This is a genomic window from uncultured Stenotrophomonas sp. (genome assembly GCF_963519925.1).
GTDB lineage: Bacteria > Pseudomonadota > Gammaproteobacteria > Xanthomonadales > Xanthomonadaceae > Stenotrophomonas > Stenotrophomonas maltophilia_AE.
The window spans coordinates 1-43,722 of record NZ_CAUQPH010000023.1 but is presented as its reverse complement, the minus strand read 5'-3'; the positions used below and the strand labels follow the sequence as shown (position 1 = coordinate 43,722).

Below are 43,722 nucleotides of genomic sequence, written 5' to 3'. Positions count from 1 at the left end.
GCCGTTGGCCGGCCCACGGACCGCCTGGGCCGGCCAACGGCCGGCGCTACCGGTGGGGTCCGTCGTTCTACCCGTGTGTCTGTTGCCCGGGCCAATGAACGCCTACCATCGGGTACCCCCCACCCCCGTGCCCCCTCGCATGCCTGCCTCCCCTCCCGCTTCCGCACGCCCCCGCTGGTTCGTCGCTGGCGATCTCAACGGCTTCTTCGGCCTGGTGGTCGACAACCTGTCGATCCTCGGCTTCATCGCCATGGCGCTGGTCGGCATCTTCCAGTTCCCGGCGGATGTGGTGTTCGGGCGCATGTTCCCTGGCACCGCCTTCGGCGTGCTGGTGGGCAATGTGCTCTACACCTGGATGGCACGGCGGCTGGCCGCGCGCACCGGCCGCGACGACGTGACCGCGATGCCGCTCGGCCTGGATGCACCGACCAGCATCGGCATGGCGCTGCTTGTGCTGGGCCCGGCGTTCGTCGCCTTCAAGGCGCAGGGACTGGCGCCGCACGATGCGGCGGTCGCCACCTGGCAGCTGGGCATGGCCTCGCTGGTGATCATGGGGCTGCTCAAGACCCTGCTGTCCTTCTTCGGCGAGGCGGTGACCCGCGCGCTGCCACGCGCCTCGCTGCTGGGTTCCATCGCAGGCATCGCGATCGTGCTGATGGGCTTCCTGCCGCTGCTGGAAACGCTGCGCTCACCGGTGGTCGGCCTGGTCACCCTGGGGCTGCTGCTGTACGTACTGGTGGCCAAGCGCAAGCTGCCGATCCGCGCGCCGGGCGTGCTGGTGGCCTTCGTGTTCGGCACGGTCCTCTACTACGGGCTGGGCCTGGCCGGGCTGGGCGCACCCGGGTTCAAGGTGCCCGAGTGGACCCCCCTGCAGGTGGTGCTGCCGTGGCCGACGCTGGGCTTCATCGACGGCCTGCCCACCGCGATGACCTACCTGCCGCTGTTGCTGCCGTTCGGCCTGCTGATGGTGGTGGGCGGCATCAACGTGTCCGAAAGCGCGCGCGCGGCCGGCGACGACTACCGCACCCGCGACATCCTGCTGGTGGAAGCGGTGGCCACGCTGGTGGCCGGGCTGTGCGGCGGCGTGGCCCAGACCACGCCCTACATCGGCCAGCCCGCGTACAAGCACATGGGTGCGCGCAGCGGCTACACGCTGCTGACCGGCCTGTTCGTCGGCATCGGCGGCATGCTGGGGGTGATCTCCGGGCTGGTGCAGTGGCTGCCCTTGGCGGTGCTGGCGCCGATCATCGTGTACGTGGCGATCGACATCACCACCCAGGCGTTCCAGGCCACGCCGCGCGAACATGCCGGGGCGATGGTGCTGGGCTTCCTGCCCTCGGTGGCCTACCTGCTGGCGATCAAAGCACCGGGCTGGATCGCGCCGGAGCAGCTGGTGGCGATGACCACCACGCTGGATGGACACGGGCTGCCGGAGCTGGCGGTGATCTTCACCCTCGGCAACGGTTTCATCATCACCTCGATGCTGTGGATCGCGGCGGTGGTGGCGATGATCGACGGCAGGCTGCTGCGTTCCAGCGGGATCCTGCTGGTGGCCGCGGCGCTGACCCTGTTCGGGCTGATCCACTCGGTCGATCCGCGCGGTGGGATCTACCTGCCGTGGACGCTGGAAGGCCTGCCGCAGCAGATCATGTGGCAGTTCGCGGGCGCGTATGTCGCGTTGGCGGTGCTGCTCGCCGTGCTGTCGGTTGTTCCGGTGCCCGCAGGGGAAAAGGACGCGGCGTAGACCGCCTGGGCCGACCAACGGTCGGCGCTACCGGGACAGGCTACCGTCCGAGGCGCCCTCGGTAGCGCCGACCGTTGGTCGGCCCAAGGGATGCGTCACGCGTCCGCGTCCAATTCCGGGTAGTGGCGAAAGATCCCGTTGGTGTTGAACGCCAACCGGCGCTCCGACGCCAGGTACGCGGCGATGTTCGGTCGCCGCTCCACCCGGTCCTTCAGTGCATGCAGCAGCGGCAGCGACGGCCGCAATGCCTGCATCCGCTGCGGGAACATGTAATCCAGCCCGCTCAGCAGCTGGAACAGCGACAGGTCCACGTACGAGTGTTCGCGCAGCGGATGCAGGCCACCGTTGGCCTCCAGCACGTTTTCAAACCAGCCCAGGAACTTCGGCAACCGCTCGCCCCGCATCGACGCCGCCCGCGCCTTCGCTTCCCGCTTCTGGTCCTCGTAATACTGCGAGGCCGCAATCGGGTGATGGGTGTCGTGGACCTCCGCCACCAGGTCGGCGATGGTCAGCTGCAACTGCAGCGCCTGCGCGCGCCGCGACGCGGCCTCGGGCACCAGTCCCAGCTCCGGCCCCAGGTGGTCCAGGATCGCGCCGACCTGCGCGATCACCTGCCGGCCGCTGACCAGGAACGGCGGGGCGAACGGCTGCAGCCCGTCGGCCTTGCCGTCCAGGAACGGCTGCATCACCGCGTCGCCGTGCACGCGCGCCATGTCGGTGTAGGCCGCGCCGGCGTCTTCCAGTGCCAGCCGGACGAACTCGCCACGGCCCTGGATGCCGGTCCAGTAATACAACTCGTAATGCATGCGCTGGCTCCATCGGAAGGGTCCCCCAGCCTCCCCGGCGCGGTGCCAAGCAGGCGTGACGGCGGCGTGGCCATGGCGTCGTCCGCCGCCTGAATAGGTTCCCGGCGCCCCTTGAAACACACCTGCCTAACCGCATCTGTCTGATAGTGCTGGCCGGGCCAGCGGATATCTGATCGAGGACACCTTCATGCGAATGGACAAGCTCACCTCGCGTTTCCAGCAGGCGCTGGCCGACGCACAGTCGTTGGCCGTGGGCCGCGACCACAACATCATCGAACCAGTGCACGTGCTCACGGCGCTGCTGGAACAGCAGAGCGGCAGCACGCGCCCGCTGCTGGCCCAAGCCGGGGTCAACGTGCCGGTGCTGCGCGAGCGCCTGACCGAGGCGCTGGACGCGCTGCCGAAAGTCTCCGGGCAGGAAGGCAACCTGTCGATCGGCAATGACCTGAACCGGCTGCTCAACAAGACCGACAAACTCGCCCAGGAGCACGGCGATGCGTTCATCGCCAGTGAGTGGTTCGTGCTGGCCGCGCTCGATGATGGCGGTACGCTGGGCATGGCGCTACGTGCCGCGGGTGCCGACAAGACCCGTATCGACGCGGCCATCGACAAGATTCGTGGCGGCGAAAGCGTGCAGTCGGAAAATGCCGAGGAACAGCGCCAGGCGCTGGAGAAGTACACCATCGACCTGACCGCGCGCGCCGAGAGCGGCAAGCTGGACCCGGTGATCGGACGCGACGAGGAAATCCGTCGCACCATCCAGGTCCTGCAGCGTCGCACCAAGAACAACCCGGTGCTGATCGGCGAACCCGGCGTCGGCAAGACCGCGATCGTGGAAGGGCTGGCCCAGCGCATCATCAATGACGAAGTGCCCGAAGGGCTGCGCGGCAAGCGCGTGCTGTCGCTGGACATGGGCGCGCTGATCGCCGGTGCCAAGTTCCGCGGCGAATTCGAAGAACGCCTGAAGGCCGTGCTCAACGACCTGGCCAAGAGCGAAGGCCAGATCATCCTGTTCATCGACGAGCTGCACACCATGGTCGGCGCGGGCAAGGCCGACGGTGCGATGGATGCGGGCAACATGCTCAAGCCGGCGCTCGCACGTGGCGAGCTGCACTGCGTAGGCGCCACCACCCTGGACGAGTACCGCAAGTACATCGAGAAGGACGCCGCGCTGGAGCGCCGCTTCCAGAAGGTGTTCGTGGGCGAGCCCAGCGTGGAAGACACCATCGCCATCCTGCGCGGGCTGAAGGAAAAGTACGCGGTGCACCACGGCGTGGAGATCACCGACCCGGCGATCGTGGCCGCGGCCACGCTGTCGCACCGCTACATTGCCGATCGCCAGCTGCCGGACAAGGCCATCGACCTGATGGACGAAGCGGCCTCGCGCATCCGCATGGAGATCGACTCCAAGCCGGAGGAACTGGACCGCCTGGAACGGCGCCTGATCCAGCTGAAAATCCAGCGCGAGATGCTCAAGAAAGAAAAGGACGATGCCTCGCGGCAGCGCCTGGCCGACCTGGAAACCGACATCGATGCGCTGGAGCGCGAGTTTTCCGACCTGGACGAGATCTGGAAGTCGGAAAAGGCCGCGCTGCAGGGCACGACCAAGATCAAGGAGCAGATCGAGCAGGTCAAGCTGGAACTGGAAGCGGCGCAGCGACGCCAGGATTTCGGCCGCATGAGCGAACTGCAGTACGGCCAGCTGCCGCAGCTGGAGAAGCAGCTGCACGCCGCGCAGGAAGCGGAGAACACCGAGTTCAAGCTGGTCCAGGACCGGGTCACCGCCGAAGAAATCGCCGAGGTCGTGTCGCGCTGGACCGGGATTCCGGTCAACCGCATGCTGGAAGGTGAGCGCGACAAGCTGCTGCGCATGGAAGACGTGCTGCACGAACGCGTGGTGGGCCAGGAAGAAGCGATCAAGGTCGTCTCCGACGCAGTGCGCCGCTCGCGCGCGGGCCTGTCCGACCCGAACCGTCCCAGCGGCTCGTTCCTGTTCCTGGGACCGACCGGCGTGGGCAAGACCGAGCTGTGCAAGTCGCTGGCCGAGTTCCTGTTCGACAGCAGCGACGCGATGATCCGCATCGACATGAGTGAATTCATGGAGAAGCACAGCGTGGCGCGCTTGATCGGTGCGCCTCCGGGTTACGTGGGCTACGAAGAGGGCGGCTACCTGACCGAGGCGGTCCGCCGCCGTCCGTATTCGCTGATCCTGCTCGATGAAGTCGAAAAGGCGCACACCGATGTGTTCAACATCCTGCTGCAGGTGCTGGACGACGGCCGCCTGACCGATGGCCAGGGCCGCACGGTGGACTTCCGCAACACGGTCATCGTGATGACCTCCAACCTGGGCTCGCACCAGATCCAGGACATGTCCAGCGACGACAGCCCGGAGGCTTACACGCAGATGAAGGCCGCGGTGATGGGCGTGGTGCAGGCGCACTTCCGGCCGGAGTTCATCAACCGGCTCGACGACATCGTGGTGTTCCATCCGCTGGACAAGGCGCAGATCAAGCAGATCGCGCGGATCCAGATGCAGGGACTGGAAAAGCGCCTGGCCGAACGCGGCCTGCGCATCGAGGTCAGCGATGCGGCGTTCGCGCTGCTGGGCAACGTGGGCTTCGATCCGATCTACGGCGCCCGGCCGCTCAAGCGCGCGATCCAGGCACAGCTGGAAAACCCGCTGGCACAGAAGATCCTGTCGGGGGACTTCGTCGGCGGCGATGTGATCCAGGTGGACGCGGCCGACGGCAAGCTGGTCTTCGCCAAGGGCTGAGCCAGCGCCCGTGCGGTTGAAGAAGGCCCCGGCAATGCCGGGGCTTTCTGCTGTCTGCGGCACGCTGCTACAGGTAGACCACCCGTTCGGCATCGGTGCGGGTCATCGGGCTTCCCGGCGTGCAGTTGAACGCCTCCGCATAGGCCTGCAGGTTGGCCGGGCCCACGGTGGCGCGCGGCGCGCCGAAGGCGTGGACGTCGGTTTCCGCGTCCTGCCGCAGCCGCTGCGCGGTATGCAGGCGGCGGTGGGTAACGGCCCCGCCGAAGAAGAAGTCCCGCACGATGCCCTGCCTGTCGGGCACCGGGTCGGTCTGGTTGTCCGTGACATGCAGCAGCGCGTCCAGGGCAATGGACAGTCCGCCCAGATCGGCCATGTTCTCACTTGCCGTCAGCTGTCCGTTGAGCGCCACACCGTCGACCTGCTGCTGGTCGAACTGCGCGGCCAGGCGCGCCGACAGCGCGGCGTAGCGCTGGTGGTCGGCGTCGCTCCACCACCCCTGCAGGCCGCCGTCGATGCCGAACTGGCTGGATTCGGCGGAGAACGCATGCGACAGCTCATGCCCGATCACCACCCCGATCGCACCGTAGTTGAGCCCGGGACCGGCGTCGATGTCGAAGTAGGGCGGCTGCAACAGCGCCGCCGAGAAGGCGATGGAGGGTTCGTCCTCGAGCATGTCGTAGTACGCGTCGACGGTCTGCGCGGTCATCCGCCAGGTCGAAGGGTCCACGGGCGCGCCCAGTCGCGCCAGTTCCCTGCGCTGTACGAACGCGGTTGCCCGGCGCAGGTTGCGCAGGTAGCCGCAGGATTCAGTGTGCAGCCCGGACCAGTCGGGCCAGCGCTCCGGGTGGCCGATGCGGGTACGGAACCGGTCGGCCTTGCGCAGGGCCGTTGCGCGGGTATCGGGATCCATCCACGGCACGACCTGCAGGCGGCGTTTCAACGCCGCGGTGATCTGCTCGACCAGCGCATTGACGGCCTCGCGCGTTTCAGTGGGAAATGCCACCGGCACATACAGCTCGCTGATCGCTTCGCCCGCCACCCGCTCGATCGCGGCCAGCACCTGCTTCCAGCGCGGGGGCATCGCATCCTGGCCCTGCAGCGTGCGCGCGTGGAAGGCGTGGTGGGCACGCACGAAGTCGTTGCCGAGGAACGGGCTGGCCGAATCCAGCGTATGGAAGCGCAGGTAGGCGCGCCAGGTGGCCGGATCCTCCGTCGTCAGCGCCGCAGCGACCTCCTGGTGGAATCCGGGGGTGGGCAGCGAGAACCGGTCGGGAGGGGCCACGCCCAGCGCCTGGAACAACGCGCTCCAGCGGAATCCTGGCGTCAGCGCGTCGGCCTCTGCCAGGCTGACCGGGTGGTAGTAATGGGTGAGGTTGGCATTCAACTCCTCCCACGGCGTGGACGCGTTCGCGAACCGGCGTTCCAGTGCGAGTACCGCATCGGCCTGGCGTTCGGCGTCGGCCGGTGCGTCGCCGGCGAGGCGCAACACGTGGGCGACATGCGCGCGGTAGCCCAGCGCCGCTTCGACGTGGTCGTCGGTGAGGTAGTAGCTGCGGTCCGGCATCCCGAGGCCGCCCTGGAAGGCGTAGGCGATCTGCGTATCGCGCGCGTCCATGTCGCGGTCCACGCCAAAGCCGAACACCGGGTTGATCCCGGCGGCGGTAAGTGCATGCAGATGGGCCTCGATCTGCGCAGGGGTATGCAACGCGTCGATCGCAGCGAGTTCATCGCGCAACGGGGAGATGCCTTCGGCGTTGATCCGGTGCTGGTTCATGCCGGTTGTCCAGAGATCGGCGACGATTCTTTCGGCAGGCGTCGGCAGCTCCAGCCGTGCCGCCTGCTCGGCCAGCCGCCGCTGCAGGGCCAGGGAACGGTCCTGCAACATGGCCGGTACGTCCCAGCGCGACTGGTCCGGCGGCCGTGTCGCGGTGCGGTGCCAACGTGCGTTTACATGGTCGTACAGGGAGTCGCACGGCAAGTGGGCCGGATCGAGGTCGGCGGGGGTGAACCGCATCGGTTGGGGCAGACCGTCGGCGGTGTCGGTGGCTTGGGTCAAGGCGACCGCAGCCGGGGCGTCGTCGCGGTTCTTCTCGCACGCGGCGCGTCCCGCAGACAGGCCGGCGCGCCAGCCCAGCCAGCCGCCCACCGCAGCGCTTCCAAGCGCTGTCAGCGCCGCGCCGGCAAACAGCTGCGGGCATCGGCGCGGCAGTACCAGGCAGCCGGCGGCGGCATTGCCGAGGTGCTCGAGCGGTTCGTTGACCGGCACGGCCAGATAGCTGGAGTCTGGCGCAGCGGCGGCGGCGCCGGGCAGCCATCCCGAGGCCTGCGGGGGCGCTTCGCGCTGGCCGGTGGCGGACGCGTCGGGTACCGTGGCCAGCAGCAGCGCGATCGTAAACAGGCCAGCGCCGTTGCGGACGTTCAGCAGTGGCGGTGGAGGAACACCGAAACGCGCGTGCCGACGGTGGTCCTGCATCGGCTGGCGCCCACCCAGCCTGCGCGCGTATTCGCCCTGGCTGCGGCGATGTTGGACGGCGGCGGAATCGACAGGCATGGGGTGGTTTCCATCGGCAGGGGGGCGGGACCTCGCCCAGTGCGTACAACCGGGGTTCGGCAAGGCGGGGAGGCAGAGCCAGCCGACCGGTGCGTACCGGTCGGGGTGGGGGTGTCACGCAGCAGGCCGTTGCAGCCAGCCGTCGATCGCTGCCTCCAGCACGGCGAGCGCGGCCATCGCGCGCTGCGGCTGGACCTGATGCAGCTGGTCCTGGCCGTTGTGGATGCGCGTCATGCTGGGTGATACAGGAAGTGCAAGATACGTGCGCCTGGCCTGTTCGACCTCGTCGAGCGCGCTATCCATCTCCTGCGCCTGCTGAGCTTCCAGCGTGCCCTCCAGGTAGTCCTCGAAGCGCGACCAGTCCACACCATCGCTGGCCATCCACAGCTGCGCCCGGGCCTGCTGCATGTCGCGCTCGAGCGGCAGGTCGGTGGCGTCGGCCAGGTTCATGCCGAGCGCCGGCACGCCTTCGCGCTGGAAGGCGATGTGGTCTGATTGCATGACCCAGTCCGGACTGGCATGCACGCGCAGCCCGACGTCGGCGGCGGCACGTTCGAGCAGCTGGCGCAGGTGGGTTTCTGCAGGGGCAACCGTAGCGGCGGACGGTTGCAGTGCGCGCGAATCGCCGTCCATGTACAGGTGATGGCGATCGCTTCCGGACAAGGTCATGCCATCGCCACGGCCGATCATGTCCAGGTTGAGCGCCACATCAGGGCAGTCTGCGCGCTGCACGCAGTTCGCCGCGTACGACTTGGCGCCCAGCATGCCGCGTTCCTCCAGATCGGTAACCAGCAGCTGCACCCGTACGCCCGGCGGCAGCGTCACCGCGCCCAGCCTGCGGGCCAGCGCCAGCAGCGCGGCCAGCCCGGTGCCGTTGTCGCTGGCGCCGCTGGAGCCTTCGCGTGCACCGATCATGTCGCCATGCGCCAGCACCATCAGCGTATGCGCCGGTGCGCCGCCACCGCTGAACTCCAGCATCAGGTTGCAGCCGGCATAGTCGGTTCCGAAGCCGAAGCTGTCGTGGGTGGTGCCGTTGAAGGGCAGTTGCTGCAGGGCGTGGCCGTCGCGCTGCAGCAGCTCGCGCAGTGTCGCGAAGCGGGCGCGATTGGCCGCCGCCTCGCGGCCGGCGGCGGTGGTCTCTCCGGCTTGGCCTTCCAGGGTGGCCTGCGCGATCTGTTCCAGGTCCAGCTGGAACGCGGCCTGCGCCGGCGTCACTACGCTGCCCAGCAGGGCAGCGGCCCAGTCCATCCAGTCCAGGGCCGGCGCCAGAGCGGCGGCGTCGGCGCCACTGGGCCATCCGCCGTGGGTGTGGCTGCCACGGTGCTGGGCGACCCCCAGCGTGGTCATGATGCGGTGGCGGACATCGGCCGGCAGCGTCTCCAGCAGGTCGTGGATGGCCGGCGCGGTGCAGGCGGCGGTGTCACTGCCGCAGTCGCGCACGATCTGCAGCAATTGCATGCGCTGCTCGTCCGGCAGCAACGCGTACAGCGACTCCGGCAGGGATGCTCCGCGTGACGCTTCCGGATCGGACGCCGGCGCAGTGAAACGTCCAAACGCGTAACCCATCGCGCCGCCTCCGAGCGTGCTGGCTGCCAGCGCGCCGGCGGCCAGCAGGCTGGCGGTCAGCGTCTGCGGGCAGTGCGGGGGGGACGCGATGCAGCCGAGTGTTGCGGCATTGGCGATGTGCTGGAGTGCGACGACGGGCGCCGTCGGTGTGTCGCCAAGCATCGGGATGGACTGGTGGTCGATGCTGCCCTGCGCGGCGGCGCCCGGCAATGGCGCCGGGTTGACCGCAGGCGCCCGCGCACCGCGGGGAGGCATGCGACCGATGGCCATCGCCGACGACAGCGCCAGTGCGGCAACCAGCCATTGCTGGCCGTTGCGTACGGTGAGCGGTCCCGACCCGCCAGGCCGCGGCTGCACGCCACGGGATCGCACGGCATCTGCGACCCTCCTGTCGAAATCCCCTTGGATGTGGCGGGCAGACGGAATGTCGAGCGGCATAACAACCTCCTCAGTGCGGGAGGCGCCGTGACCACCGAGTTGCACGGTGCGGGCGCCGGTGCAGGGCACGGTGCACCGGTGCAGGGGCGTTGCCCATGGGAGTAGTTGCGTTTATCGAAGCCAGGTCTGCTTTCGCTACGCGCTGCTCACTGCAGACCTGATCGCCGTCACATCCCTACACGACGGGAATGGCGTTCTTTCCCAGCGTGCGGTACGGCGGCGTGGCCATCACCATCTCCGCCAGCGAGTAGGCCAGTTCGCGCTCGGCCATCACCGTGCCGTCGGCGCCGTGCTCCAGAAGGTGCTTGACCTCGGCATCGCTGTGCGCGCGCGCCAGCAGGGTCAGGCCCGGGTTGAGCGCGCGCAGCTTGGCCAGCGTTTCGCCCGCTTCCAGCGGCTGCGGAATCGCCAGCACCGCGATCTTGGCGCGTTCCGGATGCGCTTCGGCCAGTACGCGGTCGGCGGCGGCACTGCCGCGGATGGCAGGCAGCCCGGCGGCGTGCGCTTCGGCCACGTGTTCCTTGTTGTCGTCGATGACCAGCACCGGCACGCCGCGATCACGCAGCACCTGGGCCAGTGCGCTGCCCACGCGCCCATACCCGATCACGATGGCGTGGTCGTGCAGGTCAAGCGAGGGGCCGGGCGGCAATTCGGTTTCCACCGCGGCGGCGGGGGTTTCCTGATGCTTCAGCAGCCAGCGGTCGAGCAGGCCGAACACCAGCGGGTTGAGCATGATCGAGATCAGCGCACCGGCCAGCACCAGTGCCTGGCCGGTCGGCGGCAGGATCTTCAGGCTGACGCCGAGGCCGGCGATGATGAAGGCGAATTCGCCGATCTGCGCCAGGCTGGCCGAAATGGTCAGCGCAGTGCCGTTGGGGTGGCCGAACGCGCGCACGATGAAGAAGGCGGCCGCGGACTTGCCGAACATGATGATCGCCGCGGTGGCCAGCACCTGCCAGGGATGCTCGATCAGGATGGCCGGGTTGAACAGCATGCCCACGGAAACGAAGAACAGCACCGCGAACGCGTCGCGCAGCGGCAGCGAATCGTTGGCGGCCTTGTGGCTGAGCTCGGATTCGTTGAGCAGCATGCCGGCGAAGAACGCGCCCAGCGCGAACGACACCCCGAACAGCATGGCCGAACCGAAGGCCACGCCCAGCGCGATCGCCAGCACCGACAGCGTGAACAGTTCGCGCGAACCGGTGGCCGCGATGCGTTCGAGGATCCAGGGAATCACCCGCCGCCCGACCACCAGCATCACCGCCACGAACAGGCCCAGCTGCACGAAGGTCCAGCCGATGCTGGCCAGCACGCTGCCCACGGTATGGGTTTCCTTGGCGGCATCGGGGCCGAACACGCCGGCCAGTACCGGCATCATCACCAGCGCCAGGACGCAGGCCAGGTCTTCGACGATCAGCCAGCCGACCGCGATCTTGCCGCGCTGGGTCTCCAGCAACCGGCGTTCTTCCATCGCGCGCAGCAGCACAACGGTACTCGCGGTGGCCAATGAAAAGCCGAACACCACGCCCTGGATGACCGGCCAGCCCATCAGCCAGGCCAGGCCCCACCCGAGCAGGGTGGCGACCAGGATCTGCCCGATGGCGCCGGGAATGGCGATCGCCTTGACCGCCATCAGGTCCTTCAGCGAGAAGTGCAGGCCCACCCCGAACATCAGCAGCATCACGCCGATTTCGGCCAGCTGGTTGGCCAGCGCCTGGTCGGCGACGAAGCCGGGCGTGAACGGTCCTACGCAGATGCCTGCAACCAGATAGCCGACCAGCGGAGACAAACGCAGCTTGTTGGCCAGGGCTCCCAGGATGAAGGCGAGCCCAAGGCCAACGGCCACGATGTTGATCAGGTCGGTGTCATGGTGCATCGGGGCTCGCAGAACAGGGGGATGCCCCGATTTTCACCGATGCGGCCAGATCCGGCAAACCGACACTGCAGGGCATCGATTCACGCGCGGGAATCGATGCCCCCGGCAATCACCACTTGTACGTGACGCGGCCGTACACGTAGGCGCCGTTGAAGCCGTACGGCGAGTAGTTGCTGTACGGCAGCATGCCCCAGGTGGAGTTCTGCAGGTCCACGGTGCGGTCCGGGTACTCGTCCAGCAGGTTGTCCGCGCCCAGGGTGAGGGTCCAGTTCTCGCTCGGCTTGTAGGCCACCGAGGCATCCAGCACCCACGAGGCGTCGTAGGTCTGGTCGCGGGTCGGGGTAGCTGAATTGCGCACCGTGAACGAGCCATAGCGGGTCGCGGCCAGGCTCAGGTCCCAGCGGTCCGAGCGCCAGGTGCCGCTGAGGATGGTTTTGTCGCGCGGGTAGCTGTCTTCGATGCGGCCCACTTCATCGCGGCCGATCAGCGACTGGGTAAGGCCCAGCGAACCGAACACGGCCGGCGAGGCGATGAACTTCTTCACCTCGGTGTCGTTGTAGCTGTACGCCGCGGTCAGTTCCAGCGAGCTGGCGCTGAACGGGAGGGTGTAGCTGGACACCGCGTCGACGCCGCGGGTGCGGGTATCCACGCCGTTGGTGAAGTAGGAGAACGCGGTGACCTGCGGCAGGCCGAGGTCGGCCAGCAGCGCATTGGTGGCGGCATTGGTGGTGATGTTGGTGGACAGGATGATGCGGTCGTCGATGTCGATCTGGTACGCGTCCACGGTCAGGTACAGGCGGTCGATCGGCTGCACCACCAGGCCCACGCTGTAGGAAGTGGAGCTTTCGGCCTTCAGCGGGCTGGCCCCCAGCGCCTGCGCGGCGGTGCTGGTGGTGGGGAAGGTGCCGCGTTCGACGAACACGCCGTTGACGATGGTGCTGGTCACGGCCTGGTAGCTCTGCTGGGCCAGCGACGGCGCACGGAAACCGGAGGAGGCGGTGGCCCGCAGCGCGACCTTGTCAGTGAAAGCGTAGCGTGCCGACAGCTTGCCGGAGAACTTGTCGCCGAAGTCCGAGTAATCCTCGTAACGGCCGGTCACGCCGGCCGAGAACTTGTCGGTCAGGTCCGCTTCCAGGCCGGCATACACGGCGTAGTTGTCGCGGTCGGCATTGACCGCGTTGAGCGGGGTGAAGCCGCCGAAGCCCTGCGCGCCGGTGCCGAAGTAGGAATTCGGCTCGCCTTCGCTCTGCTCCCACTTCTCGCGGCGGTATTCACCACCGAACGACAGCGTGACCGGGTAGGCCAGGCCCCAGTCCAGCTGCTTGGTGATGTCCACGTTGCCGATGTCCTGGGTGTATTCCAGCGCGCCGGCGTAGAACGAGCGCGGGCTGCCCACGCCAAGGGCGTAGTTGATCGAGTTGCGGGTGTGGAAGTCGATCTTGTTGGTGCCGTGGTTGTAGCTCACGTCCCAGGTCCAGCCGCTTTCGGTATCGCCCTTCACCCCGGCCACCAGCGAGCGGTCCTTGGAGTACTGGTTGATTTCCGGCACGAAGCCGTCCGGGTAGGTCTGGGCCAGCAGCGCACCCTGGTTGCTGTTGTTGCGCGAGCGGTAGAACGCGAACGAGGTGATGTCGCGGTTGCTGGCCAGCGCGGTGGCATAGGCCGAGACGTGGTCGCTGAACTGGAAGCTGGCGTTGGCCGAGGCGGCGCTGGCGTCCACCTGCGGGTCGCCGACCACGAAGGTGGTCTGGCCCACGTTGGGGAAGTTGCCGGTGTTCGGCGCGGTACCCTGGTAGGGGCCGGCGCGGTTGCTTTCGTCCTGCTGGGTGATCTGGCCGGCCACATGCAGGCTGCCGCGGCCGTCGGCGAAGCCGATGCCGGTGTCGCCGGAGAGCTGGTACTTGTTGCCGTCGCCGGCCGAGTACTGGCCGGCGTCCAGCGCCAGGCTGCCGCCGGAGGCCGAGCCCTTCAGCACGATGTTGATCACCCCGGCGATGGCGTCGGAGCCGTACTGGGCCGAGGCGCCGTCGCGCAGCACTTCCACGCGCTCGATGGAGGCGATCGGAATGGCGTTGATGTCCACCGCCGAGGAACCGCGCCCGATGCTGCCGTTGACGTTGATCTGCGCCGAGGTGTGGCGGCGCTTGCCGTTGACCAGCACCAGCACCTGGTCCGGGGACAGGCCGCGCAACTGGGCCGGGCGGATGCCGCTGGTGCCGTCGGTCAGCGCCGGGCGCGGGAAGTTCAGCGAGGGCAGGGCGCGGGCCAGCGCGGTGGCCAGCTCGGTGGTACCGGTGGACTGCAGCGCTTCGGGGGTGATGATGTCGATCGGCGACTGCGATTCGGCCACGGTGCGGTCGGCGACGCGGGTGCCGGTGACGATCACCGTGTCCAGGGTGTTGGCGCTGCTGCGCGCGACCGGTTCCTGCGCGGCGACGGTGAAGGCGGAGGTACCGAGGACGACGGCAACGGCGGCGGCAAGCGTGCGGGTCTTGCGGTTCATCAGGATGGAGCTCCGGTGGGGACGGGGCGGCACCGGGCGACATCACGACGTTGGCAAGGCCGGTCTGCGAGGGCGGTTGTTGCGGTGCGCACTGAACGGATTAACGGTAATTTTACCGGGTGTCAAATCAACGAATCCGATGAAACTGTTGCAGAAGCAACAACTTACGTCGATCTGGCGGTTCCGGCGGACAGGATCCCGGGAGGGCGCGGGCAGGGATCGTGGGAGAGAGACGAGGCCCGCCGCGCATCCCGGGGCGCGTCAAGTATTCGTTAACGCTAGAATTACGTCGCAGGAAAGGTGCTTACCAGCACATTCCATTCCGTTATATGGACCCCCCAGATGATCTCCCTTCGTAACTTCGCCTTGCGCCGCGGCGAGCGGCTGCTGTTGTCCAATGTCGACCTGACCCTGCACGCGGGTTACCGCGTGGGCGTCGTGGGCCGCAACGGGGCCGGCAAGTCCAGCCTGTTCGCGGCCGTGCAGGGCGAGCTGGAGGCGGACAAGGGCGACGTCGACCTGCCCGGCAAGATCCGCATCGCCAGCGTGGCCCAGGAAACCCCGGCGCTGCCCGACCCGGCGCTGCAGTTCGTGCTGGAAGGCGACACCGAGGTCGCCGCGGTGCTGCGCGAGGAAGCCGAGGCGACCGCGCGCGAGGACTGGGAAGCGGTGGCCAATGCCCACCAGAAGATGGCCGAGATGGGCGCCTACGACGCCGAAAGCCGCGCCGGCAAGCTGCTGCATGGCCTGGGCTTCCCGTCCGACACCCATGCGCGTCCGGTGTCGACCTTCTCCGGCGGCTGGCGTGCACGCCTGAACCTGGCGCGCGCGCTGATGATGCCCAGCGACCTGCTGCTGCTCGACGAACCGACCAACCACCTCGACCTGGACGCGGTGTTCTGGCTGGAACAGTGGCTGCTGAAGTATCCCGGCACCCTGCTGCTGATCTCGCACGATCGCGAGTTCCTGGACAACGTCGCCACCCACACGCTGCACCTGCACGGCGGCGGCGCCAAGCTCTACCCCGGTGGCTACACCGACTTCGAACGCCAGCGCGCCGAGCAGCTGCGCCAGCAGCAGATCGCGCACGAGAAGGAACAGGCCGAGCGCGCCCACCTGCAGAGCTTCATCGACCGCTTCAAGGCGCTGGCCAGCAAGGCCACCCAGGCGCAGAGCCGCATGAAGCGCCTGGCCAAGCTGACCGGCACCGAAGCGGTGCGCGCCGAGCGCGAGTTCCGCATCGAGTTCGCGCCGCCGAGCAAGCTGCCGTTCTCGCTGATCCGGCTCAACGACGTCGAAGCCGGCTACAGCCCGGACGCGGTGATCCTGCACAACGTCGGCTTCGGCCTGGAGGCGGGCCAGCGCATCGGCCTGCTGGGTCCGAACGGCGCGGGCAAGACCACGCTGGTGCGTACGCTGGTGGGCGAGCTGGACCCGGTGGCCGGCGAGCGTTCCGCGCACCCGGACCTGCGCATCGGCTACTTCGCCCAGCACACGGTGGAGTCGCTGCACGAAGGCCAGTCGCCGATGGACCACTTCCGCGACATCTCGCCGGATGGCAGCAACCAGGCGTTCCGCGATTTCCTCGGCAAGTGGAATTTCGCCGGCGACCGTGCGTTCGAGCCGGTGGACGGGTTCTCCGGCGGCGAGCGTGCGCGCCTGGCGCTGGCGATGATCGCCTGGCAGCAGCCCAACGTGCTGCTGCTCGACGAACCCACCAACCACCTCGACCTGGAAATGCGCGAAGCGCTGGCCGAAGCGCTGGCCACCTTTGAAGGCGCGATCGTGATGGTCTCGCATGACCGCCATCTGATCGGCCTGGTCTGCGACACCTTCTGGCGCGTGGCGGACGGTGTGGTCGAGCCGTTCGACGGCGACCTGGACGAGTACGCAGCGTGGCTGCGTTCGCGCCCCGCCGCGCAGGGCACCAAGCAGAAGATGGCGGCCGCCGCACCGGAACCGCCGCCGCCGACCCCGCCGATGCCGGCGAAGAAAGTGGTCAACCCGGTGAAGCTGGCCAGCGCCGAAGCCAAGGTCAACGAGCTGGAAGCCCGCCTGGCCGAGCTGGACCGCCAGCTGGCGGACCCGGTCAACTATGCCGACGCCACCCGCATGGCCGTGCTTGGCCGCGACCGCGACACCACCGCGCAGCAGCTGGAAAAAGCCGAAGCCGCGTGGATGGAATTGATGGCCTGATGCGTAGGCACCACGGCACTGCCGTGGTGCCGGTGCGCCGCGCGGCACCTCATGTGACGGAGCACGCCGGTGCGTCTCCTGCACCGGGCGTCATGTCGCGCCCTGCGTCTCCAGCCAAACCCTGAAACGCTTCCCCGCCTCGCTCTCCGCCCGCGAGCGCAACCGCGTCAGCCAATAGCTTCCCAGCTCCAGCGTCTGCGCGAACGGCTGCACCAGTCGGCCCTGTGCCAGGTCCTGCTCGAACATCCGCAGCGGCAGCAGCGCCACGCCGGCACCGGCCGCCGCCGCGCTGGCCAGGGTCAGCGAGGAATCGAACACCGGTCCGCGCGCTTCCAGCTCCGCCGCGCCGGCGGCCTGCAGCCACCGCGGCCACTCATCGCTGCGATACGAGCGCAGCAGCGCCACGTTGGCCAGGTCGCGCGGATGACGCAGGGCCCGGGCCAGTGCCGGTGCGCACACCGGCGCGAACGGGGCCGCCAGCACCGGCGTGCTCACCTGGCCCTGCCAGTCACCGTCGCCGAAGCGGATGGCCAGGTCCAGGCCTTCGCCGGCCAGGTCGATGCGGTTGTTGTGGGTCTGCACACGCAGTTCGATGTCCGGATGGCGCGCATTGAAGTCGGCCAGCCGCGGCAGCAGCCAGCCGGTGGCGAAGGTGCCGACCACGCCGAGCCCCAGCACTTCGCGGAAATGCCCGCCGACGAACCGGTCCAGGCTGACCGCGATGCGGTCGAAGGCGTCGTTGAGTACCGGGTACAGCCGCGCGCCTTCGTCGGTGAGCGCCACCCCGCGCGGCAGCCGATGGAACAGCACCGCGCCCAGCCGCTCTTCCAGCCCGCGGATCTGGTGGCTCAGCGCGGCCTGGCTCACGCACAGCTCCAGCGCCGCCCGGGTGAAGTTCTGGTGGCGGGCCGCCGCCTCGAAGGCGCGCAACGCATTGAGGGGAAGCTGGGGCCGAAGCATGGGCGAGCCGTGAGGAATCCTGATGGGTAATGGTAACGCCGGCCGGGCCGACCCACCGTCGGCGCGACCAAGGGCGGCCGCCGTCACGGGCGGCCGCCGTCACGGGCGCCCGCCGTGCGAGGGTAGCGTCGACCGTTGGTCGACCCAGGCGGTACTGGAAGCATCGCGGCGTGTGACCTTCCGTAGTCGATGCAGCACCGCTTGGGCCGACCAACGGTCGGCGCTACCAAGGCGGGCCCGCCATGGGGGGGGATGCCATTAATTGTTCTCATGCCTCCTGTTGAGAATGCTCGCTGGTGGCACTTGGCCCGGGATGCTTTCATGGCCCCTTCCCACTCCGGAGATGCCCATGCTTGCCCGTCGCCACTTCCTGCAGATGACCGGTGCCGCCGCCGTGTCCGCCCTGGCCGCGTCGGTCCTGGCCAAGGCGCCCCCGACCACGCTGGCCGGCGCAAAGGCCCAGGCCGATGACTTCGCGGCACTGGAAAAGGCCAGTGGCGGGCGACTCGGGGTGACCCTGCTCAACACCGCCACCGGTGTCCGCGTCGGCCATCGCCAGGACGAACGCTTCCCGATGTGCAGCACCTTCAAGTTCGTGCTGGCGGCGACCGTGCTGCACCTGGCCGACCAGGGCACGCTCGCGCTCGACCGGCGCCTGCCGGTGCGGCAGCAGGACATGCTGTCGCACGCGCCGGTCACCCGGCGCCACGTCGGCAAGGACCTGACCGTGCGCGACCTGTGCCGCGCCACCATGGTGACCAGCGATAACCCGGCCGCGAACCTGCTGCTCGGCGTGGTCGGCGGCCCGGCCGGGGTGACCGCCTTCCTGCGCGCGCGCGGCGATGCGGTGACCCGCAACGACCGGCTGGAGCCGGACATGAACCGGTTCGCGCCCGGCGATCCGCGCGACACCACCAGCCCGGCGGCGATGGCGGCCAGCCTGCAGCGGCTGGTGCTGGGCGAGGTGTTGAAGCCGGCCTCGCGGCTGCAGCTGGCCGACTGGCTGATCGACAACGAAACCGGAGACACGCGGCTGCGTGCGGGGCTGTCGCCGGCGTGGCGGGTAGGCGACAAGACCGGCAGCAATGGCGAAGACACCACCAACGACATCGCCATCCTGTGGCCGCTGGCCGGCGGCGCGCCCTGGGTGCTGACCAGCTACCTGCAGGGCGCCACGGTGGACGACGCCGGTCGCAACGACGTGCTGCGGCAGGTGGCGGTGATCGCGGAGAAGTTGACGAAGGCATGACGTAGAGCCACGCCCTGCGTGGCTGCTCTTCGTCGGGACCGCGAAGCCACGCAGGGCGTGGCTCTACGGGCGGGGCCGGTACCCCTGCCGAACATCGGGTTTACGCGGGGTTGCCGCTTTCCCGCACCGCCTCCAGGAACTCGCGCCCCCAGCGGTCCACGTCGTAATACTCCACGCTGCCGAACAACTGGCGCATGCGCCCGCCCGCTTCTTCCTCGGGCATCGACAGCGCCTGCAGCAGTCCGGCGGTCAGGTCGGCAGGGTCGTGCGGGTTGGTCAGCACCGCGCCCTTCAGCTCGGCCGCCGCACCGGCGAACTCGCTCAGCACCAGCACGCCATTGCTGCCTTCGATGCCATGCGTGGCCACGAACTCCTTGGCCACCAGGTTCAGCCCATCGCGCAGCGGGGTGATCCACATCACCTGCGCCGCCGCGTAATGCGCCACCACTTCCTCGAACGGCAATGCCTGCGCGAAGAAGCGCACCGGGGTCCAGTCCAGCCGCGAGAAGCGACCGTTGATGCGACCCACCGCCTGTTCGATCTGGTTCTGCAGCGTGCGGTACACGGTCATCTCGCGCGCCGCCGGCACGCACACCATCAGCAGCGTGACCTTGCCCTGGCGGTCCGGGTGCTGCTCGAGCAGGCGCTCGAAGGCCTCCAGCTTGGCCAGCGTGCCCTTGGTGTAGTCCAGCCGCTCCACCGACAGCACCAGCTTGCGCGCCCCGATTTCGCGGCGCAGCTTGAAGATGTCATTGCGCACATCCGCGCGCGCGAGCACCGCGTGGATGCGGCGCAGGTCGGTGCCGACCGGATGCGCGCCCAGGGCCACGTCGCGGTCGCCCACGCGCAAGCGGGTGGTCATGGTGTCCAGCCCCACCGCGCAGCCGTAGGTGAGGAAGCGCGGCGCGCAGCTTTCCCAGGCCAGGCGTTCGGCAGGCATCGCGCCGCGGACCACGTCGACGAAATTCTCCACCTGGCGCGGGATGTGGAAGCCGATGTAATCGCAGCTGAGCAGGCTGCCGATGATCTCGCGGCGCCACGGCACCACGTTGAACACATCGGCCGACGGGAAATAGGTGTGGTGGAAGAAGGCGATCTTCAGGTCCGGGCGCAGTTCGCGCAGCGTGCCCGGCACCATCCACAGGTTGTAGTCGTGGATCCATACCGTGGCGCCGTGCGCGGCCTCGGCGGCGGTGGCTTCGGCGAACTTGCGGTTGACCTTCAGGAACACCTGCCAGTCATCTTCGCGGAACCGCGCGCGTTCCCAGAACACGTGCAGCATCGGCCAGAACGCTTCCTTGGAGAACCGCTTGTAGAAGATGTCCACTTCCTGCCGGCTCAACGGCACCCGCGCGGCGGTCAGGGTGGGATAGCGCCCGGCGTCCACCGGCAGGTGGGTCTGGAACGGGCCGCGCTTGGGCTCATCGATCCCCCACGCCACCCACGAGCCCTTCTGGCCGCCTTCGAAGAAACTCAGCAGCGAGGGAATGATGCCATTCGGCGAGCGGGGCGGGCGCTGCACCAGTACGCCGTCTTCCATTACTTCGTCGAAGGGCAGGCGGTGGTAGACCATGACCAGCTCGGCGCCGTCCGCGCGCGCCTGGGCCGGCGGCTGCAGCCAGGCGTCATCGGCGGCGAGCAGGCCGAAATGTTCGATCGCTTCGAGGATGCCTCCGCAGCCCGGCGCCTGCGCATGGAAGGTGCGCTCCAGGCCGGCGGTGGCCTCGGTCAACGCCGGTTCGGAGTCGCCCACGCACACGCCGCGGAAGCCGGAGGTATACATCGACAGGTCGTTGAGCGTGTCGCCGGCGACCAGGATGCGGTCTCGCGGCAGCGCCAGCAGGCGGGCCAGCGCCGCCAGGGTGCGGCCCTTGTCGGTATCCGGCGGCAGGATGTCCAGGTAGCGGTCGGCCGAATACAGCACGTCGCAGCCCAGCGCCTGTGCGGCGGCCTGGATCTCGCCGCGCAACGGCGCCAGCGTTTCCGGATCGCAGAAATAGGAGCAGCGGCGCTCCTGCGGCACGTCCTGGCGCTGCAGCGCAGTGAACGGGCGCATCGCAGCGGCCACGACGTGTTCGCCGGGCCAGTGCGCGTCGATCATTGATTGCAGGGGTTGCAGCGGCTGCAGCGTGTGGCCATCGACCACGGTGGCGCCGACGTCGCAGACCACGTAATCCGGGCGCGGAATGGCCGGATCGGACAGCAGTGGCATCACTGCTTCGAGTCCACGGCCGGTGATGAAGATCAGGCGGATACCGGGGTGCTGGTCGACCAGCCGGTACAGGCGGTGGCGCGCGGCGGCATCGCCGGCGAGGAAGGTGCCATCCAGATCGGTGGCGAGAATCAGTTGCTGGGCCGGAGAAGCCGCCGGCGTGCGGGATGAGGTGGACGGGGTGGGTGTCGAAACAGTCAATGCACTTCCTTATCGGAGTCGATGGGTGGGGGATGGGGGGTGTCGGGTGGCGGCACGGCGTCGGTTTCCGGCATCAACTCCAGCGCTGCCGGCGTTGTGCGCAGCATCAGCCGGAACAGCACCGGGTGGGTGCGCAGCCGCGAGAAGCTCAGCAGGCGTGCGGTGGTGAACAGCGCCAGCATGCCGAGCACGGCGGCGAAGTACAGCGGCAGTGCAGGTGCGCCGAACTGCTGCATGGCGGCGCCGGCCAAGGCCGGACCGATCGCCGCGCCCACCCCATGCACCAGCAGCAGGCTGGAGCAACCGGAGAGCAGGTGTTCGCGCGGCAGGTAATCGAGCATGTGCGCGACCGCGAACGGATACAGCGAAAAGGCCAGGCCGCCGTACACGAAGAACAGGCCGAACAGCAGCCAGGTCTGCACCTGCACCATCGGCATGGCGGCGATCACTGCGATGCCGCCGGCAGCCAGGCACAGCGCGACCAGTCCGACGCGGCGATCGTGGCCGTCGCTGATATGCCCCAGCGGCCACTGCAGCAGGGCGCCACCGGCGATGGCGGTCAGCATGAAGCGGGCCACGCCGTCGCTGTCCAGGCCGATCTCGCCGGCGTACACCGGCAGCAGGCCCCAGAACGCGCCCATCGCAAGTCCCGACAGGCCAGCGGCCACCGTCGCAACCGGGGCCATGGCATATAGCCGGCTCAGTTTCAGGCGAGGAACCGAAGGCACTTCCGGCGGAGTCAGCCGGGTCGCGGTGATCGGCAGCACGGCCGCGCACACCAGCATCGCGATCAGCATGAACATCGACATGACCGGTGCATTGCTCACCATCAACAGGATCTGGCCCAGGGCCAGCGCGGACAGGTTCACCACCATGTAGAGCGAGAACGCGCGGCTGCGCTGGCGCGGGTCCGGCTCGGCGTTGAGCCAGCTTTCGATCACCGTGTACAGCCCCACCAGCGCGATGCCGGTGACGATGCGCAGCGCGCCCCACAACCACGCGTTGAGCCACAGCGGATGCAGCAGCACCGCGATGGCGGCGAGGGCGGAAAAGAAGGCGAACGCACGGATATGCCCGATGCGGCGGATCAGCGACGGTGCGAAGAAGGTGCCCATGAAGAAGCCGGCGAAATAACCGGACATCACCAGGCCCAACGTACCGGCACCGAAGCCGGCCTCACCACCACTCACCGCCAGCAAGGTGCCCAGAAGCCCGCTGCCGGTCAACAGCAGCGCTACGCCTGTGAGCAGGGCGGTCAGCCGCAACACGCGTGCGACCTTCGTGGGGAAGGCGAACCGGTCACGCTTGTTACCCTAACACAGTCGCAATAAACCCTTTGTTGCCGGAAATCGTCGGTGAATTTGCGCTGTGCGCGCATGCGGGCTAGGGTGGCTGCATGAGTCTGCACCGATATCTTCCGCTGGCGGCCGCCGTGCTGCTTGCCGCCTGCAGTGGCCAGCGCGACCAGGCCGCCCACGACGTTGCGATGGCCCCGGCCGACGCGTTCCTGGCCGCAGTGGCCGCACATTGCGGCAAGGCCTACGAGGGCCGCGTGGTGGTCAACCAGCCGCGCAGCACCACGCCCGATCCGTTCGACGGCAAGCGCCTGGTGATGCATGTGCGCGGGTGCGACGACGCCGCGCACGAGCTGCGCATTCCGTTCCATGTCGGCGACGATCATTCGCGGACCTGGGTGCTGAGCCGCACCGACACCGGCCTGCGCCTGAAGCACGACCACCGCCATGCCGACGGCAGCCCCGACGCGGTCACGATGTACGGCGGCGACAGCGCGCCGCCGGGCACCGCCCAGCGCCAGGCGTTCCCGGTCGACGCCGAGTCGGTGGCGATGTTCCGCAAGGCGGGCATGGCGGCATCGGTCACCAACACCTGGGCGATGGAGGTGGAGCCGGACGAGCAGTTCGTCTACGAACTCACCCGCCCGGGGGGGCGCGCGTTCCGGGTGGTATTCGACCTGGCCCACCCGGTGCCATTGCCGCCCGCACCGTGGGGCGCCGAGGCACCCCCGGCGCCGTAGAGCCACGCCCTGCGTGGCTGGTCTGCGTTCCGACACCGCGAAGCCACGCAGGGCGTGGCTCTACGGGCCTTCAGCGCGTACCGAACCGCGCCCGGCAGCCGTTGCTGACCCACAGCGCGTTGCCGCGGTAACCCCAGGTACGGCCTTCCACACAGGCACTGCCTGACAGCTGCTGGACCAGCGCCGGCCGCCCTTGGCGGGAGTCCCAGGCGCAGCTCTGCTGGCGGTTGTCGTTGCTGCTGCAGGTCACGGTGTAATTGTTGCCCGGGCCGCCCGGATTCCAGCCGCCCCCACGGCCTTCGACGAACTCGGCGCGGCAGCCGCCGCTGACCCAGACCTGCCGGTTGCGCGAGCCCCAGTTGCGGCCCTCCTCGCAGCGGGTATCGGAGAGCTGCCGGGACAGGCGCGCGCTGCGCCAGCCGGTGTCGCAGACTCGTTGACGGCTGTCGCGACTTTCGCAGCGGACCACCCCGTTGCCACTGCCAGGGTTCCAGCCGCCGCCACCGCCGGGATTCCAGCCCCCACCGGAACCGCTGAGCGAAGTGGCGATGTCCTGCTTGATCCGGGAAAAGCCCCAGGACGACCGGTTCACTTGGTCCAAATAGAAGCGCATCTGGTCGTCGGGGATGCGGCGTCCCCCGGACTGTTCAGCATATTCCTGGGAAATCACCCGCTGCTGGTCGGAAATGGACAGCGTGCGGAGGTTCTCGGGGGCGTAGGCGCGGGCACTGATCTGGGCGTGCAGGGTCGGAGCACTGCAGGCCAGGACGGCCGTGAGGCAGGCAACAGCGAGGCGGTTCATGGCAAATCCCCTTGCGCATGGTGGTCCGGGCACTATCTGCCCGGCCGGATCAAGCCCATGTGACCATCCGGGATTTGCCCCAACGGGTCGCCGGCCGCAGAATAACGGGCTGACCGGTGCCGCCTGGCGCCGGCAATCTCCTGCGGAGCTTTACCCCCATGCGTACCCACTTCTGCGGCCTGGTCGACGAGACCCTGATTGGCCAGACTGTCACCCTCGCCGGCTGGACCGACGTTGCCCGCAACCTGGGCGGCGTGTGCTTCATCGATCTTCGCGATCATGAAGGCATCGTGCAGGTGACGGTGGAGCCGACCGCAGGCGACGAGAATTCCGCGGAAGTGTTCAAGGTCGCCGCCAGCCTGGGCTACGAGGACGTGCTGCAGGTGGAAGGCGTGGTGCGTCGGCGCCATGCGGTGAACGACAAGATCCGCACCGGCCAGGTCGAGATCGTCGCCACCCGCATCACCGTGCTCAACAAGGCCGAGCCGCTGCCGTTCCACGCCCACGAGAACCCGGGCGAGGAAACCCGCCTGAAGTATCGCTACCTGGACCTGCGCCGGCCGGACATGCAGCGCATGCAGCGCACCCGCATCAAGCTGGTGCAGGCACTGCGCCGCCACCTCGATGCGGACGGCTTCCAGGACATCGAAACCCCGATCCTGACCAAGGCCACCCCGGAAGGCGCACGCGACTTCCTGGTGCCGGCGCGCATGCACCCGGGTGAGTTCTACGCGCTGCCGCAGTCGCCGCAGCTGTTCAAGCAGATCCTGATGGTGGCCGGCTTCGACCGCTACTACCAGATCGCGCGCTGCTTCCGCGACGAGGCCCTGCGCGCCGACCGCCAGCTGGAATTCACCCAGCTGGACATGGAGTTCGCCTTCGTGCGCGAGCGCGACGTGCAGGATTACGTGGAAGGCATGATCCGCGCCATCTTCAAGGAAGTGGTCGACGTGGAGCTGGCCGCCAGCTTCCCGCGCATGACCTGGGCCGAAGCCATGCGCCGTTACGGCTCGGACAAGCCGGACCTGCGCATCGCGCTGGAGCTGGTGGACGTGGCCGAACTGGTCAAGGCCAGCGAGTTCCCGGTGTTCACCGCCGCCGCCAACGATGCCGACGGCCGCGTCGCCGCGCTGCGCATTCCGGGTGGCGCCAGCCTGTCGCGCAAGCAGATCGACGAATATGCCGCGCATGCCGCCAAGTACGGCGCCAAGGGCCTGGCGTACATCAAGATCGGTGACAACGGCGAAGTCAGCTCGCCGATCGCCAAGTTCTTCAGCGAAGAAGCCTTTGCCGCGCTGGTGGCGCACGTGGGCGCCGGCAACGGCGACATCGTGTTCTTCGGTGCCGGCGGCTACAACAAGGTGTCCGACTTCATGGGCGCGCTGCGCCTGAAGGCCGGCAAGGACTTCAATCTGGTCGCCGATGGCTGGGCCCCGCTGTGGGTCACCGACTTCCCGATGTTCGAGTACGACGACGAAGCCCAGCGCTACGTCGCCCTGCATCACCCCTTCACCGCCCCGGCGGTGGACGACATCGCCGACCTGCGCGCCAATGCGAAGACCGCCGTCTCGCGCGGCTACGACATGGTGCTCAACGGCAACGAGATCGGTGGCGGTTCGATCCGTATCCATCGTTCGGACATGCAGAGCACGGTGTTCGAGCTGCTGGGCATCGGCGCCGAAGAGGCCGAAGCCAAGTTCGGCTTCCTGCTTGACGCGCTGCGTTTCGGCGCGCCGCCGCACGGTGGCATCGCGTTCGGCATCGACCGCATCGCCGCGCTGATGGCGGGCACCGAATCGATCCGCGACGTGATTCCGTTCCCGAAGACCACCGGCGCGCAGTGCCTGATGACCGGCGCCCCGTCGCCGATCCCGGACGAGCAGCTGGCCGAAGTGCACATCCAGGTCCGCCCGCGCAAGAATTGATCCTATGATCGATTCGATCGCACCCTCCCGGTAGCGCCGGCCGTTGGCCGGCCCCCCTCACCGTCACATCGCTCAGGAGATCCAGGTAATGACCGAGTTCGCGTTCGTATTGGAATGGGAAAAGCTGGGCAATGAAGGCACCGATGCCAACCTGGTGACCGAACGCGCGCGCGTGTTCGGCGGCTGGCTGGTGCGCGTGGGCACCAGCCCCGCTGCGATGGCGCTGACCTTCGTCGCCGATGGCGAAGGCCGCTGGGACGGTGAGGACTTCGGCGTCGAGGATTACGAGGACGACGAAGAAGACGAGGAAGAAGAAGAGTACGAAGAAGGCGAGGAAGACGAGGAAGACGAGGAGTACGAGGAAGAGGACGAGGAAGACGGCGAAGAGGAAGACGCCGCCAAGGGACCGCAGGCCTGACGCCTGCCCCGGACCCGTCCATGTACACCATCCGCCGCGCCGGCCCCGAAGACGCACCGACCCTGTCGGTGCTGGCCACCCGTACCTTCGTGGAAACCTTCGGCCATCTCTACCCGCCGCAGGATCTGCAGGACTTCCTCGACGAGGCCTACGCGGTCGAGCGCCAGAAGGTGATCCTGTCCCACCCGGACTATGCGGTCTGGCTGCTGGAGCGCGACGGCGTGGCCGTCGGCCATGCCGCGGCCGGGCCCTGCGGCCTGCCGCATGAGCAGGTGCAGCCCGGCGATGGCGAGCTCAAGCGCCTGTACCTGATCCGGGACGAGCAGAGCAGCGGCTGGGGCAGCCGGCTGCTGGAAACCGCGCTGGCCTGGCTGGAGCGCGACGGCCCGCGCACCCTGTGGCTCGGGGTGTGGTCGGAAAACTTCGGCGCCCAGCGCTTCTATGCCCGCTACGGATTCGAAAAGGTCGGTACCTACGAATTTCCGGTGGGGCAGGTGCGCGACCTGGAATACATCCTGCGGCGTCTGCCGCAGGCAAGCTGAACGGCCTGCGCGGTCGGTTATCGGGCCGGGCCCGGCTTCACCCGCCGTTCCCCGGTCCATTTGTCTAATAGAACCGTGTTCCCCCGTTGGAACGGTTCCCCACCGGCTACGCTGCGCCCATGAATCCCCCCGTTTTACTGCTGCACGGCATCTGGAATGCCCGCGCCTGGGTTGGCCCGTTGGCCTGGCGCCTGCGCGCGCGCGGCTTCAGCGTCGACACCTTCGGCTACGCCAGCGTGTTCGGTGGCCCCGACGTGGCCGTGCCGCTACTGTTGCAACGGCTCAAGGACACCGGCCCGGTGGCCCTGGTCGGGCACAGCCTGGGCGGGCTGGTCGCGCTGGAGGCGTTGCGCCGCCAGCCGGACCTGCCGGTGTCGCGGGTGGTCTGCCTGGGCTCGCCGCTGCGCGGCAGTGGCACCGCCCGCACGCTGGCCGAGCACGGCTGGTCGGCAGCGCTGGGGCGCAGCAGCGAGCTGCTGCTGGGCGGCCTGCCGAACTGGGAGGGCAGGGCGCAGGTCGGGCTGATCGCCGGCTCGGTGCCGCATGGCCTCGGCAGCCTGCTGGGGGCGATCGGCGATGCCTCCGATGGCACCGTGGCGCTGGACGAAACCCGACTGCCGGGCCTGGCCGACCATTGCGTGGTGGCCGCCAGCCACAGCGGGCTGGTGTTCTCCCCCGACGCCGCCCGCCAGACCGCAGCCTTCCTGCGCGATGGCTGCTTTCGCCCGGACCGGGCCGCGCACGCCGCCTGAGCGGCCGATCAGGTAGAATCCGCGCCCTGTTCCTGACGCACGCACGGAAACACCCATGGGTAGAGGCCCTTCCATCGAAAACCGCAAAAACGCGTCTGACGCGAAGCGCGGCAAGATTTTCACCAAGATCATCCGTGAGATCGGCGTTGCCGCGCGCGGCGGTGGAGGCGACCCCAACAACAACCCGCGCCTGCGCGTGGCCATGGACAAGGGCCTGGCCTCGAACATGTCCAAGGACGTGATCGAACGGGCCATCAAGAAGGCCACCGGCGAGCTGGAAGGCGTGGAGTACGAAGAGGTGCGCTACGAGGGCTATGCCCCCGGCGGCGTTGCCGTGATCGTGGACTGCCTGACCGACAACCGCGTGCGCACCGTGGCCGATGTCCGCCATGCGTTCAGCAAGTGCGGCGGCAACATGGGCACCGAAGGCTCGGTGTCGTTCATGTTCAAGCGCGTGGGCGTGCTGCACTTCGCCGGCGGCGCCAACGAAGACGCGGTGACCGAGGCGGCCATCGAGGCGGGCGCTGACGATGTAGTGGTCTACCCGGAGGACGGCGCCATCGACGTGCTGACCGCCGCGGAATTGTATCACGCGGTCAAGGAGGCGATGGACGCCGCCGGACTGAAGCCGGACCACGCCGAGCTCACCTTCCGCGCCGACAACGACATCAAGGTCGAAGGCGACACCGCACTCCAGGTCAAGAAGATGCTGGACATGCTGGAAGACCTGGACGACGTGCAGGACGTGTTCTCCAACGCCGACCTCGGCGCGGATGCCTACGCCTGACGGCGTAACCCGACATGATCCGCATCCTCGGCATCGACCCCGGTTCGCAACGGACCGGGGTCGGCATCATTGACGTCGACCCGTCCGGCAAGGTGCTGCACGTGCATCACCTGCCGCTGGTGCTGCTGGGGGCGGACGATTTCCCGCAGCGGATGAAGCTGCTGGTGCTGGGGCTGAACGCGCTGATGGAAGAATACCGCCCGCAGGAAGTGGCCATCGAGAAGGTGTTCATGGCGCGCAACCCGGATTCGGCGCTGAAGCTGGGCCAGGCACGCGGCGCGGCGATCTCGGCGGTGGTCATGCGTGACCTGCCGGTGCACGAGTACGCGGCCAGCGAGATCAAGCTGGCCGTGGTCGGGCGGGGCGGGGCGGAAAAGCAACAGGTCCAACACATGGTCGCGCTTATGCTCAACCTGAAAGCCAAGCTGCAGGCGGACGCCGCCGACGCGTTGGCGGTGGCCATCACCCATGCCCACGTACGGGCGACGGCGCAGCGCCTGGGCGTCAATGCACGCCAGGCGTGGAGCCGGAAATGAGGACATCTGCATGATTGGTCGTCTGCGTGGGATCGTGGCGTACAAGGCGCCGCCGTGGCTGCTGATCGACGTCAACGGGGTCGGCTATGAGCTGGAGGCGCCGATGAGCACCTTCTACGACCTGCCCGACCTGGGCCGCGAGGTGATCCTGTTCACCCACTATGCGCAGAAGGAAGACAGCGTGTCGCTGTACGGCTTCCTGCGCGAGGGCGAGCGCCGGCTGTTCCGCGACGTGCAGAAGGTCAGCGGGATCGGCGCGAAGATCGCGCTGGCGGTGCTATCCGGGGTAAGCGTGGACGAGTTCGCGCGCATGGTGCAGGCCGGCGACATCACCGCGCTCACCCGCATCCCGGGCATCGGCAAGAAGACCGCCGAACGCATGGTGCTGGAGCTGCGCGACCGCGCGGCCAACTTTGGCGGCGGCGGTGCACCGATCGCAGGTGCCGCGCCGGCCACCGACCCGGTGTCCGAAGCCACCGTGGCGCTGCAGCAGCTGGGCTACAAGCCGGCCGAAGCGGCGCGCATGGCGCGCGATGCCAACAGCGAGGGCGACGATGTCGCCACCGTGATCCGCAAGGCCCTGCAGGCCGCGCTGCGCTGAGCGCGCTGGCCTGATCTTCCACTGACCGACATCCCCTCCGGAGTCCCATGTCCAGCTCTTCCACCCAGCACGAGAACGGCCACGCCGGGCACGGCCATGCGGCGCCGGGCGCCAGCGGCCTGGCCCTGATGGTCGGTGCGATCGGCGTGGTGTTCGGCGACATCGGCACCAGCCCGCTGTACACCCTGAAGGAAGCCTTCTCCGAACACTACGGGCTGGTGGGTAACCATGACACCGTGCTCGGCGTGCTGTCGCTGGCGTTCTGGGCGCTGATGCTGGTGGTGACGCTGAAGTACGTCACCATCATCATGCGCGCCGACAACGATGGCGAAGGCGGCATCATGGCGCTGATGGCGCTGACCCAGCGCACCATGCGCAACGGCTCGCGCTCGGCCTACGTGGTCGGCATCCTGGGCATCTTCGGCGCCTCGCTGTTCTTCGGCGACGGCGTCATCACGCCGGCCATCTCCGTGCTCGGCGCGGTGGAGGGCCTGGAAGTGGCCGCGCCCGGGCTGCACGCGTTCATCGTACCGATCACCGTGGTGGTGCTGCTGCTGGTGTTCGCCGCGCAGCGCTTCGGCACCGAGAAGATCGGCAAGGCGTTCGGGCCGATCACCTCGGTGTGGTTCGTGTCGCTGGCCGCGATCGGCATCTGGAACATCGTCGATGCGCCGGAAGTGCTGAAGGCATTCAACCCGATCTGGGGCGTGCGCTTCTTCATGGACCATGGCTGGCACGGCATCTTCATCCTGGGCGCGGTGGTCCTGGCGGTCACCGGTGGCGAGGCGCTGTACGCGGACATGGGCCACTTCGGGGCCAGGCCGATCCGCCATGCCTGGTACTTCTTCGTGCTGCCGTGCCTGGTGCTGAACTACCTGGGGCAGGGCGCGCTGGTGCTCAACGACCCCGGCGCGGTGAAGAACCCGTTCTTCGAGGCGGTGCCGGACTGGGCGCTGTACCCGATGATCGTCCTGGCCACCATGGCTGCGGTGATCGCCTCGCAGTCGGTGATCACCGGTGCGTTCTCGGTCTCGCGCCAGGCCATGCAGCTGGGTTACATCCCGCGCATGCGCATCACCCACACCTCGCACGACACCATCGGCCAGATCTACATCCCCGGCATCAACTGGGGCATCGCGGTGATGGTGATCGGGCTGGTGCTGGCCTTCCGCAGCTCGTCCAACCTGGCGGTGGCCTACGGCATCTCGGTATCGGCGACGATGCTGATCGATACCCTGCTGCTGGCCCTGGTGGCGCGCGCGCTGTGGCCGACCTCGCGTTACTGGATCATCCCGCTGTGCGTGGTGTTCTTCATCATCGACCTGGGCTTCGTGATCGCCAACGGCGCCAAGCTGCTGCAGGGCGCCTGGTTCCCGGTGGTGCTGGGCATCGTGCTGTTCACCATGATGCGTACCTGGCGCCGGGGGCGCGAGCTGCTGCGCGATGAGATCCGCAAGGACGGCATCCGCCTGGACACCTTCCTGCCCGGCCTGATGCTGGCCCCGCCGGTGCGCGTGCCGGGCACCGCAGTGTTCCTCACCGCCGACCCCTCGGTGGCCCCGCACGCGCTGATGCACAACCTCAAGCACAACAAGGTGCTGCACGAGCGCAACGTGTTCCTGCACGTGGAGACCCTGCCCATTCCGTACGCGATGGAAGGGCAGCGGCTGAAGATCGAGTCGGTGGGCGACGAGTTCTACCGGGTGTTCGTGCGCTTCGGCTTCATGGAGACCCCGGACGTGCCGCTGGCGCTGATGCGCTCGTGCGACCACGGCGGGATCTACTTCGATCCGATGGACACCACCTTCTTCGCCAGCCGCGAAACCATTGTCGCCACCGCCAACCGCGGCATGCCGATCTGGCGCGACAAGCTGTTCGCGCTGATGCACCGGAACGCAGCGCCGGCGACGGGGTTCTTCCGGATCCCCGGAAATCGCCTCGTCGAGCTCGGCGCCCAGGTCGAGATCTGACTGCGTCAGACCTCGACCTGCGGCCCAAGATTTGCTGCGCAAACCTCGGGTCCCGGGGCATTCCACCTTATCCCCGCGCCGTTGGCGCGCCCCCTTGAACAACAAGGGGGCTCTCCCCCAGACGCGTCGTCGGTAGCGCCGGCCGTTGGCCGGCCCGCAGGAAGCCCCGAAACATGCGTCATTGCTTCATAATCGGGCAATGACCGACGACCGCATCATTGGTGCCGGTGCCACCCGCGAGGATGACACCACCGACGCCAGCATCCGCCCCAAGCGCATGGCCGATTACCTTGGCCAGGCGCCCGTGCGCGAGCAGCTGTCGATCTACATCGAAGCGGCCAAGGCCCGCGGCGATGCGCTGGACCATGTGCTGATCTTCGGGCCGCCGGGCCTGGGCAAGACCACCCTGAGCCACGTGATCGCCAACGAACTGGGCGTGGCGCTGCGGGTGACCTCCGGGCCCGTGATCGAAAAGGCCGGCGACCTGGCTGCGCTGCTGACCAACCTGCAGCCGCACGACGTGCTGTTCGTGGACGAGATCCACCGCCTGTCGCCGGTGGTGGAGGAAGTGCTGTACCCGGCGATGGAAGACTTCCAGATCGACATCATGATCGGCGAAGGCCCCGCGGCCCGTTCGATCAAGATCGACCTGCCGCCGTTCACCCTCATCGGCGCCACCACCCGGGCCGGCCTGTTGACCGCGCCGCTGCGCGACCGCTTCGGCATCGTGCACCGGCTGGAGTTCTACACCCCGGAAGAGTTGACGAAGATCGTCCGGCGCTCGGCCGCCATCCTCGGCATCGACTGCACCGCCGAAGGCGCGGCGGAGATCGCGCGGCGCTCGCGCGGCACCCCGCGCATCGCCAACCGGCTGCTGCGCCGGGTGCGCGACTACGCCCAGGTCAAGGCCGCCGGCCATATCGACCAGGACGTGGCCCAGGCCGCCATGCAGATGCTGAAAGTGGACCCGGAAGGCTTCGACGACCTCGACCGGCGCATGCTGCGCACCCTGATCGACTACTTCGACGGCGGCCCGGTGGGCGTGGAATCGATGGCCGCGGCGCTGTCCGAAGAGCGCGGCACGCTGGAAGACGTGGTCGAACCGTATCTGATCCAGCAGGGCTTCCTGGTGCGCACCGCGCGCGGCCGCATGGCCACGCACAAGGCTTATCGCCACCTCGGCCTGAAACCCAAGAACCCGCCCGCCGACCTGTTCGCGGAGGTGCCGGATGTCGGTTGACGCCCGGTTCAGTTGGCCGACACGCATATATTGGGAAGATACCGACGCTGGCGGGGTGGTCTACCACGCCCGCTACGTGGCCTTCATGGAACGGGCGCGCACCGAATGGATGCGGGCCTTGGGTTACGGCCAGGAACGCACCCGCACCGAGCATGGCCTGGTGTTCGCGGTCCGGTCGATGACCCTGGACTTCCTCAAGCCGGCGCGGCTGGACGACGCGCTGGACGTGACGGCCACGCTGGTGCAGTGCAAGCGCGCCAGCATGGTGTTCGACCAGGCAGTGCGTCGCGGCGATGAAACGCTGCTGACCGCGCAGGTCAGGATCGCGGCATTGGACGCTGCCACATTCAAACCGCGCGGCATGGACGATGTCCTCCATGCCGCGTTGAAACCCTACGTAATTCAAACAGCCGCATATTGAGGAACAACGGATGATCGGAATGCTCCTGGCCCTGCAGGCCACGGTGGTCGAAGCGCTGCCGCAGGAAGTCACCAGCGCCGCGTCGCAGACCGTCGCGCAAGCCGCGCACGGCGGTGGCATCAACTACCTGGACCTGATGATCAAGGCCAGCCTGCCGGTGAAGATCATCGTGCTGCTGCTGCTGGCCGGGTCGTTCATCAGCTGGGTGATCATCTTCCGCAAGGCGCGCGTGTTCAACGCCGCCAACCGCGAGGCCGACGAGTTCGAAAGCCGCTTCTGGTCCGGTGCCGACCTGGGCAAGCTGTACAGCGCCGCCACCGACCGCAACCGCAAGGTGGGTGGGCTGGAAGCGATCTTCGAAGCCGGCTTCCGCGAGTTCACCCGCCTGCGCGACAAGCGCCGCCTGGACGGCCGTGCCCAGCTGGAAGGCGCGCAGCGCGCCATGCGCACCACCTTCACCCGTGAAGTGGACCAGATGGAACGCAGCCTGGAGCTGCTGGCCAACATCGGTTCGACCGCACCGTACGTGGGCCTGGTCGGTACCGTGTTCGGCATCATGGTGACCATGCACGACATGATCAACAGCGGCGAGCAGGCCGGCATCGCCTCGGTCGCGCCGGGTATCTCCGAAGCGCTGTTCGCCACCGCCATCGGCCTGTTCGTGGCGATCCCGGCGGTGTGGGCCTACAACCGCTTCACCACCCGCGTCGAGCGCCTGTCGGTCCGCTATGAAACCTTCGCCGAAGAGTTCAGCTCGATCCTGCAGCGCCAGTCCGCGGGCGACGAGTAAGCGCCCAGCACAAGGATCACGCCATGACCGCTGCCATCGGCCGCCGCAAGCGCCGCAAGCTCAAATCCGAAATCAACGTCGTGCCGTACATTGACGTCATGCTGGTGCTGTTGATCATCTTCATGGTCACCGCGCCGCTGCTCACCCTGAGCTTTGAAGTGGACCTGCCCAGTTCGCAGGCCAAGGCGCTGGAAAGCAAGCAGGACCCGGTGATCGTCTCGGTACGCCTGGACGGCCAGCTCAGCCTGAAACTGCCCGAAGCCAAGGAGCCGGCGCCGATGGATCCGGCCCAGCTGCAGGCCCAGCTCGGCGCGCTTGCCGCGCAGGACAAGAACCTGCGCGTGATCGTGGCCGCCGACAAGGCCGTGGCCTACGAAAAAGTGGTCGCGGCCATGGACGTGATCAAGCGCGCCAACGTGGAAAAGGTGGGCCTGGCGACCGATGCACGCTGAAGCCCTGCCACCGCAGCGCCAGCCGGAAGGCGAGTGGGGCCTGCCGATCGCCCTGGCGATCCTGGTCCACGTGCTGCTCGCGCTGGTGTTCATCGCCGCCTGGCTGTGGTCGCCCCAGCGCAGCACCGAAGCCGCCGCGGGCGACCCCGCCATTGAAGCCAGCCTGCAGCTGAGCGCCTCCGAGGCCGCCGCCGCGCGCCAGGCGCTGCGCGCCTCGGAAAAACTGCCCGACCTGCCGGAGCCGGTGGCCGAGCCGGTTCCGATCGAGGAAGACACCGTCCCGCCGCCGCAGCCGCTGCCCGAGCCGCGCCCGCAGGACGCGCCGACCCCGCAGCAGCAGAATGCCCAGGAGCGCATCGCGCAGCCGGACACGGTCGACCAGGAGGCGGTCAACGCGCTCTCGATCTCCGCAGAGAAGGCCAAGCAGGAACAGGAAGCCAAGCGCCGCCAGGAGCAGATCGACCTGACCGAGCGCAAGCGCGTGGAAGAGGCTGAGCAGAAGCTGCGCTTGGCCAAGCAGCAGGAAGCCGCCGAGCAGAAGAAGAAGCTGGCCGAGCAGGAACAGAAGGCCAACGACGTAAAAGCCGAGGCCGAGCGCCAGAAGAAGATCGCCGAGATCCGCAGCCGCCGCGAGGCAGCGGAGAAGGAAGCCAAGCTGGCCGAGCAGAAGCTGCGCCAGGTCACGGCCGCGCGGGCCGCGGCGGGGCAGGCCAGCGCCGGTTCCAGCGGTGCATCGCAGCCGGCCGCCGGTGGCGGCGGGACCAGCGACGACCTGTCCGCCAAGTACGCCGCCGCCATCCAGCAGAAGGTGCTGGCGCAGTGGCAGCGCCCGGACTCGGTGCCGCTGGGGCAGAAATGCCAGATCGTGATCACCCAGATCCCGGGCGGCCAGGTGCTGCAGGCCAAGGTCAGCCCGAGCTGTCCGTTCGACGAGGCCGGCAAGCGCTCGATTGAAGCGGCCGTGCTGAACGCCCAGCCGCTGCCCTACCGTGGCTTCGAGAGCGTGTTCGCGCGCACGGTCAACTTCAACTTCACCGCCCAGGATCGTTGATCCCGGGCGGTCGGTTTCGTTAATGGCCCGTGATTTCCCGCCGGGCACCACTCGGATTTCACACCCGGTTGGTTCATGATTGCGAAACTGTTCACCGCACTGCTGTTATCCCTCGTTCTGGTTTTCCCCCTATAGAGCGCCCATGAAGAAGATGCCTCGCTGGTTTGCCGTGTTCGCGGCTTTGTTGTTCCTGCCTTTCGCCGCCGCTGCGCAGCAGAGGGGCCTGGATATCGACATCATCGGCGGCAACGCCTCCGCGCTGCCCATCACCGTGGTGCCGATGCCCTACCAGGGTTCGGGCGCCGCCCCGCAGACCGACGTGGCGCAGGTGGTTCGCGCCGACCTGGAGCGTTCGGGCCAGTTCCGCACCCTTCCCGAAGCGCAGATCGTCGAAAAGCCGACCCGTGGCAGCGAGATCCAGTTCGCCACCTGGCGCGCGCTGAAGCAGAACTACATCGTCGTCGGCCGGGTCATGGACGCCGGTGCCGGCGCCTACCGCGTCGAGTACGAGCTGTATGACGTGCCCAAGGGCGAGCGCCTGCTGGGCCTGGCGATGACCGCCCGTGGCAATGCCATGCGCGACGTCGCCCACCAGATGGCCGACGCCATCTACGAAAAGATCACCGGTGTGCGCGGCGCCTTCTGGACCCGCATCGCCTATGTCACCGCCAGCGGCAAGGGCGATGCCATGCGCTACGCGCTGATGGTGGCCGACTCGGACGGCTACAACCCGCAGACCATCGTGCGTTCGGCCGAACCGCTGCTGTCGCCGTCGTGGAGCCCGGATGGCAACCGCCTGGCTTACGTGAGCTTCGAGCGTGGCAACTCGGCGATCTACATCCAGAACATCGCCACCGGCGCCCGTGAGCTGGTGACCAGCTTCCGTGGCATCAACAGCGCCCCGTCGTTCTCGCCGGATGGCCGCCGCCTGGCCCTGTCGCTGTCGCGCAGCGGCAATCCGGAAATCTACGTCATGGACCTGGGCAGCAAGCAGCTCACCCAGCTCACCAACCATTTCGCCATCGACACCGAGCCGACCTGGAGCGCTGACGGTTCCAGCGTCTACTTTACCTCCGACCGTGGCGGCCGCCCGCAGATCTACCAGGTCTCCGCCGGCGGTGGCAGCGCCTCCCGCGTGACCTTCCAAGGGAACTACAACGCCACCCCGAGCATCTCCTACGACGGCAAGAAGCTGATCGTCGCGCAGGGCAGCGGCAACACCTACAAGATCGCGATGATGGACAGCAGCCTGGGCTCGCCGCGCTGGAGCACGCTGTCGCCGGGCTCGCTGGATGAGTCGCCGACCTTCGCCCCCAACGCAAGCATGGTGCTGTACGCCGCCCGCGAAGGTGGTCGTGGGGTTCTGTATGCGGTATCGGCCGACGCGCGCGTCCGCCAGCGCCTGGTGCTGGCCGACGGTGATGTTCGCGAACCTTCGTGGTCGCCATACCGTACAAAGCGCTAACAGAGTGTTAAGATCCCCACCGTATTCATCCCACATCCGGCTTTAGGAGCCTCAAAGGTATTTCATGAACAAGACCTCCCGCGTTTTGCTTGTCTCCCTGTTGTCCGTGGCCGTCCTGGCCGGTTGCTCCAAGAAGGTCAAGGAAGTTCCGGAAGCTCCGGTTGACACCGGCAGCACCACCCAGCCGACCGGCCCGTCGACCTCCGGCCTGTACGGCCCGGGCGACCTGGACACCGATGCCTGCCTGCGTCAGCGCGTTGTGTACTTCGACCTGGACCAGGAAGACATCAAGTCCGAGTTCCAGGCGATCATGGCGTGCCACGCCAAGTACCTGCGTGACCGTCCGTCGGCCCGCATCACCCTGCAGGGTCACACCGACGAGCGCGGTTCGCGTGCGTACAACCAGGCCCTGGGCGAGCGTCGTGGCAATGCCGTGAGCTCGGCCCTGCAGGCCAACGGTGGTTCGGCTTCGCAGCTGACCGTCGTGTCCTACGGCGAAGAGCGTCCGGTCTGCACCGAGTCGGGCGAAGCCTGCTGGTCGCAGAACCGTCGCGCCGAAATCGTCTACACCGCGCAGTAATCCATGCGCATCGGCATCAAAACCCTGATGCTGGTCGTTGCGGCAGCCCTCGTGGCTGCCGCACCGGCGCAGGCCCAGCGGCAGAGCCTGGCCGACCGTGTTGGCGCACTCGAGCAGCAGGCCTACAACAACAGCTCCAACCAGGACCTGTTGAACCAGGTCAACCAGCTGCGTCAGCAGATGCAGCAGCTGCAGAGCACGCTTGAGCAGCTCCAGCACGAAAACGCCCAGTTGAAGCAGACCTCGCAGGACCAGTACCTGGACCTGGACGGACGTCTGAACCGCATTGAAGGGGGCAGCGCCCCGATCCTTCCGGCCGCTCCGGCCGCGAATGCTCCCGCCGCCGCACCCAAGCCCGCCCTACCGGCAGCGGCCGCCACCGAGCGGCCGCCTTCCGTGCATGGCGACCCGGGCAGCCTGGCCGCCAGTGGCGACGAGCGCACCGCCTACAACGTCGCCTTCGATTCGCTCAAGGCCGGCAAGTACGACGACTCGGCGCAGCTGTTCCTGAGCTTCCTCGAGCTGTACCCGAACGGCGTCTACACCCCCAATGCCCTGTACTGGCTGGGTGAGAGCTACTACGCCACCCGCAATTACCCGCTCGCCGAGGCGCAGTTCCGCGACCTCCTGGCGCGCTATCCGACCCATGACAAGGCCTCCGGTGGCCTGCTCAAGGTCGGCCTTTCGCAGTATGGCGAAGGGAAAATCGACGAAGCCCAGGCCACCCTGGAACAGGTCGTCAGCACCTATCCCGGCTCGGACGCCGCGCGCACCGCGCAGGACCGTCTGCAGGCCATCCGCCTCGGCCAGCAGATCCGCTGAGGCCCCCACCGGCCAAGGCCGGTATAATCGGGCGCATCAAACCGCACCACCCGCGTAGAGCCAGGCCCTGCCTGGCTGCTCTCGTTTCCGCCGCCGCACCGCCTGACCCACCATCATGACCACCGCCGCCACCGCCGCCGCCGTCGCTACCCCCAGCGAGATCGTGCAATCCCCCCTGCCACGGCTGAAGATCACCGAGATCTTCACCTCCCTGCAGGGCGAAGCCGATACCGCCGGCTGGCCGACCGTGTTCGTGCGCCTGACCGGCTGCCCGCTGCGCTGCACCTACTGCGACACCGCGTACGCCTTCCACGGTGGCACCTGGTGGGACATCGACGCCATCGTGGCCGAAGTGCTGGCCCAGGGCGTGCACCACGTCTGCGTGACCGGCGGTGAGCCGCTGGCCCAGAAGCGCTGCCTGGTGCTGCTGGAGAAGCTGTGCGAGGCCGGCTTGGACGTTTCGCTGGAGACCTCCGGCGCGCTGGACGTGAGCGCGGTGGACCCGCGGGTGTCGCGCGTGGTCGACCTCAAGACCCCCGACTCCGGCGAAATGGCGCGCAACCGCCTGGACAACCTGCCGCTGCTGACCCGCCGCGACCAGATCAAGTTCGTGCTGTGCAGCCGCGAGGATTACGAGTGGGCCCGCGCCATGGTCCGCGAGCATCGCCTAAACGAGCGCTCCATGGTGCTGTTCTCGCCCAGCAAGGGCCAGGTCAGCCCGCGCGAGCTGGCCGACTGGATCGTCGAAGACCGCCTGCCGGTGCGCTTCCAGATGCAGCTCCACAAGATCCTATGGGACGACGAGCCCGGGCGATGAGCCTGTTCGACCTCCCTTGATGTACCGGCGCGGGACAGCGTGCTGGCTTTCCCGCAACCCACCGGAAACACCCTCATGAAGAATGCAGTTGTCCTCCTGTCCGGCGGCATGGATTCCGCCGCTGTCGTCGCCATCGCCCGCGAGCAGGGCTTCGCCGTGCACGCCCTGAGCGTCCGCTATGGCCAGCGCCATACCTCGGAACTGGACGCCGCCGCCGCCGTGGCCCAGGCCCTGGGCGTGGTCGCGCACAAGACCGTCAATGTCGACCTGCGCAGCATCGGCGGCTCGGCCCTGACCGACGACATCGACGTGCCTGAAGCGGGCGGCGAGGGCATTCCGGTTACCTACGTGCCGGCGCGCAACACCATCATGCTGTCGGTGGCGCTGGGCTGGGCCGAAGTGCTGGGCGCCAACGACATCTTCTGCGGCGTCAACGCGGTGGACTATTCCGGCTACCCCGACTGCCGCCCCGAGTTCATCAGCGCCTTCCAGACCCTGGCCAACCTCGCCACCAGGGCGGGCGTGGAAGGGGCGGGCATCCAGGTGCACGCGCCGCTGCAGTTCCTGAGCAAGGCCGACATCGTGCGTGAAGGCGTGCGCCTGGGCGTGGACTTTGGCCTGACCGTGTCCTGCTACAACGCCGACGCCACCGGCGCGGCCTGCGGCCACTGCGACGCCTGCCGGCTGCGCGCCCAGGGCTTCGCCGACGCCGGCGTGGCCGACCCGACCCGCTACGCCTGATCGCGACGGGGTACGCCTGCGCCGCAAGATGGGTTAGAATGCGCACCCCCGGCGTGAAGTCGGGGCATGCAATGGGCCGTTAGCTCAGTCGGTAGAGCAGAAGACTTTTAATCTTTTGGTCGATGGTTCGAATCCATCACGGCCCACCAATTGCATGAGAAATCCGGGCGCCCTTGGGGCGCCTTTTTTGTGGCCGTGTGTATCAACCGACGACGTGCTCCGGCAACCCTTCAACGTTTCGGAGCACGCGGCGCAACGCGTTCGCTCCGGTGGGCCGATTCCGGCACCGGTCAAGCCACGCAGGGCGTGGCTCTACTACACTTCGGGCATCCCGGTAGCTCCCGGGCGCTGACGTGTGCTCTCCAGTGAAGATTCTCCTGACAGGAAGTTCAGGCCGAGTGGGTCGCGCTATCTTTGGCGCGTTGGCCTCCCGCCACGATGTGGTGGGCATCGACCGCAGTCCGTTTGCGACCACGCGTCACGTGGCTGATTTCACCGATACCCGCATTCTGTCCAAAGCGCTGCAGGGCGTGGATGCGGTCATCCACGCCGCCGCGCTGCATGCGCCGCACGTCGGGCTGTTCAGCGACAGCGAGTTCCAGCGCATCAATGTGGAAGGCACCCGCACGTTGGCGATGCTGGCCCGCGATTCGGGGGTGGGGCGGCTGGTCTTTACCAGCACCACCGCGCTGTACGGGCACGCGATCGTGCCCGGGCGGTGTACCTGGGTGGACGAGGACACGCCGCCGCTGCCGAAGACCGTTTACCACCGCTCCAAGCTCGCCGCCGAGCAGTGGCTGGAAGAGGCTGCGGGACCGGAGCTGCAGGTGCGGGTGATCCGGATGTCGCGCTGCTTCCCGGAAACACCCGACCGCATGCTGCTGTACCGTCTGCACCGGGGCATCGACGTGCGCGATGTCGCCGACGCGCACGTTGCGGCGCTGGGCAACGGCGGCCCCGCGTTCCAGCGCTACCTTGCCAGTGGCTGGACGCCGTTCGAGCGCGAAGACTGCGACACCCTGGTCAGCCGCCCGCGTGACGTGCTGGCCCTGCGCTGCCCTCAGTGGCTGGCCGAGTACGATCGGCGCGGCTGGTCGCTGCCGGTGGTGGATCGGATCCATGATCCACGCGCGGCCAGCGTCGGGCTGCAGTGGCGCAGTTGGCGTGGGCCCGAATCGATCCTGGCGCAGCTGGAGGCCGGCAGCATCGAAGTCCTGCCGGAGTCCGCACGCACGGACGACTGCACGATTGAATAGGGACGTGCGTACACGCGGCCTGGGCGTCGCATGGCGCAGACTGGCCGCGTTTGCTTTCACTGCAGTGGAGTTGCCATGAACCGTTTTGTGCTGATCGGCCTGGGCGCACTTGCGCTGGCCGCCTGCAAGCCCGCCCCGAGCGATCCGGCGACGCGTGCCGCTCCGGCTACGCCGACCAATGAATCGCCGGCCCCGATTACGTCGCCCGCGGCGCCTGCCACCGGCGCGAAGGAGGGGCCGTCGTTCGACTGTGCCAAGGCCGCCAACGACGCCGAGAAGACGGTCTGCGGCGACGCCCGCCTATCCGCGCTGGATCGCGAGCTTGCCGCCCTGTACCGCGCGGCGCAGACCGGGCCGGGCGAGCTGGATGTCGCAGCCGAACAGCGCGGTTGGATCAAGGGCCGCGACGCCTGCTGGCAGGCGGTGGATGCCAATCGCTGCCTGCTGGAGTCCTACCAGACCCGCATCGTCGAGCTGCGCCTGGCGTCGCCGTCGGCACCCGCCGCGAAGGCGGTGCAGTATGCCTGCGACGACGCCAGCAAGCCGCTTTCCGTGGTGTTCTACAACGCGTTGGACCCGCAGGTGGCGGTCATCCGCCTGGGGCGCGACCAGGCCATCGCCTTTGCCGCACCCTCGGCGAGCGGCGCCCGGTATACGCGCGAAGGGGTGGAGTTCTGGGAACACCAGGGCGAAGCCACGCTGGACTTCTATGGCACGCGCCTGAGCTGCAAGATCGGCGGATGAACAACGGGCGCCGGCCCGCGGGCCGGCGCCTGTGGCGGTCAGCGAACGCGGCGGTAGCGGACCTCGTTCTGGCGGTCGCCCACTTCGGTGGTGACGAAGCCATCGCGACTCTGGTTGATGTCGAACACGCTGTTGCCCACGTTGAGCTGGCCGCCGTTGACCCAGCCGGACAGATTCTGCCCGCGCGCCTGCGCCGACATGCGGCCGTCGGCGTCGATGCGCATGCGGATGTCGGTGTTGTACATCGGGTTGTAACCTTCGAACTCGCCGATCATCCAGTTGGGCACGTACGAGGTATGGCGCGCGCCCTGGTAGTTGTCATCGTCGTAGCGCTCATCCTGCTTGTTGGCGTTATGCACCAGCGCGCCCAGGATGGCAGCCCCGACCAGCACGCCGGCCGCCACCTTGGCGTCGTGGTTGTCGTCATCGCGGTCATGGTGGCGGTCGTCGCCGCGCACGCGGAACGAGGCGCGGCAGCCGTCATCGACCCACACGTTGCGGCGGTCGTAGTCCCAGCTGCGGCCCTGGCGGCAATCGGCGCCGGACAGCTTGCGGTCAAGGGTGACGTAGCCGGCGTAGGGGAGGGCACAGGACTGGTAACGGTTGTCCCGGCTTTCGCAGGTGACGAAATCATCGGCGCGGGCGTCGGCCAGCGAGGCCAGCAGCAACAACGGGGTGCCCAGCAGTATTCGGGTCTGCATGTTTCGGCTTCCAGTCAGGGAGTGGGGCCACGGCGCGACCCCGTCCGGCGAACGATGCGCAGACTTGGATGAAATCCGCATGAAAGGGTAGGCTTTCTCCGCGCCAGGCGGGCGCATATGCGGAATGGCCTTCATGCGTATACGACAGGGACTACTGGGGCTGTTGCTGCTGGCGAGCGTATGCGCCGGCCAGGCTGAAGCAGGGAATACACCGTGCTCGGGAAAGAAGGGAGGCGTCTCCCACTGTGCCGGTGGATCTTTTGTCTGCAACGACGGCTCTATCAGTGCGTCGAAGAAGGTATGCACGGTCGGCGGCGGCGCGCGGGTGGCGCCGGCAACAGCGGTGCCGGTGAGCTCCGGAAATTGCCCTTGCAGCAGCGGTAATCTGTGCACGGGGCCACGCGGGGGTCGCTACTGCCTCACACCTGCGGGCAACAAGAGCTACAAGCCGCGTAACTGATGCCTGGCCTCATGCTGCCCGGTCGACGTCGTGGTCGCCGAAGCAGGCGCGGATGGCGTCCAGCAGTTCGCTCATCGAATAGGGCTTGGGCAGGAAGTGGATGCCCGGGGCCAGCTGCGGGGTGACGCGGTCCGGCTGCAGGCCGGAAGTGACCAGCACCGGCAGGCTGGGGAACTGCTGGCGGATGCGCTGGGCGGCGTCGATCCCGCTCAGCCCGCCCAGGCAGACGTCGGTGAAGACCAGGTCGAAGCGCTTGCCGGCCTGCAGGAGGCCAAGCGCGGCTTCCGCCGAGCTGACGGCGGCGACTTCGCAGGCCTGGCTTTCCAGGGTGAGGCGGCTCAGCTCACGGGTGTCTTCGGTATCTTCGATCAACAGCACGCGCGGTTCGACGTGGCGCTTGGACAACAGCATGACGCGGGTTTCCCTGGAAATTGGAGCGGGGCGGCGCGGAGTATGGGCAGCGCCGGGTGAGGAGATCGTGCAAGCAGCGCCCTGAACGCCGGGTTTGTTGCCAAACGGTCAGGAAGGTCACGGTACAGTCGGGCTTTGTCCACTGGGAGACAGTTCCATGCAATGCCCCGTATGCACGACCCAGGCCCTGGTGATGTCCGAACGCCAGGGGATCGAGATCGATTACTGCCCGCAATGCCGGGGCGTGTGGCTGGACCGTGGCGAGCTGGACAAGATCATCGAGCGCTCGGCCGGTGCTGCCGCGCCCGCGCCGGTCCAGGCCGCCGCG

General features: G+C 68.0%; 37 protein-coding genes and 1 tRNA gene. 27 read left to right on the top strand and 11 right to left on the bottom strand.

Features of this window, described 5'->3' with window-relative positions:
• The first annotated feature begins 139 nt into the window (after positions 1 to 139).
• Complete coding sequence (locus tag RWO33_RS06750) at positions 140 to 1,744, top strand: hypothetical protein (RefSeq protein WP_314103495.1); 1,605 nt, start codon at positions 140 to 142, stop codon at positions 1,742 to 1,744.
• A 95-nt stretch (positions 1,745 to 1,839) separates the two neighbouring features.
• On the opposite strand, the gene RWO33_RS06745 is transcribed toward RWO33_RS06750, so the two are convergent.
• On the bottom strand, positions 1,840 to 2,550 hold the full coding sequence (locus tag RWO33_RS06745; protein WP_314103492.1) for a glutathione S-transferase: 711 nt from the start codon (positions 2,548 to 2,550) through the stop codon (positions 1,840 to 1,842).
• A 187-nt stretch (positions 2,551 to 2,737) separates the two neighbouring features.
• Here RWO33_RS06745 and clpB point away from each other — a divergent pair, with 187 nt between their 5' ends.
• A complete protein-coding gene (clpB, locus tag RWO33_RS06740; RefSeq protein ID WP_314103489.1) occupies positions 2,738 to 5,323 on the top strand; it encodes an ATP-dependent chaperone ClpB in 2,586 nt (861 codons plus the stop codon).
• Positions 5,324 to 5,390: 67 nt separating this feature from the next.
• Here clpB and RWO33_RS06735 read toward each other — a convergent pair whose 3' ends face one another.
• From RWO33_RS06735 to RWO33_RS06720, 4 genes are all read right to left on the bottom strand, one after another.
• Positions 5,391 to 7,874: a M13 family metallopeptidase gene (locus RWO33_RS06735; RefSeq protein WP_314103488.1), complete on the bottom strand. Its 2,484-nt coding sequence runs from the start codon at positions 7,872 to 7,874 to the stop codon at positions 5,391 to 5,393.
• Positions 7,875 to 7,988: 114 nt separating this feature from the next.
• A complete protein-coding gene (locus tag RWO33_RS06730) occupies positions 7,989 to 9,812 on the bottom strand; it encodes a M28 family peptidase (RefSeq protein ID WP_314103486.1) in 1,824 nt (607 codons plus the stop codon).
• A gap of 241 nt (positions 9,813 to 10,053) precedes the next feature.
• Positions 10,054 to 11,754, bottom strand: a complete 1,701-nt coding sequence (ybaL, locus tag RWO33_RS06725; RefSeq protein WP_314103484.1) for a YbaL family putative K(+) efflux transporter — start codon at positions 11,752 to 11,754, stop codon at positions 10,054 to 10,056.
• Positions 11,755 to 11,863: 109 nt separating this feature from the next.
• Positions 11,864 to 14,257, bottom strand: coding sequence for a TonB-dependent receptor (locus RWO33_RS06720; protein WP_314103482.1), 2,394 nt, complete (start codon positions 14,255 to 14,257; stop codon positions 11,864 to 11,866).
• A gap of 342 nt (positions 14,258 to 14,599) precedes the next feature.
• On the opposite strand from RWO33_RS06720, the gene RWO33_RS06715 reads away from it, so the two are divergent.
• A complete protein-coding gene (locus tag RWO33_RS06715; RefSeq protein ID WP_314103480.1) occupies positions 14,600 to 16,453 on the top strand; it encodes an ABC-F family ATP-binding cassette domain-containing protein in 1,854 nt (617 codons plus the stop codon).
• Between the two features lie 90 nt (positions 16,454 to 16,543).
• Here RWO33_RS06715 and RWO33_RS06710 read toward each other — a convergent pair whose 3' ends face one another.
• Entirely contained in the window at positions 16,544 to 17,413 is an 870-nt protein-coding gene (locus RWO33_RS06710) for a LysR family transcriptional regulator (RefSeq protein WP_314103477.1), read from the bottom strand.
• A gap of 349 nt (positions 17,414 to 17,762) precedes the next feature.
• Here RWO33_RS06710 and blaL2 point away from each other — a divergent pair, with 349 nt between their 5' ends.
• A complete protein-coding gene (gene blaL2, locus RWO33_RS06705; protein WP_314103475.1) occupies positions 17,763 to 18,662 on the top strand; it encodes a L2 family extended-spectrum class A beta-lactamase in 900 nt (299 codons plus the stop codon).
• Positions 18,663 to 18,762: 100 nt separating this feature from the next.
• On the opposite strand, the gene ggpS is transcribed toward blaL2, so the two are convergent.
• Positions 18,763 to 21,009, bottom strand: a complete 2,247-nt coding sequence (ggpS, locus tag RWO33_RS06700; RefSeq protein ID WP_314103502.1) for a glucosylglycerol-phosphate synthase — start codon at positions 21,007 to 21,009, stop codon at positions 18,763 to 18,765.
• Positions 21,010 to 21,071: 62 nt separating this feature from the next.
• Positions 21,072 to 22,343, bottom strand: a complete 1,272-nt coding sequence (locus tag RWO33_RS06695; protein ID WP_314103473.1) for an MFS transporter — start codon at positions 22,341 to 22,343, stop codon at positions 21,072 to 21,074.
• A gap of 128 nt (positions 22,344 to 22,471) precedes the next feature.
• On the opposite strand from RWO33_RS06695, the gene RWO33_RS06690 reads away from it, so the two are divergent.
• On the top strand, positions 22,472 to 23,110 hold the full coding sequence (locus RWO33_RS06690; protein ID WP_314103470.1) for a hypothetical protein: 639 nt from the start codon (positions 22,472 to 22,474) through the stop codon (positions 23,108 to 23,110).
• Between the two features lie 70 nt (positions 23,111 to 23,180).
• Here the strand turns inward: RWO33_RS06690 and RWO33_RS06685 are convergent, their stop codons facing one another.
• Positions 23,181 to 23,912 (bottom strand): DUF3011 domain-containing protein, encoded by a 732-nt coding sequence (locus RWO33_RS06685; RefSeq protein WP_145479415.1) that lies wholly within the window; start codon positions 23,910 to 23,912, stop codon positions 23,181 to 23,183.
• Positions 23,913 to 24,070: 158 nt separating this feature from the next.
• Between RWO33_RS06685 and aspS the strand changes: the two genes are divergently transcribed.
• From aspS to RWO33_RS06580, 21 genes are all read left to right on the top strand, one after another.
• Entirely contained in the window at positions 24,071 to 25,837 is a 1,767-nt protein-coding gene (gene aspS / locus RWO33_RS06680; RefSeq protein ID WP_314103466.1) for an aspartate--tRNA ligase, read from the top strand.
• An 88-nt stretch (positions 25,838 to 25,925) separates the two neighbouring features.
• Positions 25,926 to 26,255, top strand: coding sequence for a DNA primase (locus RWO33_RS06675; RefSeq protein ID WP_145479417.1), 330 nt, complete (start codon positions 25,926 to 25,928; stop codon positions 26,253 to 26,255).
• A gap of 20 nt (positions 26,256 to 26,275) precedes the next feature.
• Positions 26,276 to 26,797, top strand: a complete 522-nt coding sequence (locus tag RWO33_RS06670; protein ID WP_314103464.1) for a GNAT family N-acetyltransferase — start codon at positions 26,276 to 26,278, stop codon at positions 26,795 to 26,797.
• 119 nt (positions 26,798 to 26,916) lie between these two features.
• Positions 26,917 to 27,549 carry an alpha/beta fold hydrolase gene (locus RWO33_RS06665; protein WP_314103461.1) on the top strand — a complete coding sequence of 211 codons (633 nt, stop codon included), beginning with the start codon at positions 26,917 to 26,919 and terminating at the stop codon, positions 27,547 to 27,549.
• Positions 27,550 to 27,604: 55 nt separating this feature from the next.
• On the top strand, positions 27,605 to 28,336 hold the full coding sequence (locus RWO33_RS06660) for a YebC/PmpR family DNA-binding transcriptional regulator (protein WP_314103458.1): 732 nt from the start codon (positions 27,605 to 27,607) through the stop codon (positions 28,334 to 28,336).
• 14 nt (positions 28,337 to 28,350) lie between these two features.
• Positions 28,351 to 28,872 carry a crossover junction endodeoxyribonuclease RuvC gene (gene ruvC / locus RWO33_RS06655; RefSeq protein WP_314103455.1) on the top strand — a complete coding sequence of 174 codons (522 nt, stop codon included), beginning with the start codon at positions 28,351 to 28,353 and terminating at the stop codon, positions 28,870 to 28,872.
• A 10-nt stretch (positions 28,873 to 28,882) separates the two neighbouring features.
• The gene (ruvA, locus tag RWO33_RS06650) at positions 28,883 to 29,473 is read left to right on the top strand and encodes a Holliday junction branch migration protein RuvA (RefSeq protein WP_145479422.1); all 591 of its coding nucleotides are present in this window, start codon (positions 28,883 to 28,885) and stop codon (positions 29,471 to 29,473) included.
• A 128-nt stretch (positions 29,474 to 29,601) separates the two neighbouring features.
• Positions 29,602 to 31,443 carry a potassium transporter Kup gene (locus RWO33_RS06645; RefSeq protein ID WP_314103500.1) on the top strand — a complete coding sequence of 614 codons (1,842 nt, stop codon included), beginning with the start codon at positions 29,602 to 29,604 and terminating at the stop codon, positions 31,441 to 31,443.
• Positions 31,444 to 31,642: 199 nt separating this feature from the next.
• Positions 31,643 to 32,683: a Holliday junction branch migration DNA helicase RuvB gene (gene ruvB, locus RWO33_RS06640; protein WP_145479423.1), complete on the top strand. Its 1,041-nt coding sequence runs from the start codon at positions 31,643 to 31,645 to the stop codon at positions 32,681 to 32,683.
• Complete coding sequence (gene ybgC / locus RWO33_RS06635) at positions 32,673 to 33,104, top strand: tol-pal system-associated acyl-CoA thioesterase (protein ID WP_145479424.1); 432 nt, start codon at positions 32,673 to 32,675, stop codon at positions 33,102 to 33,104. The genes ruvB and ybgC overlap by 11 nt, the downstream gene beginning before the upstream one ends.
• A gap of 10 nt (positions 33,105 to 33,114) precedes the next feature.
• Complete coding sequence (gene tolQ / locus RWO33_RS06630) at positions 33,115 to 33,894, top strand: protein TolQ (RefSeq protein ID WP_145479425.1); 780 nt, start codon at positions 33,115 to 33,117, stop codon at positions 33,892 to 33,894.
• Between the two features lie 23 nt (positions 33,895 to 33,917).
• Positions 33,918 to 34,346, top strand: coding sequence for a protein TolR (gene tolR, locus RWO33_RS06625; RefSeq protein ID WP_145479426.1), 429 nt, complete (start codon positions 33,918 to 33,920; stop codon positions 34,344 to 34,346).
• Entirely contained in the window at positions 34,336 to 35,397 is a 1,062-nt protein-coding gene (gene tolA / locus RWO33_RS06620; RefSeq protein ID WP_314103450.1) for a cell envelope integrity protein TolA, read from the top strand. Before tolR ends, tolA begins: the two co-directional genes overlap by 11 nt.
• A 142-nt stretch (positions 35,398 to 35,539) precedes the next feature.
• Positions 35,540 to 36,862: a Tol-Pal system beta propeller repeat protein TolB gene (tolB, locus tag RWO33_RS06615; protein ID WP_145479428.1), complete on the top strand. Its 1,323-nt coding sequence runs from the start codon at positions 35,540 to 35,542 to the stop codon at positions 36,860 to 36,862.
• Positions 36,863 to 36,926: 64 nt separating this feature from the next.
• A complete protein-coding gene (gene pal / locus RWO33_RS06610) occupies positions 36,927 to 37,442 on the top strand; it encodes a peptidoglycan-associated lipoprotein Pal (protein ID WP_145479429.1) in 516 nt (171 codons plus the stop codon).
• 3 nt (positions 37,443 to 37,445) lie between these two features.
• Entirely contained in the window at positions 37,446 to 38,264 is an 819-nt protein-coding gene (ybgF, locus tag RWO33_RS06605) for a tol-pal system protein YbgF (protein WP_145479430.1), read from the top strand.
• Positions 38,265 to 38,379: 115 nt separating this feature from the next.
• Positions 38,380 to 39,081, top strand: a complete 702-nt coding sequence (queE, locus tag RWO33_RS06600) for a 7-carboxy-7-deazaguanine synthase QueE (protein ID WP_314103445.1) — start codon at positions 38,380 to 38,382, stop codon at positions 39,079 to 39,081.
• Positions 39,082 to 39,156: 75 nt separating this feature from the next.
• The gene (gene queC, locus RWO33_RS06595) at positions 39,157 to 39,822 is read left to right on the top strand and encodes a 7-cyano-7-deazaguanine synthase QueC (RefSeq protein ID WP_314103443.1); all 666 of its coding nucleotides are present in this window, start codon (positions 39,157 to 39,159) and stop codon (positions 39,820 to 39,822) included.
• A 73-nt stretch (positions 39,823 to 39,895) separates the two neighbouring features.
• Positions 39,896 to 39,971, top strand: a tRNA-Lys gene (locus RWO33_RS06590).
• Between the two features lie 204 nt (positions 39,972 to 40,175).
• Positions 40,176 to 41,078: an NAD(P)-dependent oxidoreductase gene (locus RWO33_RS06585; RefSeq protein WP_314103440.1), complete on the top strand. Its 903-nt coding sequence runs from the start codon at positions 40,176 to 40,178 to the stop codon at positions 41,076 to 41,078.
• Between the two features lie 75 nt (positions 41,079 to 41,153).
• Positions 41,154 to 41,822: an MliC family protein gene (locus RWO33_RS06580; protein ID WP_314103438.1), complete on the top strand. Its 669-nt coding sequence runs from the start codon at positions 41,154 to 41,156 to the stop codon at positions 41,820 to 41,822.
• A gap of 38 nt (positions 41,823 to 41,860) precedes the next feature.
• Here the strand turns inward: RWO33_RS06580 and RWO33_RS06575 are convergent, their stop codons facing one another.
• Both RWO33_RS06575 and RWO33_RS06570 read right to left on the bottom strand, forming a co-directional pair.
• Positions 41,861 to 42,523, bottom strand: coding sequence for a DUF3011 domain-containing protein (locus RWO33_RS06575; RefSeq protein WP_145479437.1), 663 nt, complete (start codon positions 42,521 to 42,523; stop codon positions 41,861 to 41,863).
• Positions 42,524 to 42,992: 469 nt separating this feature from the next.
• A complete protein-coding gene (locus tag RWO33_RS06570) occupies positions 42,993 to 43,394 on the bottom strand; it encodes a response regulator (protein ID WP_314103435.1) in 402 nt (133 codons plus the stop codon).
• 157 nt (positions 43,395 to 43,551) lie between these two features.
• Between RWO33_RS06570 and RWO33_RS06565 the strand changes: the two genes are divergently transcribed.
• On the top strand, positions 43,552 to 43,722 hold a 171-nt coding region (locus tag RWO33_RS06565), incomplete at its 3' end, for a zf-TFIIB domain-containing protein (RefSeq protein WP_314103498.1).

Coding starts and splice junctions, on each gene's coding strand:
- RWO33_RS06750 (WP_314103495.1), top strand. CDS start 140: ATGCCTGCCTCCCCTCCCGCTTCCGCACGCCCCCGCTGGTTCGTCGCT.
- RWO33_RS06745 (WP_314103492.1), bottom strand. CDS start 2,550: ATGCATTACGAGTTGTATTACTGGACCGGCATCCAGGGCCGTGGCGAG.
- clpB (WP_314103489.1), top strand. CDS start 2,738: ATGCGAATGGACAAGCTCACCTCGCGTTTCCAGCAGGCGCTGGCCGAC.
- RWO33_RS06735 (WP_314103488.1), bottom strand. CDS start 7,874: ATGCCTGTCGATTCCGCCGCCGTCCAACATCGCCGCAGCCAGGGCGAA.
- ybaL (WP_314103484.1), bottom strand. CDS start 11,754: ATGCACCATGACACCGACCTGATCAACATCGTGGCCGTTGGCCTTGGG.
- RWO33_RS06720 (WP_314103482.1), bottom strand. CDS start 14,257: ATGAACCGCAAGACCCGCACGCTTGCCGCCGCCGTTGCCGTCGTCCTC.
- RWO33_RS06715 (WP_314103480.1), top strand. CDS start 14,600: ATGATCTCCCTTCGTAACTTCGCCTTGCGCCGCGGCGAGCGGCTGCTG.
- RWO33_RS06710 (WP_314103477.1), bottom strand. CDS start 17,413: ATGCTTCGGCCCCAGCTTCCCCTCAATGCGTTGCGCGCCTTCGAGGCG.
- blaL2 (WP_314103475.1), top strand. CDS start 17,763: ATGCTTGCCCGTCGCCACTTCCTGCAGATGACCGGTGCCGCCGCCGTG.
- RWO33_RS06690 (WP_314103470.1), top strand. CDS start 22,472: ATGAGTCTGCACCGATATCTTCCGCTGGCGGCCGCCGTGCTGCTTGCC.
- RWO33_RS06685 (WP_145479415.1), bottom strand. CDS start 23,912: ATGAACCGCCTCGCTGTTGCCTGCCTCACGGCCGTCCTGGCCTGCAGT.
- aspS (WP_314103466.1), top strand. CDS start 24,071: ATGCGTACCCACTTCTGCGGCCTGGTCGACGAGACCCTGATTGGCCAG.
- RWO33_RS06675 (WP_145479417.1), top strand. CDS start 25,926: ATGACCGAGTTCGCGTTCGTATTGGAATGGGAAAAGCTGGGCAATGAA.
- RWO33_RS06670 (WP_314103464.1), top strand. CDS start 26,276: ATGTACACCATCCGCCGCGCCGGCCCCGAAGACGCACCGACCCTGTCG.
- RWO33_RS06665 (WP_314103461.1), top strand. CDS start 26,917: ATGAATCCCCCCGTTTTACTGCTGCACGGCATCTGGAATGCCCGCGCC.
- RWO33_RS06660 (WP_314103458.1), top strand. CDS start 27,605: ATGGGTAGAGGCCCTTCCATCGAAAACCGCAAAAACGCGTCTGACGCG.
- ruvC (WP_314103455.1), top strand. CDS start 28,351: ATGATCCGCATCCTCGGCATCGACCCCGGTTCGCAACGGACCGGGGTC.
- ruvA (WP_145479422.1), top strand. CDS start 28,883: ATGATTGGTCGTCTGCGTGGGATCGTGGCGTACAAGGCGCCGCCGTGG.
- RWO33_RS06645 (WP_314103500.1), top strand. CDS start 29,602: ATGGTCGGTGCGATCGGCGTGGTGTTCGGCGACATCGGCACCAGCCCG.
- ruvB (WP_145479423.1), top strand. CDS start 31,643: ATGACCGACGACCGCATCATTGGTGCCGGTGCCACCCGCGAGGATGAC.
- ybgC (WP_145479424.1), top strand. CDS start 32,673: ATGTCGGTTGACGCCCGGTTCAGTTGGCCGACACGCATATATTGGGAA.
- tolQ (WP_145479425.1), top strand. CDS start 33,115: ATGATCGGAATGCTCCTGGCCCTGCAGGCCACGGTGGTCGAAGCGCTG.
- tolR (WP_145479426.1), top strand. CDS start 33,918: ATGACCGCTGCCATCGGCCGCCGCAAGCGCCGCAAGCTCAAATCCGAA.
- tolA (WP_314103450.1), top strand. CDS start 34,336: ATGCACGCTGAAGCCCTGCCACCGCAGCGCCAGCCGGAAGGCGAGTGG.
- tolB (WP_145479428.1), top strand. CDS start 35,540: ATGAAGAAGATGCCTCGCTGGTTTGCCGTGTTCGCGGCTTTGTTGTTC.
- pal (WP_145479429.1), top strand. CDS start 36,927: ATGAACAAGACCTCCCGCGTTTTGCTTGTCTCCCTGTTGTCCGTGGCC.
- ybgF (WP_145479430.1), top strand. CDS start 37,446: ATGCGCATCGGCATCAAAACCCTGATGCTGGTCGTTGCGGCAGCCCTC.
- queE (WP_314103445.1), top strand. CDS start 38,380: ATGACCACCGCCGCCACCGCCGCCGCCGTCGCTACCCCCAGCGAGATC.
- queC (WP_314103443.1), top strand. CDS start 39,157: ATGAAGAATGCAGTTGTCCTCCTGTCCGGCGGCATGGATTCCGCCGCT.
- RWO33_RS06580 (WP_314103438.1), top strand. CDS start 41,154: ATGAACCGTTTTGTGCTGATCGGCCTGGGCGCACTTGCGCTGGCCGCC.
- RWO33_RS06575 (WP_145479437.1), bottom strand. CDS start 42,523: ATGCAGACCCGAATACTGCTGGGCACCCCGTTGTTGCTGCTGGCCTCG.
- RWO33_RS06570 (WP_314103435.1), bottom strand. CDS start 43,394: ATGCTGTTGTCCAAGCGCCACGTCGAACCGCGCGTGCTGTTGATCGAA.